The following is a 54,468-nucleotide window of genomic DNA, read 5'->3' on the forward strand; positions in this document are numbered from 1 at the left end:
CTTAAAACATAAATACGACTACTGGCCGGTGACTGGGGCTTCAACTTCTATTGACCCTTCGACAATCAGAGTTGTGCGCTCAGATGGTAAAATCCTGGCCAACAGAACAGGTGAATCAAATCCGAGTGATGGATATACATTTGATAACGTCTCAGCAACAAGAAACACGCGTTTCTACCCTACTCCTGGTGAATCATTCACTGGAAAAATGATCCAGCTTCATGGTGTAGACGGAAATGATAAAATCGTTTATCCAAACTGTTTAACTGTGACTTTCAATGCTGAAAAAACCACTTATGGTTATGTTTACCTTCAGTATGGCGAACCTAACACATCAACAATCGAAGTTCGCATCAATGGCTCGCTTGTTCCTCAATCGGCCACAAATGGATGGGACTACATGGGACTTCAGTATACTGCGGCCCTGGATCAAGGGTACAAAGTGGCCAACATGCCAAGCGGAACAACGTCAGGATATTTTATCCGCCTGAATGGAAATTATAAAATTCAGAACACGTCATCAAATACGATCAGCGTTCTTTATAATTCAAAAAATAGTAATTAAATCTAAGGATTCGTCTTCGCCTTCAACTCGTTTAAACGGTTGAGGGCGTTCATGAACCTGATCACCGGATACATTTTTCTCAGGTAATCGATATTGATGGTAGTGCTGATACTACCGTTTTCGCCCATGCGGTACTCTCCGCAGAACTTTGCTTTTTTAGCACCTTCGAAATCATCCAGAGTGATTCCCATATTGTATTGTTTAAAGTGCGCTGCAATTTTTGAGATCTCAAGATCAACTTTCCCATCGACAACAGGAAGGGCGTCACACTCCTCCATTACTTTGATCAGAAACTTCTCACACTTCGCTGTGATGGTAAGTTTCTTTTCATCGCGCAGGGATCTTTGAGTGTTGAAGAAAACCTGGAAAATTCTGAATGTATCTGGCTCGCGAGTGCTAAAAACTTTTGATGAATCCAGCTCATCTATACTCACTTCAATTAACTTCTCATCCGTTAAAAGCTGAATGAATTCTTCCATTTTGGCTTCATTGATATTGAAGATATCCAATGCGTAGGTTTTGATCTTATTGTAGTTTAAATTCCACTTACCTTCTCTGTTCTCACCTAAACTTCTAAAAGTTAAGAACATAACTGAGAGCATTTTTACAACCTCTGCTGATTGAAAAAATTTATAGTCAGAAGAAAATCCTACGGAGTTATTCTCCAGAGCTCTCACTCTCTCATTAGTCTTTCTCAGGCGCTCTGCCAGTGTATTGATCAAAGTCTTAAACCATGGGTTTAGACCCGACATGGTTTTTTCAAGAGCATTAAAAGAAATTTCGATGATTTCAACTGAAGTGATTGCTGAGGCAGAAACGCTTCTGGTTTTTGATTCGGGATCGAAGTAGGCCATTTCCCCCAGCATCTCTCCCGAGCGAAGAACAGCAATTTCTACGAAGCCTTTTCCTTTAGGACGAAACAGTCGCAGCTGGCCTCTTTGAATGATGTACATGGAATCAGCGGCGTCGCCTTCGTTAAAGAGAATCTGCCCTGGGGCCAGAGTTTTAATTCCTGATTTCTTCTGCGCCGCCGCTGTTCCTGTCGTCATGACAATCCTTAAAAATGAATGAAGTACTAGATTCTTTCAAGTACTAGAGCAAGTGCTTCTCCACCACCAATACAGATTGCGGCCATACCATATTTCGCTTTTTTGTTTTCCATTGCTGTCATCAATGTCACTACGATTCTGGTTCCGCTACATCCGATAGGGTGACCTAAGCTCACTCCACCACCGTAAATGTTAACTTTACTATGGTCTAATTTTAACTCTTTCATGGCCGCTAGTGCAACCACTGCAAAAGCTTCATTCACTTCAAATAGATCAATTTGATCAAGTTTAAGCCCAGCTTTGCTTAGGGCCTTATTAACAGCTTCAACTGGAGCAGTTGTAAACCATGTTGGGCTTTGAGCGTGGCTAGCGTATGAAACAATCTTGAACTTTGCTTGTGATTTGTATTCCTCACCACCTAAAACGATAGCTGCTGCTCCGTCGTTGATTGTCGAAGCGTTTGCCGCTGTAATCGTTCCGTTCTTATCAAAAGCAGGTTTTAGCGATGGCATTTTTTCAAAGTTCGCTTTTCCTGGACCTTCGTCAGTTGTGACAACAGTGTCCCCTTTTGGTCCCTTGATTGTAACTGCTGCGATTTCTGAATTGAAGATTCCGTCTTTAATCGCTGCTTGAGCGCGTTTGAAAGATTCAATTGAGTATGCGTCTTGCTCTTCTCTGTTTGTGTATTTTTTTGCAGCTTCTTCAGCGCAAACACCCATTGGAACGTTAGCGTAAGCGTCAGTTAGTCCATCCCATGCCATCGCGTCTTTCATATTAGCATCACCAAACTTAAATCCATTTCTTGAATTCATCAGAAGGTGCGGTGCCATTGACATATTTTCCATTCCACCAGCAACAACAAGTTTGTTGTCTCCGGCCATAATCGTTTGAGCACCAGTGATGATTGTTTTTAGTCCTGAACCACAAACTTTGTTAATTGTCGTACATGGAACTGATTCTGGAAGGCCTGCGAAGATAGCAGCCTGACGAGCTGGAGCTTGTCCAACACCTGCACTCACTACGTTCCCCATGAAAACTTCGTCTACTTTGCTCGCATCAACTTCTGCTTTTTTAAGAGCTGCTTCGATGGCCACAGCACCAAGTTTTGGAGCTGATACTCCGCTAAGAGATCCCATGAAGCTACCATTTGGTGTACGGGCCCCTGAAAGAATATAAACGCTCATATTTAGTCTCCTTTTTGATAAAATTTTGGGTCATTAAACCATAATTTTCACCTATTTGCCTATAAAAACGGCCTTTTTCTCTCAACTAATTCGATGGAAATCCGATAAGTTTCCCAATGAAAACAGCTAAAAACCTTACATTTCTCACTCTGGCCGCCTTCCTTTGGGCCAACACCGCCTTAGGCAGTCCACTTTGCCAGGATGCTTTAAGTAAAGGCCCCTGCACTGACACTTTTACTAAAAGTGGAGAAGTACTTCCTAAAAACCTCGCTTCCATCGAAACCTATTTGTGGATTGAAGGCGAAATTAAAACTCACCAAGAAATTTACCGCCAGAAAAAAGATCTCTACGCTGATATGTTCCGCTATTTAGATGGCCGCGAGATGAACAATAAAAAACTCGAGCCGCAAATCAAAAAAGAATGGGAAGGAACAAAAGAAGATTTCCGCACTCTTTATCAAATCTCTATCAATGTCCGTGCAATTCAAGCACGTCTTCAATACTGTTATACGAGTAACGGTGGATGCGGCCCGGTTCGCAGACTGGAGCTCGAAGATCAACTGGCATTAGTACAAAGATCAAAAGCACTTTTACTGGCAAAAAGACCAATCCTAAGTCACACAGGAATTGAAGAGTATATCAAAAAACAAATACAGGATTTTAAAAACGATGACATCCCTACTCCACCAAATGTCATTCAAGACCTGGTGAAAAATGCCAGCCGTGAAACAGCTCAAACTCTTTTAGATAAAGTTTATAGTTACGATCGCTACTTAAATGATCCACAAGCACCACTCCCTCATAAAAATAACGGAGCGTATGCCAAAAAATATCTGGAGAACTTAACGTCAAATCATCCTCAAATCGTCGATGATCTTCTGGATCGTTTTGAAATGATTCCTCCTCCTGCCGACAAACAAAACATGCTGTGTTCACTTTCACAAAAAAGAGAAAAAGAAAGAAAGCGTGATGCCATGGTTAAAGTTGGTGTTGAAACATCACTTTTTATCGCTCCCTTTTTACTGGGGCCTTGGGGGCGCGCAGGCGTCTTTGGACTTGAAGGCGCACTCGGAGCAAAACTTCTTCGCTGGGGTTTAACCGCAAAAGAAATCGAACAAGCAGCTTGGCTTTCAAGAGCTGCTGTTGGTCTTTCAACCAATGCTCTTCAAACTGTTGAAGTCATCAAAATTGGTGAGACTTGTAAAAATTTAGAGCAGAAGTATTTTGTCTCTGCCGACACTAGTAAGTTTCAGGCCCTGGCCGATTGTAAAACTGAGTACCAAGATACAATGTTTATCGCTTCAATGGGATGGGCGCTGGCACTTGCTCCAGAAATTCCAGGACCGGTTCTTAAATTTTACAAAGCAAAATTCCCCCCTCAACTCACCAGCACAGCAGCGACCTCTTCGCAAATTGGAGCGAGTTTAAAGAGTTCTCCCCTTGAAAAAAACCAATGGGCAAAAGAATTCACGACAAAAGATCAGGGAACATTCACCTACATGGATCTCTCTAAAATTGAGCGCGTAAGCGATCAGCATATGAAATCCCTTCCTGATGATTACTGGAAATTTGTTGGTGATATTTACTCTGAACGCTTAAACCTGACTCCCGATGAAATTAAAGGCTTCATTAAATCAAGCCAGGACTTTGCTCCAAGAACAAAACTCATCGTCAACACTCCAGGTCCAGTGAAAGACGCACAGAACTTTAAAGGTGGTGTCGGTGTCGTTATCTCTGGAAAAAGTGATGACCTACTCCCTCTGGAAAAGGCCATCGGTAAAAAATTAGAAAGAAAGCCCGGTGAAAAATCAGCAGAGATCGTGCGCCTGACAGTTTCAAAAGATGCAGATGCAGAAAAACTCTCGAAGTCTCTTATCAATCAGGCCGCTGGTCTCGTGCTTTCTGACCCGGAGATTAAAACAGTGTATATTTATACTTCTAAGATCCACCGCAGGCTCTATAGTAAACTCGGTGTGACTCCAACTAACATCAGTGCCGTCAGCGACCGCGACGTTTTAGTCACGTTAAAACGCGAGGATATCGAAAAGCTCCTCTCAAACACCATGAATTAACATTGCAAAGAGGCCCTTTTATTGTTAAATCAGTCTCTCAATTCCACTTGGAGATGACTCATGTTTTCACGCCTTGACCACGACATTAAAGCGGTTCTTTTCCCTAAAGAATGGGCCGATGGATTAAAACAAATCCTACTTAACATCTACGGCGACAAATGCTTAAAAGACGAAAAAACCTTCGAGGTGTTTGGTTTCTCTTACCCGAATGAAGCACTACTAGTGATTTCATACGTCGGCCTGGATAAATTCGAAACTCCAACAACTCTTTTCCTTTCATGTGATCTGAACGAAAAGACAGACGCTGATAAAATCATGGACAAAATGTTTGACGGCGCAGGTATTTTCTTCGATCAATTTTTTGCTCACGAAGACACTGAAGATGAAATCTGGGATGAATATATCCTGGACTGGGATGAGGCTGAATTCGGAAACGAAAAGTTTTTCTATAGAGTCACTCGCGAAAACGTAGGACTCACAATGCAAGCTGATCTGCTACTGGGCGAATAGCTCCACAAATAAAAAAGGCTCCCAATGGGAGCCTTTTTTTATAATTTCCTAAAACATCCTATCGTACTGAAGACCGTCGTCGCAAAATCCCCTCTCTCGTCGGCCCAACGAGTCTCTACAGGGTTCGCAATCAGGTTGTAATCAACATAAAGAACGCTAGCAACCTTTGTCTGCACCTTTGCCAATTTATACGTATAAGGGCGACCAAGGCCTAAAAATGCACAAACGAGCACGGCACTATTGCTCGTCATCTTTACGATATCCACGCCACCGTATGTCGCGTTTGAGTGGTAGTCGTGAGAGAAAACCGCCGCAAACGGAAGCCCGTTAAGCGTTGGATTATCATACATAACAACTTTTTCAGGAAGTGGAACCTCTTCCGCAAAAACGAAAGAAGTCAGCACTAGTGATAAAGCTAAAATAAGTTTTTTCATCTGTTTTCTCTCTAACCTATTAATCGTCGAATGAAGGCTTAACAACTTTAGTTTCAAACGCGATATCTTGATCGTCGTCCAGTAACTCGTCATCATCAAATCCATCGATCTCTTCTGCATCTGTCTCAATATCCAGATCCTTAAGAACGTGGTTGAAGGCCTTATCATCAGCTAAATCCTGAATGATTGTTTCGATGTATTTCATTGGGTACTTGCGAACAAGCTCCTCAATGATTTTTGCCAGTCTTCCTTCAGAAAGGATAAGTTGCTTTTTCTTAACGTCCTTCCAAAGTTTAATGTAGTGGTAACGGCAGTACCCAGAAGTAGTAGAAGGGTTGTCACAACCACGCACTACACACTCGTCTGTCTCAACCTTGAAAAGTTCCATGCTTCTGATAGAAGAGAAAACATCTTCAATTGAAAAGTCTTCAGAAAGGGCAAGAATTTCTTCTGCCAGGTTTTCTTTAATGTCTTCATCAATTGCTGAACTTTTCTTTTTCCTGACAGGAATGATTTCTTCTTCGATGTCTTCATCGAAAGTCATCTTTACTCTTTTTGGAGTGTCGCTTTCGAAATCATCTTCTTCTTCGTCTTCATCAACGCGTTTCTTGATCGGCAGTCCGTCTTCGTCCAGCTCCTCTTCTTCAACTGCGCCTTTTTTGCCTTTAGCTTTTAGAAGTTCTTTTTCTTCTTTTTTAGAAAGTTTTTTTGGTGCTTTTGCTGCTTCTTTTGCTGCTGCTTTAGCCGCTTTCGCTGCTTCTTTCTCAGCTAATTTTGCTGCTTTTGCTTTTTCTTTCTCTTTTTCTTTGGCCTGCTTGTCTGCTTTCTTTTGAGCTTCCTGAGCTTTGGCCGCTTTCTTTTTTTCTTCAGCTAATTTTTTAGCATCTACTTCTTTTGCTTTTTTAGCTGCTTTATCTTGAGAAGCTTTTTTGCTTGCTGCAATTTTATCCTGGATCTTTTTCTGAAGACCTTGCTGAGATTTACCTTTTACTTCCGGTTTTTTAGCCACTGCTTTTTTCGCTGGAGCTGGCTTCACCGCTGCCTTTTTCGCAGGAGCTGCTTTGGCTGCTGGTTTTGCAGCAACTTTAGCAGGAGCTTTTTTCGCAGGAGCTGGTTTTACCGCAGCTTTCTTCGCAGGAGCCACTGACTTTACAGCTGGCTTTTTTGCCGGAGGTGCGGCTTTTTTAGGCGCAGGCTTTGCTGCTGCTTTTTTAGCTGCCGGTTTTGCGGGCTTCTTCATACCTAGATTCTCCAATATTTTTTTTATCAATTAATACCTGTCTCAATTTATAAAAACTTAAACGCCTTTTAATTCATTGGCCGCAATAACGATGCGCTGGATTTCAGAAGTTCCTTCATAAATCTCAGTGATCTTCGCGTCTCTGAAATGGCGCTCACACGGGTACTCTTTCGTGTAACCATTTCCGCCCAGAACCTGAATGGCCTGAGTTGTAATTCTCATACAAGCCTCTGAAGCAAACAGTTTCGCCTGAGCTGCTTCCTTAGAGTAAGGAAGACCGTTATCTTTTAAGTAACTCGCGTGCATGATTAAAAGTCTTGAAGCCGCAATCTCTGTCGACATGTCCGCCAGCTTAAACTGGATGGCCTGAAGCTCAGAAATCGGTTTTCCAAATTGCACTCTTTCTTTCGAATATTTCTTAGCGTATCTGAAAGCCGCTTCAGCGATCCCTAAGGCCTGAGCTGCAATTCCAATGCGTCCACCATCAAGAGTTGAAAGAGCGACTTTAAATCCTTTTCCAACTTCACCAAGAATGTTCGCTTTTGGAACTTTTACTTTGTTAAGCCAGATTTGAGCCGTCGTTGATCCTTTAATCCCTAATTTGTCTTCCAGTTTTTGAACCTGGAATCCTTCTGTTTTTGTGTCTACGATAAAGGCCGTGATCCCTTTGTGATCGTTTGTCTTCGTCGTTTTTGCCAGAACAATCGCAATTCCTGCATCTTTACCGTTAGTGATAAAGTTTTTTGTCCCAGAAAGTTCGTAGTAGTCCCCTTTGTCTTCAGCAAAAGTTGCCAGAGTTCCAGGATCTGAACCAGCATTGGGCTCAGATAGACAGAAACATCCGATCACTCCACCAGACGCCAGGCCTGGAAGGAATTTTTGTTTTTGCTCAGTTGTCCCAAAGCTTAGGATCGGCCACATACAAAGAGATGTGTGGGCAGAAATAAGAACTCCGGTTGACGCACATCCACGAGAAATTTCTTCAACAATGATTGCGTAAGATGTGTAATCCATCCCAGCTCCACCAAATTCTTCAGGAATATAAGAACCCATGAAGCCATTTTCATAAAGCTTATTGATAAGATCCTGTGGAATTACCCCATCATGGTCAATCTTAGCCGCCAGAGGTGCAACCTCTGTATCAGTGAATTTTGAAACTAAATCCCTGATTTCTGTGTATTGCGGGTCGTACATACTCATAAATTTTATTTTCCTTTAAAGTTAGGTGCGCGTTTTTCCACGAAGGCCTTAGTTCCTTCATGCATATCTTCTGACGAGAAAATGCCTGAAAACTGTCTCTTTTCTAGCTGTAAACCTTCCGCGATAGTTAAGTCAATACCTTCATTCATAACTTTTTTTGCAATTCCTACAGCAAATGGAGAATTCTGAGCAATCGACTTTAAAGTCTTCATTGCTTCGGCCATCATCGCGTCTTTTGTAGCGAAAGTTCTAACAACTAGCCCCATTCTTAAAGCTTCGTCAGCTTTTACGTTTCTTCCAGAGAAAATAAGTTCTTTTGCGTTATTTCTCCCAACTAGTTTTGCTAGTCTTTGAGTTCCACCAAAACCTGGGATTAAACCAAGCTTAACTTCTGGTTGACCAAAAACTGCGTTTTCTGTCGCATAAATAAAATCACAGCTCATCGCCATTTCGCATCCGCCACCTAGAGCAAATCCGTTTACACAAGCAATCACTGGAACCTGGATTGTTTCAAACAGAAGCGTTACCTGCTGACCAAGTTGCCCTAGTGTATAAGCATCACTTGGAGTCATGTCTGCCATCTCAGCGATGTCAGCACCAGCGATAAAAGCTTTTTCACCTTCACCTGTAAGGATCAGTCCAAGCATCTCAAACTTATCATCTGACTTGAGGTCAGTAAGAAGTTCTTTTAGTTCGCTTAGCACTTCAGTGTTAAGTGCATTTAGTTTTGTCGGGCGGTTGATCGTGATCACCCCGAATTTTTCCTGAAGTTCAAATTTTAATGACGTGTATGATTTATTTGTATTCATAGAATCCTCTTCCTGATTTTTTCCCCATGCGACCAGCTAGTACGTATTTCTTTAATAGCGGGCACGGTCTGTATTTAGTGTCTCCCAATCCATCATGAAGAACGTTCATGATCGCCAGGCATGTATCAAGTCCGATGAAGTCGGCAAGCTCAAGCGGCCCCATTGGTTGATTTGTTCCAAGTTTCATCGCCTGGTCGATATCAGATGCACTCGCTACACCTTCGTATAGAGCGTACACTGCTTCGTTAATCATTGGCATAAGGATTCTGTTAACCGCAAATCCTGGGATGTCGTTAGCGCGAACGAAAACTTTCCCCATCTTTTCAGATACAGCTGCTACTGTGTTGAATGTTTCATCAGAAGTCTCAAGACCTCTGATTCCTTCAACCAGTTTCATAACCGGAACCGGGTTCATGAAGTGCATACCAGCGACAAGTGCTGGACGTTTAGTCACGGCTGCAATTTCAGTGATTGAAATTGAAGAAGTGTTTGTCGCCAGGATCGCTCCCGGTTTTGCGACTTCATCTAATTTTTTAAAGATATCAAATTTAATCGCTTTATTTTCAGTAGCTGCTTCAATAAGAAGATCGCAGTTTGAAAGTTTAGACATATCAGAAACTGTTGAAATTGCTTTCATTGTCTTGTCTACGAAGGCTAAATCCCACTTTGATTTCTCTACGCCCTTTTTAAGTTGAGCTTCGATAAAATCCACTCCCTTTTTAAGTCCTTCAGGAGAAACATCGTAAATTTGAACAGTGTAGCCACTCATTGCAGCTACTTGCGCGATTCCACGGCCCATTTGCCCCGCGCCAACAATCCCAATGGATTGAACATTTTGCATATATACCTCACTCTTAATGGTAAAAACGCCCTAATGATACAAACCAGGCCATGGTTTCACAAATAAAACCTTGCCAAGTTTTTACAATTAGAATAAAAAATGAGTCTCATTAATTGCTGAGTGCAAAAAGTTAAAGTTGAAAATATCTAACGGTAGGAGTTAATTGTGGCAAACCACAAATCATCAGAAAAAAGAGCAAAACAAGATATCAAGAAGAACCTTGCTAACAAAGTTAACGAGTCTAAAACTAAGACTGCTGTAAAAAAAGTTAGAGATGCAATCACTGCTGGCGACAAAAAAGCTGCAGCTGCTGTTCTTAAAACTGCTCAAGCTGAACTAAGAAAACTTGCTAAGACTGGCGTTATCAAAGCTAACACAGCTGCAAGAAAGACTTCTCGTCTAGCTTCTCAAATCAACAACCTTAAATAATCTGTAAAGATTTTAAGATATAAAAAAGCCTCATAGTACTATGAGGCTTTTTTTATTTTCTTCGACTGAGTTTTTCTCTCTCTTCGTTTTTTCTCCATCATCAACACTTCCCCATCCGCACCTTGAACGACTTCCAGCTTTTTAAAGCCGGCCTTTTCGTATGCTTTTTGTGCGCGTAGGTTTAGCACAGATGGATCCGTGATCACGCGAGTCGCTTTTTGATTAATCAGTAGCTCGTCCGAGAATTCCTTCACGAACATGCTTCCCAATCCTTTATTGATGAATTCTGGAACCGCAATAAACTGGTCAATCCCAAAGGTCTTGCCATCAACTTTATATGATTGGATATAACCAATCGGCTTTCCCTGAAGCATAACCAGATAAGGAGTCACTTCCTCAGACTCAATAGCGCCTTTGTATTTTTCCTTAAATGATTCGTAGTCTTGAATCGTCTGCTCCGTCCAGTATTCCTGAAGGTGCGGTCTTTTCATCCACGAGTGCAGTAATGGGAGGTCTTCATGAGCGAGTTTTTTAAATTCAAAATTTTTCATGATACTAAGATGGTATCACTTTTTTGGGAGTCAAGGTGACTCGTCTAGATAATTTCTAACCGGAGTTTATTGATCAAGAGCTGATCGCTTGATTTTGCTAGGATTTCTAATTCCGAGAAAAATTGCAGGTATTTTTCAACGTCCTTTCTTTTCCACTTTTCACTTACAACCAAAATACTTTGGTCATATTTAGAGAGCTTCGCCTTTCCACGTAACTCATCCGGAAACAGGACTTTTGCCAGGTGCCCTTGCATGAAAGCAAACAGCGAACGAAGCCATTCATAGTCTTCATCCCCTTTTTTCAGCACTTCATTGAAAAACTTTTTTGGATTGTCGTTGAAGAGATCAATCAGTTCAAAAAAATCCCAGCGCTCTTTCTGCACAAATGTTTTTAATTCTTCGAGATTGATTTTTCCTTCAGGAAAATTGAGTTTAATTGTATCAATCACCCAGAAAAAAGATTCGAAGTTATGCTCTAAATGATCAAGCACAAAACGACTCACGTCTTGAGGAAGATTCACTTCGCGCGCCTTCTGGCAAAACTGCCAGATCTTCACTCCTTCCCAGAAGCGAGGCTCTTCAATTTCAAAGGCCAAGACATCAGCTTTTTTAGCGAAGTCAGTAAACGTCTTTCCACTCTTCGTGAAAAAGATCACCATAAAACGCTCGCTCCAGTCGATCCCCGACTCCGTTAAAAGAGCGAGATTCGCGGCCTGGATATTTTCACCATTGATCACCTGGATATGATCAGTTGAGGAAAAGAAAGAAAGGTTTACAAAATGCTCTTCGATAAAATCGCGAGTCACTTCCACTCCGGAATACAGAGAGAAAGGAATTTCTTTTTTAGGGAGGCGGTCTAAAAGAACGCGTTCAAGATAAGGATCTGAGACTAAAAAGGCATAGAGCCCCGGTCTTTTCGGATCGATAGTCATCGGGTGTTTTGGCAGAAAATCCCAAGGCAGTAGTTTAGAAAGCATTAAGAACAACCTGTCTGAAAGTTTTAGCGGCACTGATCGCTGTATCCTGCAGACTCTTTTCAAAAACACCTTTGTTTTTTACAAAGTTGGTCTTCCCTACAGCATTTGCCGTTGTCGTTTCACCAACTGCACGCGAGAACGAGCCAGAGAGGTCAATAGTGTCCATTAAAACAACTTTTGGATTCACTTTCATGAATTGCCCCATGTCAGTTGTTAAAAGCTGAATTTCTTCTTTTGAAGGGCGTTTAATTAAATACACTCTTAATGAAAATCTGTAGGTCGTTTGAACTGGATAATAAAATGGGCTTCGGTCACCAACTGACGATTTGATCGTATCATCAGTAAAGAGCGTTTGAGTTGTTTTGACTGCTTCATTGTAGTGATCGCGCGATTCAATAATACCAACCAACACAGCATCGGCCGCTTCGTTTTCTCCACTGAAAACGCGGAGTCCAGAATAATCGTTTAGGGTAAAGATGATTTCTTTGGTCATTGGTGCAGCGAGTTCGGGAATGACTGAGCGATTCACAAACATAGGCACTGCAATAGAACGAATATCGTAACCAATTAAAGGGTTGTTATTAGTATTGAAGTGATAACCGGCACACGATGTGAGGGCCAAAAGCATAGCCAGAATAGAAAAAAATCGCACTTTCATGGCGTTAGTGTACTCTAAAAGCTATAATGCTAGAACCTTTTTTATGCTAAAAAAACTCTCACAATTCATCGATTTTGAAGGCTCTGCTCCCCGTAATAAACAGGAGCAAAGCAAACACGCGCAAATTGCTGATAGTTTCGATTTCATCAGCCTGATTAAGGCCTGGAAAGAAATCGCTGGCGACAAACTTTCTGAACATACGATTCCACTAAAAAATCAAAATGGCACACTCATTGTTCTCTCTAATCATTCGGCCTTCGCCAATGAATTGAGTTTTATGGAACTGCCTTTAAAAAAGAAGATTTTTGCCAAGTTCCCGTCGCTTGAAAAATCCATCAACAACATCAAGTTCATTGTCGACAGCACGCACTTTGACCGACAATACACACAGTTCATTGCCACGCCTGAAAAACAAAAGAAAAATGAAAACAGACTTCACCCGCACTCGCCGGAATTTAAGAAATTAAAAAGAGATGCGGATGAATTGTTTAAAGATATTGAAGACCAGGAGATCAGAGAAAAAATGATCTCGCTTTACATCCAATCAGGAAATTTTAAGCCCAGTTAATTTCAAGTGCTTTTTAATTTCTTCAATTTTGATTCCCTCGCGGATCACTTCAAACGAGTCCCCTTTATAAAAGACAATCGTCGATGATCTTCCTGAAAGATTGTGAGAGCTATCGCCAAAAAGTTCTGCATCGGGTGCATGATCTTTTTGAAAAGCTTCAGCATCAGCAAAATTAATGATCGGAGGCTCGCCTGTGAGGTTTAAGCTCGTCGTAAAAAACGGCGCCTTTATGGCATCAGAAATGTCTTTTAAAGCAGCATCATCCAGGCAGCGGACAGAGACAAATTCACTCTTTCCGGTCACCCATGAAGGAATAGAAATTTTAGAGATTTTTCTCGGAAGACCTAATGTTGATTCAAGCTTAAAATAGTTTCGAAGCCAAGACACACTCATGAAATCCGGAAGATTAAAACTCTTATAGAGAGTGTTCACGTCAGTAAACATAATGGATAAGGGTTTATCATCAGATGTTCTCTTAATAGCGGCAATGCGCTTATGAGCGGCCTCTGAATGGATTGAGGCGCCAATGCCCCACACTGTATCCGTTGGATAAATGAAAACGCTATCTGAAGTTAATTTCATAAACTACACCGGTAGAGGTTTGTTTAGGATCTCTTTAAAGTAGAAGAAAACGGCCACAATGATTAAAACCAAGATGATCAGAATGAAAAAGATATAATTGTCGTTGCGCTTTTTTAAAGGCTCCGAGTGAGTATCTCTGTCTCTGTGGGCCACTTCTCTATTTGGATCCCTTTGAGCTGCCTTGGCACTGGCCTTAGGCTTGCGATCGTGAAGAAGCTTGCGGTCTTCTATTTGTAATTTTTCTTTTTTAGCTACAACATTCTTAACTTCGTGATGGTGGTGATCAGCTTCTGGGGACGCTGCTTTAGGTACATCAAGAGTTAGAGAAAAAGCGATATCATCAGAGACACCCTCAAGCTCTCTCATTGGTTTAGCAGCAGGCCTCTTCTCCACTTTAGGTTGATCTGCAACTTCAGGAAGGGCCACTGAAACTTGTTCATTGTCCAGGGCCACTGTTCTCGTGTACTGGTGAGAAAGATCAACTTTCCCTTTTTCAACTTTAGTCGATGTCTTATCGTCAATAATGGCCGAAGCAGCAGTTGCAGGAATCCCCACATCTGGGAAGGCCAGGTCATCATCACTTGGAAAATGAGCTTCATCTGAACTTTCTGGCTCTTTGTTAAATTTAGGTTCAGCAGTTTTGAAATCTATTTTTGGACCTTGGGCCGCAGGCTGTGCCTGTGCTTGAGGTGCACTGGCCATAACAGGTGCTTCGATCTTGAAATTTGCGCTTACGCTTGAAGTGATCGCTGCGACGTCCGGGAATTCAAGGTCAGAGGCATCCGGAATCTTTTGGTCACTGTCTTCATTTAAATTAAGTGTCGGAACTGGAGCTGGAGTTGGAATTTTAGTCACAACAGTCATGTCAGGGAATTCTAAATCCGCAGCATCTGGAGTGACACCTGCTGCTGTTGAAGCCGCTGGTTTACTCGAATTTTCCGGTGTCCCTAGAATGTCTGAGACTTTAATAACCTGAGTGTGTTGAGTCTGATTAACTGGAGCAGTATTGATTGAAGTCGTTCTTTCTGGATGCTCTCTTCTTGAAAGAACACTTTTTGACTCTGAGATCGGGTTGTAACCTTGAGGGATATCCCCATAAATGTATTTTTCAACCAGGTCTTTTTCTTTTAATGAAAACCAATAACCATTTCCACTGGCCACTTCATCCGTTAACCCAAGCGCACCCTTCTGGATAAACTCCAATAGTTTTTGCTTGGCCACCGGGCCTAAGATTTGATTCTGTGATGTTCTGATTAACCAGTTTCTTTCCATAAATTAGAAGAAAAATCCCATTAAACCTTTTAAGTCTTCATCGTTAAAGCGAAGCCCGGCCTGAATCGTAGCACTACGCTCTTTTCTGCCAATATCATTCGCTGAAGCTCGCCCGTACAGTACGTTCCAAATCTGAAGTTCAGTGATGAAACGCAGGTTAGCTCCTTTATCTTTTTTGTAATCAAAAGCTTCAAGTGAGAATTTTGTCCCCAGGTTCTGCAGGTAATAATCAAGCCCCAGACCTCCCGTTGATTCGATCAGACCTCCGCGGAAAGCGAAGTCCTGAACGCGGCGACCGATTTGAACGTTGAATCTAAATGTATCTCTGTCGCGCTCTTTTTTATTAGATACTACAGTTGATCCATTTGTTGTCGTTTCAGTAATTGTTTCTCTGTCTGGTCCAATTTCTGAAGTCGTTAACCCCAGGTGGTAGAATCTTTCAGGCGAAGGATAAATTCTAAGCGCCACTTCACTCTCACCGCCACCTTCAGTGTTAGCTCCGGTAAACACCGAGAGCTCCGTTCTGATAGCGTCAGCTTTTCCAACAATTTTTTGAACGCTTGAAAGTGTGTCTTTAACCTGATCAGCGATTTCATCTTCAACCAGAAGTTTCCCCACTGTTCCCTTTCCACGTTTCACATCAGCAACCAGTGAGTTTAAATCAGCAGTGATCTTTTTTGAATTTGCCAGGATTTCTTTGATGTCGGCCATAGCACTGTCTGGATTTCCTTTATCAACCTGATAAGCAAGCTCATAAGAAAAACTCTCCAGGTTTTCAACCAAGGCGTTTAGTTTTTCTTCGTTTCCAGTCATGACCCTCTTAAGTGACTCAGTCGCGACTCTAGTGTTTTCAACAAGAGCTCCGATATCAACCAGGATCTTCTTCATTGGAGAAGGTTGCCCTTCCGGTGCAATACTATCCTTTAAACTTTTTGTAATCGCTTTAACGTCAGCTAAAACTTCAGAAGCATCTTTTACCAGCGTTTCAATCCCCGCCGCTTCTTCTGAATCGATGAAATCATTTTTCGCTAAAAATTCAGGTGAATCCCCGACATAGATTTCGATGTACTTATCACCTAAGAAACCAACAGACTTAATTCTTAACTTCGAATTTTTTGTTACTTGAATTTGTTTAAGGATCTCAAACGTAATTAAAGCTGTGTTTCCTTGAAGCTCAATAGAAGAAATACGTCCGGCAGCGATACCGGCAATTTTGATTGGAGTTTTTGGGAAAATGCCGGAAGCATCTTTAACAATCGTTCTATATGTTTGATATTGACCAAACCCCGATTGATTAGATGTAATCTTGAACGACATAAAAACGACAGCGGCCAGTGTGGCAATGGCCAAAAGCCCTACTTTAAATTCATTCATCTCTTATTTCACACCTTTTGTTTAGAGCCTCAAAAATTCCTGTACCAATTCTTTTTTGGAATTTTTAAACTCATCTACCGGTAAATACTCAATAATCTTACCACGGTCCAAAAAGGCCACATAGTCGGAAATTTCTAACGTCGCTTTTACGTCGTGGGAAATAATAACTGATGTCATCTCTCGGTCTTCGTGATTTTTTGCAGTATCTACGATTAAATTGTTAACCATTTTAGTTGTAATTGGATCAAGACCCGTTGTGGGCTCATCATAAAGCATGATGGCCGGGCTCAGTGCCAGTGCACGCGCAAGCCCTACCCTCTTTCTCATCCCTCCGGAAAGCTCCGATGGTAGTCGATCAAAAGACTCTTCTTTAATTCCTACAGAAATCAGAAGATCCTTAACTTGGTCGTGAATCTCTTTGGGACTTTTTGTTGTAAATTCTTTTAACGGGAAAGCAACATTCTCTTCTGCGGTAAAAGAATCGAATAAAGCTGCGTACTGAAAAAGCATCCCGTAGTTTCTTCTGAACTCTCTTAATTCAACCTTTCCCAGATGGGCAAGGTCCTGACCCAGAACTTCGACAGTACCAGAGGTCGGCTTCACAATTCCCAGGATGTGCTTAAGCAGAGTAGATTTACCGGCCCCGGAAAATCCCAGGATCGTTGTAATTTTATTTCTTTCAATATCAAAATTTAAGCTGTCTAAGACTTTCTGCTCACCAAAAATTTTGGTGACGTTTTTTACTGAGATGGCTGGATTTTCAAATGTCAGCATCCATCCCCCTACAGAATCTTAACCAGAAAGGTTGTTAAGAAGTAATCCAGAATAAGAACTGAAACCATTCCCCAAATAACGGCAAGATTAGTTCCACGCCCTACACCTACGGCTCCTTTTTCTACCTGGAAGCCAAAGTAAGTCCCAATCACTGAAATAACAAAACCAAAAACGAAGGCCTTGATTACACCTTGGGCAACGTCTTCGATCATCATAAATTCAGAAAGCTTTGAATAGAACATTGCCTCATCGATCATCAAAGTCGTTGTACCAACTAAATATGCTCCTAGGTTTCCGATAAAAAGGAAAAGAACTGAAAGCATCGGCACAGCGAGAGTTGAAGCAATGATTCTTGGAACGGCCAGGTATTGAATAGAGTTGATCCCCATAACTTCCAGGGCATCAATTTGCTCAGTGACTTTCATTGACCCAATCTGTGCGGCCATCGCCGAGCCCGCTCTTCCCGCAACAATCAGTCCGGTTAAGACGGGAGCAAGTTCTTTGGCCAAAGAGATGGCAACGATTGAACCAACAAGTGAGTCAACGTTGATAAGCTTGAAACCAAAATAAGTTTGAGTACAAAAAACCATTCCGGTGAAAATCCCCGTCAGAAGAATAATCAGGATACTTTTGTTTCCGATGAAATAAAGTTGCTCCATCAAAAGATGAAAACGAAATGGACGTCTGACCATCCAGTAAAAAAAACGACCGCCAAAAAGCGTGATCATACCAAGGCCGTCGACCATATCTAAAATGGAGCGTCCAAAATCTTCAATCTGATCTTTTAAATAATTTTGTAATTTCGTTATCACCCAATTAGTTTAAACGATAAACTCTTGGAACGCGAGGAAGAAGCGCACAGAAAACTTCATACGGGATGATTTTTGTCTCCGAACAAAAGCTCTCGAGATCCCCGTCTTTTGCCCCCCAGATTGTAAAAATCTCATGGGCGCGGATGTGATCCGAGGCTTCCTTTGGGAAGAAGACGTGAGTCATATCCATACTCACTCTTCCAATGATCACGCCTTCAAAACCTTTATGGTATAAATGCGCTCCAGAATAGCGGTTGAAAAATCCGTCTCCGTAACCGATGGCAAGAATGGCAATCAAACCATCTTCGGGACAAGGTGTTGAGTTGTATCCAACCACATCACCTTTCTTAACTTCAAAAGTTCTTAAAATGTAAGTTTCCAGCTTAGAGACCAGCTTCCCTTCAAAGTTACCTGGTACCCCTGAGTTCAGCGAGCTCGGCCCATACAACATTAGACCCGGCCTCACGTGAGTGTCGTCGCTGTTTTCAGGAAGACCAACTTTTTGTTCAATTGTTCCCGAGTTCGACTGCGATGTGCGCTCAAGAGTAATCCCCGAATCGCGAAAGAACTTTTTAATTTCTCCAAAACGAGTTCTCTGCAGAACATTCACTTCGTGAGCATTCATGTTCGAGCTGGCGTTAGCATAGTGGCTAATCAAATGGTGTACAGAATTTCTTCCGTGTTGCTTTAGTTTGTTGACGATAAGCGGAGTGTCGTTAGGATCGAGACCTAAACGGTTCATCCCCGTATTGAACTTCAAGCAAATCGGGAAATGCCTGAATTCCGGCGTGTGTAAAATATAATCCAACTCACTGACATTTGAGATAACTGGAATAATTCTGCGTTTTAGATAAATATCAGCGTTTTCTAAAAGTTCCAGTTGGATATCAGAGAAAACATAAATATCAAATTCAAGTTCATTGAGTTCTTCGCGCAATTTAAGCGCTTCACCAATTGTGGCACAACCAAATTCGCGAATCCCCATTTCAGTGATCGCGTAACGGGCCATCGGAATCATCCCGTGTCCGTATCCGTCGGCCTTAATCATACAAAGGATTTGGGCCTTCGGTGAAATTTTTTTAATTTGATTTATATTATAAGCAAAGTGGTCAAGGTTAACCACTAAACGGCTTCTAAACTTCATTAAGTTTTTCCTACATATCTAAACTGGTTTTTGGTTCAACGAACGACCAGGCCTTCTTCGCCTCTTTTGCAGGCTTAGTAATGGCGCCTTTAAGTTCGCTTTCAATTTCCAGAATCTTGGTTAAATAAGCATGCGCTGACATTGGAGACATCGTCACTTTCGGCTGAATTAATTGGGCCAGCACTCCTTCCGAGTCTTCAAAATATTTCCAATACTGGAAGCGTCCTGAGAATTCTTTTAACTGATCAAAGAAAACATCCAGGTCATTTGCCTTAACAACAAACCCGATATTGCCGACGCCGAATTCAAAAAATCTAAAATCAGTGCGAGTTTGAATTTCCAGTTTATTAATAAACTCACTCATAAAGCGGTTCCAGAAAAAGCGGTTCGTCCCCTTTCTCATCACCACTTGCATCAGGCTTGAAAGATCTAAATCCACCAGGCGCATATCTTGAGTTAATTTATTCTGTTGAGCTTCACTAGCCGTCTGTCCAAAAAGGAATTGATCCAGATAGCTTAACGCCTCAAAGCTCGAAGAGAATTTCCTGTTAGTTTCAATCGGAGCTGTCAGTTTATTTTTAAAGCTTGCATAGAAGCCGTTTAAATATGCTTCCAGCATATGCCAGTCAAAATTATTAAAGAATGTTTCGTTTTTTGATTTAATAAAAATCATTTTATCCGGCTTGCTTTCTGATCCTTTGATCAAGAGAGAAACCAAATCACCGCCCATAATATCTATGGCAACCTGAGTGGCCATATTCTGGGCAAAGAGCTCAATCCCGTGTGTGCAGGCTTGACCTAACCACAGCGAAGGAATGTTTCTGAATTTTTGTAAATGAGAAATTGGAGAAATAAGTTTTTGTCCATTGAAAGAAAGTTCAAGGAAAGCAAACTCTTCAATCTCATCGACCCCATGGAAAACTTTTTCCAGCGATTTAAAAAAGTCTGTTTCGGAGCGAAGCTTTTCAAACTCCAGGCAAACACTCTTAACCATCGACTGGTAGTTATCCGCGCGCTCTTCTTCACGCAAGGCCAGCTCTAAACGTTCGATCTGCTCTTTTTGGGCAGTCGTCGTCATCTTGAGCATATGATAGTGCTGCTCTAAAGAAGCTACTTTATTTAGTCTTTTTAGAATCGCTTTAAGTGGGCCTTCATAGTTGGCCGATTGCTTAAGCGTTCCGAGGTGAAAAAAGTTATGAGTCGAAACCAAAAGTGGTTCAGTCTTATCTGTGTAATAAAATAATAGTGGCATTTCTTCGGCGATAACCGCCGGATGATCGCGAAGGACAAGTTCTCCTTCACTCATTTTTTTAACATCGACAATACAAAGGGCCGGCAAACGCTCCAGAGTTCCACTCCAGAAAGTTTTTAAGTCTTCATAGAAATGCGGGATCACTCCCAGTTTTTTAAAAACTGAAGAAATTTCCTTTACTTCATTTAAATCAGATAGAAGAAGCGCTACTGAGACTTTCCCTTCTGCTAGCATTGTACACCTAACCTCTTGTCAGTTTTAATTTTTATCCTTCTAAATTATGCACTAGAGAAGAGAGGGAAACAATCTTTTTTATGCCCTCTTCCGAGAGGTGGAGGTCAGCTTTTTGATAGAGAGGAAGACGTTTTTGGTAGAGAGAGCGAAGCCCAACTTCACCGAGTTTAGTTTGGGGTCTATTAGAATCATTTTTAATGCGCTCAAAGCAAGTCTCAAAAGGGACATCGAGGAAAACAAGTTTATGTTTTTTTGCAAGATCCCAAAAGCCTGGAGCTTCAATTGTTCCGCCTCCCAAAGCAATAATCTTAGGCGAAGCCGTGCTTAGCATTTCACTCAGGAGTAAACTTTCTTTATGACGAAAAACTTCCAGTCCGTGTTTATTGATCCACTCCCCTAATTCACTGGGTAGAAGACCGACAGAAAGGGCCACCGCCGTGTCGAGATCGAGGGCCTCATAGCCCAAATGATTGCGCTGAAAAGCTTCGACAAAAGTCGTTTTCCCGCATCCCATAAATCCACAAACTAAAATATTCACTCGAACCTCTAAACCCATTGTACTTTTAAAATCATCTGAGTTAAATGGGAGCCATGAATATGACAATAAAAATTAACACGCAGATTGAACCCCAAGTCCCTATTAACAAGTACAGCCACGACATCATCGAGGAGTACGAACTTTCTAACGAAAAGACTCCTTGGCTACAGGGAATCCTAGACGAACTTCATGAACAACTAGATCAAGAAGACGTTTACCCGGCCGGCTCACTGCACCTTAAATTAAAAATTTCTCGTAAAAAAAGTCCTCTTATTGGGGATCATTTAGTGGTTAGGGCCGAAATTGATGCGAAATACCATCTCCCTTGTGGTCTTACTTTAGTGCCATTGCCACAGCATATGGACCACAAAGTTAACGCAGCTTTCCTTCACGATTCACAGGAAAAACAACCGGAATATGCTGAAAGTACCACTGTTTTTGCTGATGGTGAGGAAATGGAGCTGTATTTTTATCGCAAAGGGTTGGCCGACATCATGGAATTCATCCATGAGCAGATTTTCCTGGAAGTTCCGGCCTTCCCAAGAAGCCAGACAACAGAAGATCAGGCCTAAAAGGCATGGTTACGTCAAAAAAACTTGCCGAACGAGTCTTTTTGTCGTATTGATTTACCCTCATATTTAATTTAAGTTGAAGTTACAAATTTGTCGCGGAGTATAAAATGGCAGTTCCTAAGAAGAAAAATTCAGTTTCAAGAAAAGGTTTAAGAAGAGCTGGTCAACACCATAAACTATATAGAAAACACCCAATGGCTTGTTCTAACTGTGGTTCACACGTTATGCCACACACTGTTTGTGGAGCTTGTGGATTCTACAAAGGTAAAGTTGTCGTTTCTGTAAAAGCTAACGAAACTGAAGAAGCTGCTCAATAATCATTAAGCAAATTTTGTCTTAAATATAAAAGCCCTTATCATTCGACCGAATATAAGGGCCTTTTTTTTAGGGCAATCAAAAACATGGACGTCCAAAATGAAAACCTATGAAGCAAAAATTCTAGGCACTGGGATGTACGCTCCCAAAAAAATCATGACAAACAAAGATCTTGAATCAATCGTTGAAACGAGTGATGAGTGGATCTATACAAGAACAGGGATCAGAGAAAGAAGAATCTGCTCTACTGAAGGCGGAGAATGGCCAACAGATATGGCATTCAATGCGACTCAAGACGCGCTTAAGGCCGCAAACCTTCAACCAAATGACATCGACTTTATTATCTTCGCGTCTGTTACTCCTGACGTAAAACTTCCAAACTCAGCCTGTATTCTTCAAGTAAAACTTGGGATCACTAACAACTGTACATGCCTGGATATCTCAGTTGCCTGTTCGGGGTTTGTTTACGGCGTAAATATGGCCAACTCTTTCATTAAAACAGGGTTAGCTAAAAACGTTCTGGTTGTTGGATCGGAAATGCTTTCTCGCGAAGTGAACTGGAAAGACAGAAACTCATGCATTCTTTTCGGAGATGGATGTGGTGTAGCGATCGTTGGTCGCGCGGAAGAAGGTTCTGAATCAAAAATCTTATCAAGCATCCTGAACTCTGATGGAACTGGTGGAGAATTCTTCGACCAACCAATCGGGGGGGCAGTCTCTCCTATTACTCCTGAACACATTTCTGAAGGGACACACTTCATGCAAATGAAAGGGAAGGAAATGTTCAAAGTCGCGACAAGAACTCTTGCTGAAAACGGCAGGAAAGTTCTTGAGATGGCCGGCATGACAAAAGAGCAAGTTAACTGGGTTGTCCCTCACCAGGCCAACATCAGAATCATCGAAACCACTGCTAATCTTCTGGATGTAAGCATGGATAAGATGATCGTTAACATCGATAAATACGGAAACACTTCTGCTGCAACTGTGCCTATCGCTTTCCACGAAGCGATCGCTGATGGACGCATTAAGCGCGGAGACATTGTTTTATTCGACGCCTTCGGAGCAGGATTAACTGCCGGCGCGACATTATTAAGATACTAAAACAAAGGCTAATGAATGGGGATTAAATCAGTCACACTACTTTTTCCAGGACAAGGTTCACAATACGTTGGAATGGGAAAAAACCTGGACCAGGCACTTTTTGATAAAGGAAATGAGATTTTAGGGTACGACCTTAAAAAACTTATGCACGAAGGGCCAGAAGAAGAACTGAAACTCACTCACAATACTCAACCAGCAATTCTAAAACACTCAGTTGCTCTTTATAACCAACTGGATGCTCTTCTAAAAAAATACGACGTAAAAGTAGACCGCGTTCTTGGCCACTCTGTGGGCGAGTACGCTGCTCTTGTGGTAGCGGGCGTTCTTTCTCCATACGACGCGATTCATGCTGTTCACCTTCGTGGGAAATACATGCAGGAAGCTGTGCCTGTCGGAAAAGGAAAGATGTTTGCAATTCTAAAAGTTCCAGCTGACGTTGTAACAGAAGCTTGTAAACAAGCCTCACAACCTGGTTCAGAAGTTATGCCGGCAAACTTCAATGACCCTTCTCAGATTGTTATCTCAGGAGAAAGTGAAGCATGTGCTCGCGCAGTTCTTTGGCTTGCAGAAAATTTCAAAGAAGCTCACAGAGCAATGGAACTCAATGTATCAGCTCCATTCCACTCTTCGCTTATGAAGCCAGCTGCTGATCAGTTAAAAGCGGCTTTCGAAAAGTTTAAGTGGCACGAAAACAAAATTCCTTACATCGCTAACATCGATGCAACGGAATACGCTGCTGGAACAAATCCAGAAACAATCATCAACAACCTGTACCACCAAGCTTACGGGCCGGTGTTATGGACGCAATCAATTGAAAAACTTCCTTCAGACACACTTTGCATTGAAGTAGGTCCAGGAAAAGTTCTAATGGGTCTAGTTCGCAAGATTAACAAAGACATTAAAGTGATCCCTCTGGATAGAGACGAAGCACTTGCTGAAATTGAGGAGCTATTAAAATGATCGCAACTTACAATGATTTAAAAGGTAAAACAGTTCTTATCACTGGTGCATCTCGTGGACTTGGAAGAAAAATGGCAGACGCTCTTGCAACTCAAGGCGCTCACGTTGTTTTCAACTATAGAGGTGATGAAGCAGCGGCGATGAAGTTGAAAGAAGAACTTCAAGCTAAAGGCGCTTCAAATGTTACAGCTCTTCTTTTTGATGTAACAAATACAGCTCAAATGAAAGAAGCAGTGGAAAAATTTGTTGAAGCTAACGGACCAATTACAGGTCTAGTCAACAACGCTGGTATTTCTAAAGACCAAATCGTTCTTCGTATGAAAGAAGAAGACGTGGTTCAAACAATCAACACGAATTTAACATCAGCTATTATGCTGACTCAGATCCTTTCTAGAAGCTTCCTAAAAGCAGAGAATGTTTCTGTCGTTAACATCAGCTCAATCGTAGGTCTTATGGGGAACGCAAGCCAGATCGCCTACTCTGCTTCAAAGGCAGGATTGATCGGATTTACAAAGTCTTACGCAAAGGAGCTTGCTTCGAGAAACGTTCGTTGTAACGCAATCTGTCCAGGTTTTATTACAACAGACATGACTCACGCTCTAGACGAAAAAGTAAAGGACGCTTATTTAAACTCTATCCCATTAAAACGTATGGGAGAGGCAGATGAAGTAGCGAACTTAGTTTGTTTTTTACTAAGCAGTGCATCGTCATATATCACTGGAGAAACGATTAAAATTGACGGTGGATTATATATCTAATACAAATACTAATACTTATTTTTTTAGAAGATTAATTTCAGGAGTTATTGAATGAAAGACAAGGTTATTAAACTAATCAGCGACGCTACAAAAATTGATATCGCTAAAATCAATCTTGAAACAAGTTTCGTTGACGATCTAAACCTAGACTCACTAGATATCGTAGAACTAATGATGAAAATGGAAGACGAATTTGGTGTAGAAATTCCTGAGGAAGACGCTGAAGGACTAAAAACGGTAAAAGATATCGTTGCATACTTAGAAAAGAAACAAGCTTAATCGCTTTCTTGATTTAAGGCCTCGAAAGAGGCCTTTGTAGTTTTTACGGGATAATTTTTCGGATATCAAATTTACGGGAGGCCATATGACCGAAGGTAAAAAACTCAACAGAGTAGCCATCACCGGCATGGGAATGATCAATGGACTTGGTCACAATCTAAAAGATGTTTGGGCAAACGCGCTTGAAGGAAAATCAGGTGTATCGTTAGTCGAGCAAATCAACACTGAATTACTTACGACAAAATTTGCAGGTGAAGTAAAAAACTTCGAACTTGCAGCAGACATATTAGACGCGAAAGAAGCAGCTAAATACGACCGCTTCATTCACTTTGCTATGCACTCTACTCATGAAGCTCTACAAGACGCAGGTCTTTTAGAGAACCGTCCATACGCTATGGACAGAATGGGTTGTATCCTGGGTGTTGGTATCGGTGGATTCCCGGAAATCGAAAACACAGCAAAAACTCTTTTTGAAAAAGGGCCAAGACGTGTTTCTCCTTTCTTCATTCCAGCGATCATCCCTAACATGCCATCTGGACTTGTAACCATTCGCTACAACCTTGGTGGATTAAACTTCGCTATCGCTTCAGCTTGTGCTTCAGCTGCTCACGCACTGACATCTGCTTGTTACGAAATCATGTTCGGAAGACAAGACATGATGGTTTCAGGTGGAGCTGAGTCTGTTATCTGTAATCTTTCAATTGCCGGTTTCGGTAACATGAAAGCGCTTTCAAAAAGAAACGATGATCCGGCCACAGCTTCTCGTCCATACGATGCTGACCGCGATGGATTCGTTCTTGGTGAAGGTGCTGGTATTTTAATTTTAGAAAACTACGACAAAGCGGTTGCTCGTGGAGCAAAGATTTACGCTGAAATCGTGGGCCATGGTGCAACTTCGGATGCCCATCACATTACAGCTCCACACCCAGAAGGTGACGGTGCTTACAGATCAATGAAGATGGCGATTGAAGACGCTGGCGTTGATTTAAAAGAAATTGGATATGTAAACGCTCACGGGACATCGACTCCACTTGGAGACATCGGTGAACTAAGAGCGATCAAGAGAACATTCGGCGATCACGCTTACAACCTGAATGTGTCTTCGACTAAGTCAATGACAGGACACTTGCTTGGAGCTGCTGGTGGGATTGAAACAATCTTCTGTGCGATGGCACTTCACACTGGAATGATTCCTCCAACGATCAACGTTCAAAACCTTGATCCGGAATGCGACCTGAACATCACGGCTAACAAAGCTGTAAAGAAAGACATTAAGTACGCCCTAAACAACTCGTTTGGTTTCGGTGGAACAAACTCTTCACTACTACTCAAAAAAGTATAATAAGCAGGTTTAATCATGTTTAATAAAAATGCGAACTCAGTAAAAACTATGGACCCGGAAATCTACGCGATCATCGAAAGAGAGCGCGTTCGCCAGGAAGATGGTCTTGAACTGATCGCTTCTGAGAACTACACGTCAAAAGCTGTTATGGAAGCTCAGGGATCAATCCTGACTAACAAATACGCTGAAGGTCTTCCAAACAAGCGCTACTACGGTGGATGCGAGTTTGTTGACCAATCTGAAATCTTAGCGATTGAAAGAGTGAACAAGATCTTCGGATCAAAGTTCGCGAACGTTCAACCGCACTCAGGGTCTCAGGCCAACATGGGAGCTTACTTCGCAACTATCAACCCGGGCGATAAAGTCCTGGGGATGAACCTTGCTGAAGGTGGACACTTAACTCACGGCTCACCTGTTAACTTCTCAGGAAAACTTTTTAACTTTGTGGCCTACGGACTCAACTACGAAACGGAAAGAATCGATTTCAACATCGTTCGCGAGCAAGCTAAAAAAGAACAACCAAAACTTATCGTTGCGGGAGCTTCGGCCTACCCTCGCGAAATCGACTTCAAAACTTTCCGCGAAATCGCGGATGAAGTGGGTGCAAAACTTATGGTCGATATGGCCCACATCGCAGGATTAGTTGCAGCAGGGTTACACAACTCTCCTGTTCCTTACGCTGATGTGACAACATCGACAACTCACAAAACTCTTCGTGGACCTCGCGGAGGGATTATCCTGACGAACAATGAAGAGCTATTTAAAAAGCTTAACTCAAACATCTTCCCTGGTATTCAGGGTGGGCCGCTTGAGCACGTGATTGCCGCTAAAGCGGTCGCTTTCCACGAAGCCCTTCAGCCAGATTACATCGCTTACCAAAAACAAGTCATCGCCAACGCTAAAGCGCTTGCAGCTGCTTTAACAAATAAAGGCATCGCTCTTGTTTCTGGTGGAACTGACAATCACCTTGTGCTGGTAAAAACAGACTCGGTTGGACTTTCTGGAAAAGAAGCTGAGCACGCTCTTGAGCTTGCAGGTATTACATGTAACAAAAACATGGTCCCTCAAGACAAGCGTTCTCCATTTGTTACATCAGGTGTGCGTTTAGGGACTCCAGCGATCACAACTCGCGGGTTAACTGAATCTCACATGGAAACTCTAGCTTCATGGATTAACGAAGCACTAAGAAACGCTACGAATGAAGAAGCGTTAAAGAAAATCAGAACTCAGGTCTTAGACCTTTGTAAATCATACCCGGTATATAAGTAAGTATGCATTGTCCAAGTTGTAACGCCCAAGACACGAGAGTTATCGACTCCAGAATGCTGGTGGAAGAAAACTCTGTTCGCCGTCGCCGTAAGTGCGATGCCTGTGAGACGCGTTTTACAACGTATGAGAACATTCAGATTCAGATGCCTCTTATCGTTAAGAAAGACGGCCGTCGTGAAGCTTACAACCGTGAAAAGATCATGAAAGGGTTAAACAAGGCCTGTCAGAAGAGAAACGTCTCAACTGACCAGATCAACCAACTCTTGAATAACGTAGAGAGATCTCTCCTGGAAATTTCCAGAACAGAAGTTCGCGCTCGCGACTTAGGTGAAATCATCATGGACCGACTTAAGGAACTTGACCGCGTTGCCTACGTTCGTTACGCCTCTTTCTACTGGGACTTCAAAGACATCGAAGAATTCGTCTACGGGCTAAAAAACAAACTACACTCTGTTAAATCTATCAGCGATAAAGGTGAAAAACGTGACATCCAACACTAATACGACAAAAAGAACTATCGGCCGAGAATACGCCTTTAAATTTATCTACAAGCACCTGCTTAATGACTTCTCGACTGAAAAGAGCGAAATCATCAACGACAGCAAAGCGCTTAACGACGCTCTAAACATGTTCGATGATTCATACCACGAAGAAGATTCAGAGCACCCGGATAACAAAATCGATATCCACACAAAGATGTTTGCTAAAGAACTTATCTTAGGATCTCTAAGACAAGAGCCAACAAACTCTAAACTGATCGAAAAATACTTAACGAACAACAACCTTCAAAAAGTTGACCGCATGAATCTTGCTGTTCTACTTCTAGGTTCATACGAAATCCTAAGCGACAAAGACACGCCTGCTGGTGTTTTCATTAACGAGTACGTCAACATCGCTAAAAAATACTGTCCTAATGACTCTCACGGTTTCATTAACAGTGTTTTAGATAAGATCGCTAAGGATCACCGCTAATCATGTACAAAAGCGCAAGACCGGCCTTATCCATTCTCGATCAATTCACCCCTGAGGTGCTTGGGATTTTCTGGATAACCCGCGATGAGCTTTCGCGTGACCTGATTGCTTTTGACGATTTCAATTATCTTTTTGACGGGCTGATTTCCCAGTATCTTTACGGACAGGGAGTCAGCTCGGATAAACACGCCCATATCTTCTTCACTCAGAATTTCAACGACAAAGTTTTCCTGGCCCACTTAAGGACAAAGGATTTAACGAAGTCACAAATATCTGGTGATATCGATGAGCAGATCGCCCTTCTTCAAGGTGGGAACCCTGCACGCAAAACAATTCTAATTTTTGATAAGACTGAACACGAATGGTTGCCTGAACTCAAAAAACGCTATTCGCAGTTTGAGTTCAAGGCATTAGAAGTCTAATTCATTTTTTTTTAAACGAGTTTAAGGTTGAGCGCAGATATAGGTAACCCATGACTCACAGTTTTCTGCTTTCAGGGATTTCTTAAAGACACCGTTTCCAGTTCCATCTTTATCCACGCCTTCCCAGTAAATATGAGTTTTAGAGAACCCTGCATCTTCCAGGATATCCATTAACTCACGTGCGTCCCACATTCTCCAGTCGTATTGGAAAACTTTCTCATGCTTAACACCATCAGCAGTTTTGAAGTGAATGTAATACATGCACTCTGCAGTTAATGGGTTATAGCTATGGCAGTCCCAGTAGTATGTGTGGTTTTTGTGTTTTACTGACTCCTCAAGTTCCTGGCGGCTTTCAGTTCCTCCGAACATGTCGATTAAGAAAATCGAGTCTTTTTTCATATGTTTTCTTACAGAAGAGAAATACGCCAAAAGGTCGTTTCTCTTTTTGAAAAGGTAGTAAGAGAAGTTAAAAGCGACAACAACGTCAGTTTTGAAATCAAAAGTCTGAAGAACGTTAGCATTGATATATTTCATGCGTTTTTGCTCATCTTCATCAAGCTCGCTGAAGTGGTTTACAAATCCATAAGAGATTGGCTCCATATCCAGGTCGATACCATAAGCTTTGTGTTTCGCACTCTGCTCTACCCATTCGCAAGCGAGCATACCCGTTCCACAGAAATCTTCACGAAGTGTCAGTGGAGCGCGACCGTAAAGGGCCTTGTACTCTTTGTTGATAAAGTCGATATCAGCTTGTGGGTTTTGAACCGAAGCCAGATACAGACGATACTTTTCGTCGCGTGAAAGTTTAGGCGTTTTTTTCGCTGCTATCTTCTTAGTCGTTCTCTGTTCATCTCTAGTGTTGGTTCTTTTGATCGCCATGGTTTGTTGCCTTGATTCCTTAGTAGTCTTTGTAAGACTTGACCTCTTGGAGGCCGGATTTATAAGTTGTGTTGATAGTGTTTTTTCTTCTAAAGCGCTCATCATTGGTGATGTAGACTGCGCGGGCAAGTTCGATGAATGTTTTTCCGAAATCCTTGTCTCTTTCCAGGTCGCGGATATCGTCTTCAATCTTCCAAAGCTTCAGGTTCACATCGATCATTTGGTTTAAATGAAAATCGATGTTATCGAGTTTTAATGAGGCCAGCGTCTTTGAAAGAGTCTCCTCTTCCTTTTTGACGTGTTTTAGCTTTTCAGCATCAGTGATTTTTTCCAGCTTAATTTTTAAGATAGAAATCTTATCGACCAATTCACCTAAAGAGACTTCACAATTTATATTCATAAACTTTACTCGATGCTCACGTACTCAATTTCGATGATTTCGTAAGACTTCGTTCCTGCGGGAACTTTCAGCAAAATTGTATCACCAACTTCTTTGCCAATCAAAGAACTTCCAAGGGGGGAGCGCCAACTAATCTGATTTTTTTCAGTGTTAATCTCATCGACGCCTACGATGGAAACGGTCTTCTCTTCCCCGTCCTCTTCATCTGCGATGGTAACCGTCGCACCAAACTGGACTTTCTCGCTTTTGACGCTTACCGGATCAACCACCACGGCCAGCTCAATGCGCGAGCTTAAAAAACGAACGCGCTTATCAATTTCACGCATGCGCTTTTTCCCGTAGATGTAGTCCGCATTCTCCGATCTATCGCCATTTGAGGCAGCCCAGGCGACAGTTTTCGTCACTTCAGGTCGCTCGACTCTGGCAAGTTGATAAAGCTCGTCCTGAAGCCTTTTAAAACCTTTTGGCGTAATATAGTTTTTTTCTTTATTCATGAATTTTCTTTAACAGGCCTTCGCAGGCATCGAGCACTAAATCCAAAACTAGGTCAAAGTCTTTTTTTGAACCATAGTACGGATCTGGGATCTCATTAAAGCGTTTTTTATAATCTTCATTTTGAAAGTAATCGGTCATCATGCAAAGTTTGGCCGCAAGCTTTTCATCCTCAGCAATTTTCTTAGCATTAGAAAAGTTACTTTTGTCCATGCAGACGATGAGATCAAATTTTTCGAAGTCTGATTTTAAAAGCGGCCTGGACTTTGAGGGAAGAAGAATTTTTCTTAACCCCGCCTGAGCAATCATGCGGTGATCCGGGTCATCCCCTTCATGGAAGCCACTAGTGCCGGCCGAATCAATGAGAAAGCCCGCTTCCAGTCCCTTTTGTTTAATTAAATGCACCATGGCCCCTTCCGCCGCTGGAGAGCGACAGATGTTGCCAAGACAGACAAATAATACCTTTTTCATGCCATAAGCTTACTCTATTCCAAAAATTATGCTAAGAATTTAATAGGAAACGAGGAGTTATTTATGGCAATCCGCAAAGTCATCCGCATGGGTCATCCAACATTGAGAAAAATCGCTGAGCAGGTGCCTTTGAGCGAGCTTAAAACTCCAGAGTTCAAACAACTCCTGATTGATATGTATGAAACCATGAAGCACGAAGGTGGGATTGGTATCGCTGCTCCCCAGATCGACGTTTCTAAACAAGTGACACTGATTGAACTTCCAGAAAACAACTCACGCTACGGCGATCTGGAAGGAACTCCTCTTATGGTCATCATTAATCCTGTGATCAAAGACCTGACAACTGAACACCAAGGTTTCTGGGAAGGATGCTTATCTGTTCCAGGACTGCGCGGTTTTGTCGAAAGGCCTAAAAAAGTTCAAATTGACTACGTTAATGAGCACGGTGAACCAAAACAAATTATCGCTGAAGATTTCTTAGCGACCGTTTTTCAGCACGAGCTAGACCACCTATTTGGAAAGCTTTACATCGATCGCATCACTGATACGACAAAGATCTCTTACAACGAAGAGTTCTCAACGTTTGTAAACGCTCACCCAGACGATCAGCTGGACGAGTAGTCTTGAAAAAGATTGCCCGCATTCACTCCCCCTATAAAGAAAAATTTTCTATTCCCCGCCAGCCGGGGCTGACTTCGATTGAATCGACCATTGAGCTACTTCCACCATTTAATCGCACAGAAGCGTTAATGGGGCTCGAAGCTTTTTCACATTTGTGGGTAATCTTTGAATTTCATGAAGTGAAGCCTACTGATGAGAGTTCGTTGACTGTTCGCCCTCCACGCTTAGGTGGGAATATAAAACAAGGTGTCTTTGCCACGCGCTCGCCTTTTAGGCCGAACAATGTTGGGTTGTCGTTAGTTAAGATTGAGAGGATTGAAGGAACGAAGATTGTTGTTTCGGGTGGAGATTTTTTAGATCAAACGCCGGTGTATGATTTGAAGCCTTATTTAAAAGAGATTGAGTCGAAGCCTGAGGCAGTGTCTGGGTGGACGGATGAGATGGAAGTTAAGAGGCTCTCTGTAGTGTTTAAATGCGAATGTGACTTTGAATTAAAAGATAAAATCATCGACATTCTCTCTCTTGATCCCCGCCCTCGCTTTCACGAGGACGGTTACAAAACATACGGCTCAAGGCTTTTTGATGTCGATGTTCACTGGGAAGTTTTAGACAACACAGTCTTCGTCACTAAGATTCTTACTTAAGAGTACATCCAGAATCAGTCGCACCTTGAAGGCTTAAGCCTTTTCCGGCCATTGTCGATTCTTTCTTCTTTTCTTCAAGTTTTTTAAGTACGTCTTCTTTTGTATCACATGGAGCTTCAGCAGACTTTGCTGTCTCTAATTTTTTTGGTTGTTTTTTAGCGTCTGCTGCCTGCACGCTTGGTGGAAGGATCGCGCTCTTTGCTTTTGTTTGAGCGAATGTTGATGTTGAGATTGTCATCACGAAAACGATTGCTAGAACTTTCATTAAGGCTCTCCGACGGTAAAGCGAACTCTTAAAAAACTCGCTTATCTATTTTTATCTTCAAAAGCAGTAAAAATGCTACGCATTTTTTCGGTAAAGCGAACTCTTAAAAAACTCGCTTATCTATTTTTATCTTCAAAAGCAGTAAAAATGCTACGCATTTTTTCGCTTTACTCCTCACTATAATTAAACATCTTCAAATTCATAATTAGACGATATAAACTTCTTGGCATTTTATCTAAAATCGAAACCACAACTTTCATTCTGAATGGGAAAACATAAAGCACTTTCTTCTTCTCAATCGCACGCTTAATTAACCTCGCCGCTTTATCCGCACTCATAAGAAAAGGCATTTTGTGATTATTCTGCTTCGTTAACGGAGTATCAACAAACCCCGGAGCAATCGCTGTTACGTTAATCCCTTTAGGTTTTAAATCCAGTGCGTACGATTCACAAAGTTTTAGAACCGCTGCTTTTGAAGCACTGTAAGCTCCCGCACCCGGAAGCCCCATAAATCCTGCCACAGAAGCGGTTGCAATCAAGTGTCCCTTCTTTCTTGGCATCATAATCTCAAGCGCTATATCGAATGTGTTAAGAACGCCTTTAACGTTGATGTCGATAATTTCGTTGGCCACTGAGAATTGTGGCGTTTTAGATTTCGCCCCTACAGATCTTCCTGCATTGGCAAAAACCATGTCCAGTTCGACTGGAGCAAAATCGTGGATCGCTTTATAAAGCTCTTCTCTATTGGTGACATCCACTTCGTAACAAACGAGCTGCTTGTACTTGTTGCGGATTTCTGCCGGGAACTTGCTTAGGTTGCGGGCGCAAACGCCTACGCGATGACCTTCTTCAAGGTAAAGCTTGGCCAGGGCCAAACCAATTCCAGTTGTTCCACCAGTAATAAAAATATTCACAGAACTCCTAAAGCAACTAAGCTGTTATTTTTGTACTAATAGTCTAGGACTTTTCCATTGGGGGGACAATCTTTAAGCATTGCGAAACGCATTTTTTTTAAGAAATCCTCAAAGTTTTATCTTGACGAAAAACCTTCGATTCCTTATATTTTAGCTTCTTTAAGATTGCTGGGGGCGTAGTTAAGTTGGTTATAACGTCTGCCTGTCACGCAGAAGGCCGAGGGTTCGAGTCCCTTCGCTCCCGCCATTTTAAGGACATACAAAAAACTAAAATAGCCTCGCTTCTAGCGGGGCTTTTTTATGCCCTTATTTCCAACAATGTGACAATGTCACACTACTAAAAACAATCAATCCGTTTCAGTCTTTGCCTCAGTGTTTTTAACACCTCTTTTCAATAAAATTTAATGATAGGGAGTTTTCCATGGACTTTCTCATTATCACTCTTACATTGTTTTTATCTTTCTCAGCTTGGGCCAAAAATAAAAGCACAATTACCAAAGAACCTGGCCAGATACTCCCCCTCAACGAAGTAGCTGACGTGCCTTAAAATCAAGCCCACTTGCAAGCGATGTCGTAGAAGACGATGCCAACCAAAAAGAATTTCACCGAAAGGCCTTTAATGCCACTAAAGAAATGATCGTCGAGAGCTTTAAATAATGAAGAAAAAAAATTTGACCTTGTTCATACTATCTACAAACGTCATGGCAGATGTTCTCTTTATTGACTTAGACAATGTTGAGCAAGAAAGAGAGGATAGCGAAAAAATGATTTAGGTTTTTTTCGTAAACATAACCCCCACCTGCGATCCCCCCGAGCTAATATTCACTTTCAAACTCGTATTCGTCGCACGCGATAAGAATCCCCCCACTTCAAAATGATTGAACTTACCATTGCTCCAATCATACTGAACAAAGACTCCTAAATCAGAGATCGCCTTTCTAGGTTTTGTTAAAAATCCATCGATATCAATCGTATTGAGATTCACTCTTTTTTGGATCACCCACTCATTCATCTTTTTGGCCGGAATTTTTTTAATGGTCTTCACCATCTCATCATCCATGAAAACGTGCTCGCCACCAAAACCATCCACGTATTTAATAACGTAGTCAGAAGGATTAATCAGCGCCCCTTCTTTTCCTTCGGCGAGCATATGAGCCGGGAGAATCGAATTTTGTAAGCGACTTGATGAACCAAGGTATTTTCTTCTGATATGTGGATCGGCCAAGATCGCTAGGATGCTCTTAGAAGCAAAAAGCCCCGTCACAAATGGTCCATAGTGAGGAACTTGTTCACGTACAAGTTTTGAATAAAGGTTTCTTGAATCGATATAGTCTTGAATGGTTAAAGCAAAACTCACCATGTAACTTTCAGGATGCCAGTTGTTTCCTACTTTGATTTTTCCGTCTTTGATTTGGATTTTCTCTTCAGTTAAAAATGGGTAATCATTTACATCGACATCGAGTCCATACGAAGCTGGTGTTACCAGGCGTAGGTCGTATTTCTTTTCTTTGGCCCTTCTTAAAAGAAGCTCTTCATCCCAGTTGTAACAATCTGTCTGAAAGCGGGCCAAAGAAGCCCCTAGCCTCTTCATGTTTTTAATTTCTGCGCTTGAAGTGTCTAAAGAAAAATATTTCTTACGTAGCTCCGGCATTAGAGAATAAAGTGTGTCGTGTATAAAAGGCATTCTCGCCAAACCATCAAAACCAATCTCGTTGATCTCTAAAAGCTTAGGAGGATTATTCACCTCTGGTTTTCCAACGATGGCCATATCAAAACGCAAGCTTCCCACTAAACGATCAGGTCTATGCTTAATGACTTTTAATTCTTTCAAAAGAAAATCGCGGACTGGGCCATGAGGAAAAATAGCATTCACTTCAATTTCAGGAAGCGTGATCAATTTTAAAATAAGTTCCGTAATATCTTTTGCCGTTTTATTGATAATTGGGAGATAAGAACCAGGAAGAACGCGTGGATAAATAGAACAGTCCTGTTCTAAAATATCCGAGAGCCCAGAGTCGTGAAAGGCATTCCATAAACTCGTCTTGTGGTTATAAACTTCAATCTTTGATTTCTTAAAATTCTGAATGTGTTTTGGGGCCTGTTCATGAAAATGGTGATCGAAATTCAGTGCGCGCTTCTTCAAGAGAGAATCCTCCGACAAGTTGATCTTTTTACTCGGAAAAAGATCTGACGTTTCCTCTATTTTATCTCACTGGTACAATGTTCGAAATACAACTTTAAAATGGGACTTATATGCCTGTAGATCTAAACTATGAAAGAATTTTTCTTCGCCAGAGAAGAGAAATTGCCGAGCTCTTTGGAGTTGAAACCAGAAATAAATATGAGATTCTCACCATGGAAGGATCACCTTTGGGGTTTGTGGCCGAAGAAGGAAAAGGAATTGGCGCTTTTTTTGGAAGGGCCTTTCTTGGGCACTGGAGAACTTTCACCATCAATATTTTTGATACCAACCGCAACCTCTCCTACAAAGCACTTCATCCTTTCCGCTTTCTTTTTCAAAGATTAGAAATTACGAGAGCGACAGGACAAAGAATTGGAGCGCTCGAGCAAAGATTTGGAGTCGTCACCAAACGCTTTGACCTGGAAGATGCCCATGGAAATGTAATTATGAAAATGGCAGCTTCATTTTGGAAGCCGTGGACGTTTCCTATTTATAAAAATGGTGAAGAAGTTGCGCTCATTCTCAAAAAGTGGTCAGGAACTTTTTCAGAAATCTTCACAGACAAAGATAATTTTACGATCGAGTTTAAAGATAAAAGACTGACAACAACTGAGAGGGAATTGATTTTAGCTTCAGCGATGTTTGTTGACTTGAATTATTTTGAGAGAAAGGCCGGGTCGAATTCATAAAAAAGGCCGGTTAAAAAACCGGCCCTTCTTAACATAAAATTATTGGATTTTTCCAATAACCTGGAAGTGAAGACCAACAGTTGATTCTTCAGCTGAACATTGAACGTCAGCATCTGATGCTGGAACGTAAATCGCTGCACGGCCGTGAAGATATTTGTACTTGTTATCTGCTAGAGCTGTATCAAGGAACTTCTTGCCTTCTAAACATGAAGATTCATTGTTAGCAGAATATGCTTTTGAATCAACTAGCTTTACAGTCCAAGCTGCGTTGTCAGCAAATAAAAGTGCGCTATAGTTACAAGTTTCACCATTTTCAACAAATGTAGCTCTTACAAGAAGATTATCAAGGCTCATGTCTGTTGTAGCTTTTCCGAATACAACGTTTCTTTCAGCGAAGTCAGCTGGAACACCAGCAGTTTGTGTGTTTCCATCAGCACATACGAATGCTGTGAATTTAGCGGCCCAACGCTCACCTGGAAGAGTTAGATCTCCCTCGTTAGCTAAAGCTGAAGTAAGTGATAGAGCAAGCATGCTCGCAAGAATAAGCTTTTTCATTAAGTCCTCCATAGTAGATATTTTCAATTAGATGTTTTGTATGCCCTACCATTTGTTTGGTCAAGCAAACAAATGGATTAATTATTAAATATTCATTTTAAATTAAATACTTAGGTTGTGATAAAGAAATTACAATGACCTTTCACAGCAAGGACATTTCTTATATATTTTCCTAAAATCTTGGGGGGATCTTTATGAAACAATTAATCGTTTTATTTCTCGCTATCTTCATGTCTGGCTCTTATGCAAGTGAGTCGATTACTACAAAAAATTCTCGCGAAATTTGGTTGTCTTTTAACGGGACCAATTATTGTAAGCCTGGTTTTTGTGCTGAAGCCATTCCCTATCGCGCTTTAAGGGAAGCACTTAACTTCTATCGCGACAATCAAGATGTTATAGACAACACAAGCTACGTAGGAATCATCGACTTCACGATGCAATCAACATTAGAAAGATTTTTTATTCTCAACCTTAAAACAGGCGCGGTTGAATCGATGCTGGTGACCCACGGAAAAAATTCTGAAACTGAGTTAGGCTTCGCTGGTCAATTTTCAAATAAGATCAACAGTGAAATGAGTTCATTAGGTTTTTACCTGACAGATAATAATTCTTATATTGGTAAACACGGTGTCTCTCTAAGACTAGATGGGTTATCTGAAACAAACAGCAATGCACGTGCAAGAAATATCGTACTGCATGGAGCAGATTATGCGACTCAATGGTTTGCAGATCAAAAAGGAAGACTTGGGTTAAGCCAGGGATGCCCTGCAGTGGCTCCAAATAAGATTGAAGGCGTAATTAAGAAATTAAAAGGCAGAGGACTTCTTTACATTCATAAGAATAAAACGAATTAATGAATAGATGTTAAAGAAATCTCTTATCGCTTTAGTCATTCTCGGTTTTCTCTCTCCCGTCATCGTCGTCGTCATCCTTTACAGGTTTGCCATGTCGACAGGACTTCCAGGAAGAAGAGGCGGCCCGCAGGATGCTTTCAGACACACTTATTCAACTGCGCTCACTGCTCGATACCTTTCACCAAAGGTTGTCGAGCTGGTGACGCGTTTTTGTGAAACAGACCCAACATCGCATTTTGATCAAATGGATATTCACAATAACCGTATCGGAACGAATATAGGATTGGGATCAGGTGAACTCTACCCGACTGTCATGAAAAAAATCAAAGAAGGGAAAATCAATTCCACTGATCCAGATGTCATCACCTGGATGCCGGAAGATGAATGGGATAACGGTCTCTAAAACCAGAAACTCGCTTTTCCCAGGGCCTCCATTACACTATGTTTTCCATCAGGAAGAACAAACTTATCGCCCGCCTGATAAAAATAGTCCTGGGCGTCTCCCTCGTGTGTGAGCCACAACTCTCCGCTGATCACATGAACTTCTTTAGAGCGCTTCAGACTAAAAATTTGATTTTTTCCAATGTAACCTTTTTGATATCCGATAAATGAATTTGGTTGTCCATGAGCGCCTCCAAACACATTATCGTCAAGGAATGGAATATATAAAGATTGCTGAAGGAAAGTACGCTCGTTTTATCCTGACTGGACCTTATCCAGGAGTGTGGCCGGCGTTTGAAAAAATCTTTCGCATTTTAACTGAAAAGAAAATCAAACTTCGCGATGGCGCTTGTATCGAAAATTACTTGAACGATCCAAATACTACACCAGAACATGAGTTGATTACTGAGTTATTAGTTCCTGTTGAATAAAAAATCATTCGATAAAAGCTAGGTCATGCTTAGCTTTTATCGTCTTTAAAACTACCTTTAAAAGGCCCACAATAAAGCTTAGTTCATGGAGGTTCTATGAGCATGAGAATTGTGTTTTGGACTCTAATGATAGGTTTTATGTCAGGAGCAGTGATAAAAGTCTGCATGCCTAAAATTCCTCACGGAAGTGTTTTTACCACCATGACCATAGGTCTTATCGGATCAGTTTTCTTTGGCTGGATTGGCTCCCGCTTTGGTCTTTACAAATATGGTGACATAGAAGGCCTCATTGCCTCCTTTATCGGCGCTGTCTCCCTTCTTTATATTTTCTACTCTTACGTCGCGACCTTCGGGTTAAGACGCATGGAAAAGCGTCCAAAGTTTCGACACCCATAGGACTTTTTACAAACCTTCACCTACGAGTCCCGACTTCTGCTATCCTCAAGGGCATAACATTTAAACTTGTGAGAACGGTATGAAGAAGACACTTCTAGTGATGGGACTTTTAGCTCTAACGACAACCAGCACTTTTGCTTCAGTTGTAAAAGGGTATGACTCAAAAAGAGGATGTACACTTTATCGCGTTATTCACTCTGACTCAAAAAAACAAATCCAAGAGAACGAAACAGTTTTCTTAAATAAGGAAGTTTACGGGATTACATTTGAAAACCTGGCCATTGATTTCGACAACCGCGAAGCTCAGGTAGATGTTGTCATGAACGTTGTCTTGGGATTAAACCGCAATATCGCTGAAACAAAATCAATTATCCCAGCTGAGAATACTCAATTTACGGCGCTAATCAATCAAGTAAACCGCAAGATCAGCTTACTTGAAAGCGTTTGCTTAAATGCTAACAATGAAATTGTTTACGCTAAGACATTTGAGAACAATTAAAATTTCTTCATCAGGTTGCTTCTTCTTAAAAAGAGCTTAACTTTACCGTCTTCATCTTCATCGATGAAGTCCCCAAAGACGTCTTCAAGAATGTCTTCCAGGGTGATAATCCCTAATGGATTTTCCAGGCTTCCTACAATCATGAAGTGGGCCTTTTTCTTTTGCATCGTTCTTAGAGCATGAAGAACTTTTGTATCCGGTGAAAGTGATTGGATTGGTCTGACGAAGCTCAGCCAATTGTCTCCAACTCCACTTTGTGAAAGATTAACGAATTCTTTTGAGTGAAGGTAACCATAAACCTCGTTGGCATCAACAACAGGAATTCTGGTTCTTCTTGTACTTAAAATCAATGTCGATACTTCTTCAGGAGAAGCAACTGAACTGATCTTGTCTACTTTTTCCCAAGGCACCATAACACTCTCAACCTGTTTAGCGTCCAGGTCCAATAGGTTGTGGAAATACTCTTGATACTCTTTTCTAAGACCTTTTAATGAAATTTCATCGGTAGCTGATTCTTCTGGAGTGCTCGGCTTTGATTTCATAATCAGGCGTAAAATAAAATCTGTCGCCTTCTCCATCGGGCTTACTAATGGTCCAAGGATTTTTTCAGCCACTCTTAAAGCTGGTGCTAGCGCAAGAATAATGGGCATCGAAAATTTAATCGCCAAAGATTTTGGAACTAACTCTCCGATCACAACTGAAAGAATTGTTAAAGGTGCTACGATGACAACGATTGAAAGTGTTTCAGCAAAACGCTCGCTCATCGCAAAAGTCTGCATCAAAAAAGGAGAAAGCGACTCTTCGGCGCCGGCACCGGAAACCGCTCCAGAAATAGCTCCTACTAAAGTGATACCAATCTGAACTACAGATAGAATTCTCTCAGGTGATTTCGCCATTTCTTCGATCCACGCTGCTGTTTTGTCTCCAGCAAGCACGCGCTTTCTCAGAACCTTATCGTCAATGGTGACGAAGGCCATCTCTGCACAGGATAAAATAGCGTTTAATAAAAGGCAGGCACAAACAATGACAATTGTGATCATTTTTCTCTCAAAAAGACGGGAAATTCAGACCTATTTTAGAGTTTTCACTGTCAAATGACCAATAATTATTTTCCCTAACTGCGTTAGAATTGGTAAGATTTCTCAATGAACGCCAAAATTCTTACCCAAGAAATTGATCAGTCTCGTTGTGTTGCCAGTGAGTTTAAAAAACTTGCTGAAGAATACTGCGATCTCATAAAAAGTTTTGGCTATAAAGCGAAACCTTACCGCGATTCCGGCGTACTCAAGTTTGAAAGCTGTAAGATTGAACAAAAAACCCGCGCGATTGCCTACCTTGATGCCAACATTGAACTACTAAAAGAATGTGTGGCCCAGGGGGATAATCCTCGCAACTCTGCTCAGATGTTGTGGAGGATTTTAAAAAAGATTAAAGCGGTTCCTGAAAATGATATCTTCGATAAAATTGCCCAAGGTGATGTTGTTGAAGTTTACCTGGATGACCATATCCAGATTTTCAGAAACCTGGAATTTTTTAATTATACTTCATTTACTATTGATGAACTGCTTTGCGGGACATGGTACAAGCTTTATAAGAGGGATTTTCTTCCCACTTTAAAAATGATGAAGATGGCCTTTAAATTATTAACTAAAAGATTAAATAAAACTTTGCCATGGAATGTTCCTGAGCACGTGTTTGACGAAATCGGTAGCGAAGAGAATTTAAGACACAGTATTCTTTTAAAATACCTTTCGCCCCTGACGAACCAAGGAAAGATGGTTGGAGCAATTTGCATCAGCCATGCAATACTAGTTCAGAAATAAAATTAAAAGAAAACTTTCACTTAAATCGAGGAATGATTATGGCAAAAAAAATTAGAACGACAAAAACAAAACGCGACCCAAAGAGAATCAGAGAAAACCTTGGGACTTTCCTAAAAGATAAGCGCCTTAAGAAAGGTTACTCGCAAGCAGACTTCGCTACAAAACTTGGTTATGCCAGCCCGCAGTTTGTTTCAGACTGGGAAAGAGGAGTCTCGAGCCCTCCAATGAAAAAACTTCCAGAAATTGCCAGCGAACTTAACGTTAAAATTGATATTTTATTTGAGCTTCTTGTCGACCTGGCGACCAACCAGTTAAGAGAGAACATGAACGAAGAATTTAAAAAGATCAGCTAAAATAAAAAAGGGCCCAATTCTGGGCCCTTTTTCTTTCACTTTGAGTTATTTAGACGATAGAACCGCCACAACTCTTCTGTTTGTTTGTCGTCCTTCTGGTGTGCTGTTATCAGCAATTGGATTTTCTGGTCCAAATCCTTTCGCCGTTAAACGCTTCTTTTCAATTCCACGCTTAATCAGAGCATTCATTACCGACTTCGCTCTTGCAGCTGAAAGCGCTACGTTCTTAGCTTTAGAGCCAGTGTTGTCTGTGTATCCTTCGATCTGAACATTGACTTCAGAGTATTTCTTTAAGAACTCCGCAACTTCATCTAAGTGAGAATCGTATTGAGAAGAAATCGCTGATTTCCCGCTATCGAATTCCACGTTGATTGTCATTGTCGCTTTTTCATCAATGGCGCATCCGATAGAATTAACTTTTGATCCAACTGGAGTGCCAGGACATTTGTCTTCCGGATCTTTTACACCGTCATCATCAGAATCAAGGTTGCTTTCATCAACGAATCCAGATTTAACTGGTTCTTCTTTTTTCATCATTTGTTTTACAGGAGCTTCTTCTTTGTAAGCTTTTGTGCTGTCGCCACCAAAATACCAAGTCAGTGCTAACTGTGGAGTCACGATGTGTGCTCTTGTTGTTGGCATATCACCCATGAGTTTTGAAACATATTGATAGTCTGCTAAAATGCCTAGAGAGAACCATTGAGTCATACCGTACTCAACTCCAAGACGGAAAAGACCACTTAGCTTTGCACTTTTTGGAGTGAAGTTTTTAAGTCTTGTTACACCAAGACCAGCTCCAACGATTGGAGTAAAATCACTAGCACCAGAAAGTCTCCAGACCCCTAAAGCGTTGAAGTTATCCAAACGGATTTTTGTATCAGAAAATTCAGAGCGAGTAACGGCCAGCTCTAGGTTCCATGACTCATTGAAGTGGTAGCGTCCATGAACTCCATAACCAAAATCAGCATCGGCAGCTGAATTGAAAGGATTTCCAAAGACAGGAATTGAATATCCTCCACTAAGACCAAGACCAAATTTTTTAGATAAGTCGTAAGCTTCTGCACTTTGAATAAAGGCCACGGCCAATAATAGTGCGGTTAATTTTTTTAACATCATGTTCCTCCTTTAGATGAAAAAATCCTGCACAAATTGGTAACCCATTACTAAGCAAGCGTCTATTGATTTTAAATAAAAATCAGCTTAATCATTTATGACCAATTAAGCCAAAATAGAAGTGATTCCTTCCTTGCTTTGTTATTTTGGATTGACTGTTTTCACACTCCACGTTATTCTCAAGCTCGTTAGGGAGTAGTTTTTCTGATTGATGAAATCAGGATTATCGATCGACATACTGGGTACAACCCCCGGTCGATAAGGGAAGCCACAAGGCTTCTTTAACGAGACTGACATGAACGAATTAACTTCGTCGTGTCGTCTTATATAAGCTCCAATCAACAAGCTTCATAAGCCTCACGACTACAAATAGCTGAGGATCTTTTCATGGACATTATTTTTAACTCTTTCATCTTCGTTGCCTTAACTGAAATGGGTGACAAGACTCAACTTCTCGCATTCGTTCTTGCCAGTCGCTTTAGAAAACCATGGACTATCTTCTTTGGTATTTTCATCGCGACAATCCTCAACCACTTATTGGCCGCATGGGCCGGTCGATTTGTCTCAGACCTTATCCCTTACGTTTACTTAAAATGGATTCTCGCTCTTACGTTTATCGCCTTTGCTATTTGGGTAATGATTCCAGATAAAGATGAAGGTCTGAATGAAAAAAGAAAATGGGGAGCTTTTCTCACAACCGTTGTGACCTTTTTCCTTGCAGAAATGGGAGATAAAACTCAGTTAGCAACAGTGGCCCTTGCAGCAAAATATAACGACCTTGGACTAGTCACAATCGGATCAACTTTAGGGATGATGGTAACTTCTGGACTGGCCGTTTTTTTCGGTGATAAGATGACCAAAAAGATCCCGATGAAATGGGTTCATGCATTAGCAGCGGTCTTCTATGTGATCTTTGCTATTGCGATCATCGTCAAAGGATAAAATGGAAAAGCTTCATTACAATACAATGCTCTCTCCTATTGGAAAAATCACTCTGGTGGCCAGTGAGGACGCACTCTGCGCTCTTTATGTAAAAGATGAAGAGAAACCTAAAATGGTTGGAGCGGTAAAAAATGAAGGTAACAAAGTTATCCTGAAAACAATCAAACAACTCAATGAATACTTCGCGGGCAAGAGGAAGACATTTGATCTTCCTCTTAGTCCAGAAGGAACTGAATTTCAAAACCGCGCATGGAATGCTCTTTGCGAAATCCCTTACGGACATGTTTGGAGTTACGGAAAACAGGCCCAGTATTTAAAAGCGCCGAACGCTCAACGAGCGGTTGGTGGGGCCAATGGAAAAAACCCAATTCCTGTTATTATTCCCTGCCATCGTGTGATTGGTTCAAGTGGTAAACTCACCGGTTTTGCCGGAGGCATGGAAATGAAAATCTTCCTTCTAAAACTAGAAGGCCATGAGGTTGATACTCATGGCCTGAAACTCAGTAAGCAGTTAAGCTTATAATCGTTATAAAACTTTATCAAAAATTTTAATGATCCACTTCTTCCAGAAAACAATTTTTTGTTCTTCTGTCAGTTGACGAGAAATCTTCATATACTCTTTGTATAATTGCCCCATCTCAGTCGTGAACTTTCTGTCATTAACCACCACTCCATTTTCCAGGTCGTGGTAAAAGCTTCTCTTGTTTAAGTTAACCGAGCTGATAAAAGAAACTTCATCATCAACCATGAGAAGTTTTGAGTGAAGAATAACTTTTGGCTCTGTGTACTCAAAAACTTTTACTTTCTTTAAGAACTTATTTACACCATCTTTATTAACAGCACCAAGAATGAAATCTGCCGTATCTCCTTCCAGGTCAAGACGAGAGATAATAGTAATATCCACTCCTCTATCAACTGCTCTTTGAAGAGCATCATGAATTTCTTTTACTGGTCTAAAATAAGGAGAACTGATTAAGATTTTCTTCTTCGCTGAATCTACCATACGAGCATAGAACAAATTCAGGTTTGGCTCATCCTTAAATGGGATTGAAATATAATGTCTTAAACTTTCTTCTTCTGATTCAGCCGCCGCTTCTTTTTGAACGGCTACACTTGAAAGCTTCATAACCAGGTTATCTTTATTAATGTGATAGAAATTCATGTAATGGCGAACAACACTTTCAACAAAGTTCTGTCCTTTAATGACCATCTCAAAATCTCTCCAGTAGGCCCATGATTCATCACCTGAAACATAGTTTACGATTTCCGGAAATTTCGAAACATCTACCGGCGTTTTGAAAACGAAACCGTCATGGATGTTACGTCCACCAACGATGACCATTGAATTTTCCGGAGTTTCTTTTGAATAAGCAGCAAACATTTTTACGTGGTTTGTACGGTGGAATTCAGAAATCCACGCTCCACCTTGCTGTTTGTTATCGAATTGGTATCTCACCACTTTCATGTTTGGATGTTCGGCCATAAGCTTTTCATACATAGCCACATCTTTATCTAATGAAATAACTTCAGATACAACGATGCGAACTAAAGCTCCCTGGTCTGCATGGTAAGCAAGAAGTCTTGCTAGTAATGTCCCGTAGAAATCCGCTCTAAAAACTAAGTAAGAAACCAAGATAGCATCAAACTTTGGAGCTTTTGAGAAATCAAGCTCAGCGTATGGATTCCCATTTTTTACGAAGTCTTTAGGCAGATCGTGACCTAGTAGACCAATCACACGAGCATGTAAGCTGTCTTCCGGCTCTGGAAGAATGTTGATTGAATCATACTTCATTGGACACGTCATATTTGAGAACTCTGTCGTCTCAAAGAAGCGTCTTGTATCTTTTTTAAGTGAACATACTTCAGTTGTAGAAAGAAGTGATTCTAAACCTTTTAGTTTGCTGCTTTCGTTAACAACCTTAAAAGAGTATTTCTTTGGTTTATTGTCTAGTGAACTTGTAAAAGAGAAATCACAAGATTTTAAATCCGGGTGGAAACTAAAATCGCGCCAGTCATTAGAGATCTTCTTATCACCTAGTGAGAACTTCACCACTTGTCCGGCCTTTGCCTTTTTATTAGTGAAACCATACTTCATCACAAAAGGTGCATCACACTTTACAGTGAAATCCATTGTCGGCTTTTGCTCGTTTGATCCGGCTTCATGTCTATACCCCATAGCTGTAAAAAACTTATGAGTCAGACGCACTTCAGTCTCGCGCGCTTCATATGTTGAAACAGAAAACTGAACATTCTTCTCAGGTGAATATAAATCCAGCTTCGCTAATTCAATACGCTCTTTTTCTTCGCGCCACTCTGATGGATTATTTGTAATCGTGCTTCCGCCTGCATCTAAAACAGAAACTTTCGATTCAATTTCCTTGATCTTCTTATCAAGATTTTTTTGTTCATCTTGAATCTTTAATAGTTGTTCTTCATTTTTCTTTTTTTGGAAGTGGACACTCATCGCTCCTAATTCAACTTTACGTTGTTTCAACGAACGCAGCTCTTCCCAGTCTTTAGAGTCAGTCACAGAACTCGGCATACGAGTCATTGGCGTCTGACAACCAACGAATGACAGGAGTAATACTAGGGCAGTGGCATTTCTAATCTTCATAAGCAACCTCTTAAAGCTACTTATCGAAATGAAAACCTAAATATTAATTTTTTGGGGAGGGTTAGGTCGCGCTCGGTTCTTTTTTCCCGAAAATTCTCTTCTTCACTTTAACCGCAATATAAAGACCAGCGGCAACCAACGCAATTATAAGGGCATAGTGTTTTACTTGCTTAATAGTTGAGAGAATCACTTCTCCATAGTGAGCAAATAAATAGACCTGAGTTGGTACGGAAATAAGAGCAGCTAAACCGTCGGCCGCTAAGAATGTCCATGGGGAGATCCCCATCATTCCGCATGAAAGGTGTCCTGGAAAACGCACACCAGGAGTGAAACGAAAAATTGCTGGAACTAAAAAGCGATGCTTGTGAATCATCGTTCTCGACTTCTCCAGCGAGTTTTCTCCTAGATACTTTCTAAAAAACTTATGCAGCCACCGGCTGGTTCCAAATTTTTTTCCCAATGAATAAACGATAAAGTCACTTATCATGATGGCGAAAAAACAAACGGCCATAGCGGTGTAAATGTTAAGTGGAGAAACGCTCACACCTGCAGGCGGTGGGTATTGATCAGGATGGCGCCCCATATGAACGATAAGTCCTAATGCAACGATCGTCACCTCTTCAGGGATCGGCAATCCAAAACTTGAAAGGAACATCATGGCAGAGACAATCGAATACACCAGCACTGGTGAATGCGCGTACTGGATCACGAATGGCATAATCTCTGTATCAAAAGGAAACATAGCGCCCCAAGTAAATAGACACGCTCATCATAAGGGATAAACATTGCTCAGACAACCTTCCCAAGATGAAAAACAGGGCTATAATCATTCCAACTTACATAAAACGAGGTTTTCATGTCGAAACTTTTATTGTGCTTTGCTTTTATTTCATCAATGCTTTTTGCTGCAAACGTTAGAGCGGAAAATTTCTATGACTTCAAGTATGTCGACACCAATAAAAAAGAAGTCAAATTCAGCGACTTCAAAGGAAAAACAGTGATGGTCGTCAACATTGCCACACGCTGTGGTTTTACCGGCCAGCTTGATGACATCGAAAAACTTTATCAGAAATACAAAGGCAAAAATTTTGTGGTTGTAGGTTTTCCTAGCAATGATTTCCTTGGCCAGTCTCCAGAGTCTAACGAAGAGATCGCAAAATTCTGTCGCTTAAAATACGGCGCAACTTTTCCTATCGTTGAAAAACAAGTGGTCAAAGGTGATGGCATCACTCCGCTCTACAAATGGCTGACGACTCAAAAAGGTTACGAAGGTGATATCGGCTGGAACTTTGTGAAGTTCATCATCAACAAAGAAGGTCATGTTGTTGGACGCTTTAGTTCAAAAGTTGATCCGCTTGATGAAAGTGTCACAAAGAATATTGAGAAAGTTCTCTAACTATTCAGCGTAAACCAAGAACTCTTGTTTGTGTGATGGTAACTGAGTTGCCATCACAACTTTAAGCCCCATTTTCCCCATGATGTTTAAATACATCGGTACTCTAGAAACCAATTCAAACTTAGTCATCTTAAGCGTTATGAAAGCACCTTTGAGTGATGGCCTGATTGCATCGACGACTTTTTCAATCTCGCGCAGAGATCCTTCCGGAGCCAGGTTCATATCGACGTACAGCCATTGAACATGGTCTTTAAGTGAAGAGACGTGAAAATCCTGAATTGAAACTTTGTGGTGAATGAAGTTTGGATTCTCCAAGCATACTTGGGCCATTTCTCCAGGATCAACGCCTTCAACTTTTAATCCTTTTTGTAGAAGCGCATACGTGGCTCCCCCAGGGCTTGATCCGATTTCTAAAGCCGTGTCACCGGCCGGAAGATTCACTCCCATGTACTTCATTCCATCAATCACTTTTAAATAAGCACGCGATGGAGCTTCGTCTGGAAGAACGGCTGTGCTGAATCCGCCAGGAGTTGGAGAATTAAAAATGCCGGATTTGAATTCACCGAAATAATATTGATTGTCTGAAACTTTGATAATTTCTTTAACCCAGTCACCACTTTGGTATTCATAGGTTTCGAAAATTTCTCCGCTAAGAGAATAAAAAAGGGCCTTGCCCTGCCACTTAGAACGGATCTCATCGTAGGATCCCCTTCTGATAAATTTTCCGAAATGGCGGCAGAAAACCGGTCTTAATGTCTTGCCTAATCTCCTCGTTTCTTTAAACGTTAAGAAACCTTCCGTAGAGTATGCAAAAGCAAGCTCTGGATAAATCAGGCGGATCTCTTCCTTCAGGAACTTCTCTGAGCCCGGGTTGCATAGGAAATAGTAAAAATTAGGTGGTGATTGGTCTTGAGACATAATGTGTGCTAAATAGCACGATAATGAACAAATTCAAACGCGTTTATATTGAAATCAGTAATATTTGCAACCTTCAGTGCTCATTTTGCCCTGTGGTTGAACGCGACAAGAAGATCATGCCCGCTGATATGTTCAAAAGTATTATCAGTAACGTCGCCCCCCACACCGAGCAAGTTTGTTTACACCTGATGGGAGAGCCCTTAGCCCACCCGGAATTTGAAACCATTATAAAATACTGCGAGGAAGCTGGTGTGCGTATCAATCTCACGACCAATGGGATTTTACTAAATCGCTATAAGCAGCTACTTTCAACTTCTCCTGCTTTTCACCAGATCAATTTTTCAATTCATGCCTTTAAAGACAATTTTAAAAATAAAGACATCAATCCTTACCTTCAAGATATTCTCAATTTCTCGAAGGAATCGCAGGAAATTCGCCCTGAGCTTTATATCAATTACCGCCTGTGGAATATCTTTGAGACCACAACTCAGAATGACTCAAACTCTGATATTTTAAAAACCATCGGTAACTTTTTTGAGACTGAAATCAAAGAAGACATCGACGTTGGAAATATTAAAAGTAAACGCATTTATAAGCGCGTCTACCTGCATTTTGACTCGCGTTTCGAGTGGCCAAGCCCACTGATGCCTAAACAATCTGAAACTGGATTTTGCCACGGACTCTCTTCTCATATTGGAATCCATGCCGATGGGACAGTGGTTCCTTGCTGCCTCGACAAAGAAGCACACATCGACCTGGGAAAAATGCCTGAAATGTCTCTCTCTGAAATCCTACAAGGCCAGAGGGCCCGCGCTATGAAGATAGGCTTCGAGGCAAAAAAACTGGTCGAAGACCTATGCCAGCGCTGCACCTACATCAAGAGATTTCAGACAGTTAAGAAAGCCCAAGCGGCCATTTAAGCTTTCCCCTATAATATCCGATAAGTTCCGTACAATATTCTACAAGGCTAGGGGTATGACCGAACAAGAATTGCAACAAAAAAGGCAGGAGTTCCGTGACCAAGAGGTCATGAACAAAATCAGCCAATATTCTTCTTCGTCTACTGTCGAGTATAGACACCAGGTTTTAAAGTCCAATTACACCTACAAAAAGGTCGATAAGAGCTTAGGAAAGATGGGCTGGTTTCTGGTAGTTACGCAAGCAACTTTCCTCATTTTTTTCTCTACTCTTTTTGTCTTTAGTTACATCCCGCACACTAAGAAAATCGTGACTATGGTCATGCCTTAAATTGCAAACACGCGCCTTTTATGAAATATTCCTTCAATGAGAATATTGTTAGGCGTAAGCGGTTCAATCTCAGCTTACAAATCATTAGACATTGCTCGCGGACTGGTCAAAAAAGGACATGAAGTTAAAGTTATTTTAACTGAAGGTGCTTTGAAATTTGTCGTACCAGAAGTCTTCACTTACTTAGGTGTGAGTGACGTGTATAAAGCACAAGACGACTTCGTTCACAAAAATGTTCTGCATATCGACCTGGCACGCTGGTGTGATGTATTTGCGATTGCTCCAGTATCGGCCAACACTCTTTCTCGTTTAGCTCAAGGCCAGGCTTCAGATTTATTGTCATCTGTTTTCCTTGCGCTTGAACCACACAAGAACACTTTAATTTTCCCGGCGATGAACACTAATATGCTTCATCACCCCTTCACTGAAAAAAATATCGAAGACATTAAGAAACTTAAAACTCTAAACAATCTTTTTGTCTCTCCTACTGACGCCGGTATCTTAGCTTGTGAAGAAGTGGGCCTTGGAAAACTTCCAAATGTCGAGGAGATTATCGAAATCATCCCGACAATGATCAAACCAATCCAGAGCGCTGACCAAAAAACGATTCTGGTTACAACTGGGGCGACGATTGTTCCGCTTGACCCTGTCCGCTACCTGACAAACTCTTCTTCGGGAATTACTGGCTACTACCTGGCAGAAGCGGCCCTTTCAATGGGACACAAAGTAGTGATGATTGCCGGCGCTCACTCAACGGCAAAATTAAATCTTTATTCAAAACACCCTAACTTCAAACTTCTTCGCGCTAAAACGGTTGAAGAGATGAAGGATACGGTTCATTCACACTTAAACGACGCTGATCTCTATATTAGTTCAGCAGCGATTTCTGATATCGAGTTTGACGTTTCTGATTCTAAAATCAAAAAAGACTCTATGGGCGATAGCCTAAAGATCAAACCGGCGACCGATGTTTTAAAAACAGTGCTGGAAAAGAAAAGTGCAAAACTTAAAGTTGTAGGATTTGCCGCAGAAACAGACCCAAGTGATTCTGTGTTAAATAAAAAAATGCAGTCAAAGCCAGTTGATCTTTTAGTAGGAACTAAAGTGAACAATGGCCTGACTAAAAACCAGGAAGTCACAGGCTTTAATGCTGACTTCGCTGAATACCGCCTGCTTTCGCCAAAAGGTTTTACTTACGAAGGCATCTTAACAAAAAAAGAACTGGCCCATAAAATTATCCTCCAGTTTTTTCCACCTAACTAAATATGATTAAAGTATTCACGACGAAAAAAGATTTCGACCATTACAGAAATGCGCTTAAAAGCGAAAGAATCGGTCTGGTCCCAACTATGGGAAATCTTCACAAAGGACATATTTCGTTAATTGAAAAATCGACGGAAGAAAACGATGTGACGATTGTCACGATCTTCGTAAACCCCAAACAATTTGGGCCCAACGAAGACTTTGATAAATACCCGCGCACACTTGATGAAGACCTGGCGAAAATTTCGGCAATGGCCTTATTAATCAGCGCTCAAAAAGAGATTGCCGTTTTTGCTCCGGGATCAAATGAAGAAATATACCCGCAAGGGTTCTCGACAACGATCTCTGTGGGACCTATGACTCAGAAGTTTGAAGGTTCAGTAAGACCGACTCACTTTGATGGAGTGACAACAGTTGTTTACCGCCTGTTTACTATCACTCGCGCACACATTGCGTACTTTGGGCAAAAAGATGTTCAGCAATGCCTGATCATCAAAAAGATGGTGAAAGACCTGGATATCAAAATCAAGATCCACATCATGCCGATCGTAAGAAACGCCGAGGGTCTAGCTCTTTCAAGCCGCAACCAATACCTTTCAGAAAGTGAGCGTGCAGAAGCTTTAACACTTCCACAAACACTAGTGAAAATTGAAAAACTCATCCGCACCAAACAAGACTACAAAACGTTTGTGAGTGATGTTTTAAAAAATGATAAGAGATGGGATTACCTGGAAATCCTCGACTCTGATAACATGGAAGCCCCGAGTGCCAAAACCCAGGAATTAGTCATTGTAGCGGCTTTCAGATCAGGAACCACTCGCCTACTAGATAACATTTTGGTTCCGGTTCATGCAGGATAATTTTAGCTTATGATGGACAACGAATTTAATATTGATCCCAATTACCGTGCGACACTTGTCTCACTAGTCTCGCCTAATTTCCCGGATCACCAAACTGAAAGTGAATCCAGACGCTCAATCAATGAGCTTAGAGAACTTCTGCGCACTCTTGGTCTAAAGACCGGAGAGGCCCACATTCAGAATAAAAAAGAAATTGATCCTGCAACGATCCTAGGTTCAGGAAAACTAAAAGAGATCGCTGAAGCCGCTAAAATGGATGACTCTCAGCTTTTAGTTTTTGACTTTGAATTAACGGCGAGACAAATCGCCAACATCAGAAAGATCACTGGTCTTTCTGTCGTTGACCGCGTTCACGTTATTCTAGAAATCTTCGCGAAACACGCTCGCACCAGAGAAGCAAAAATCCAAATCGAAATTGCACGTCTGCAGTACATGCTTCCGCGTCTTGCCGGATTCTGGACTCACTTAAACCGCCAGCGTGGAGGAGTCGGGGTTCTCGGAGGAGAAGGTGAAAAGCAGATCGAGCTTGACCGTCGTATCATCAGAGAAAAAATTGAATTCTATAAAGAAGAATTAATTCAGCTTGAAAAACAAAGACAAGTCAGAAAGAAGCGCCGTGAAAATCAGGCCGTGACAGCTGCACTTGTTGGTTATACCAACGCCGGAAAGTCATCGATCATGAATCGTCTTTGCCGCGTTGAAATCTTAGAAGAGAACAAACTCTTTGCGACACTCGACTCTACTTACCGCATGCTTAACCCGGACACGAAACCTCCGATGATTATGATTGATACGGTAGGATTTATTTCCAACCTTCCCAACACTCTGATTGACGGGTTTAAGACAACGCTTGAATCGGCCCTAGAAGCTGATTTATTAATTATCGTTTGTGATATCTCAGACTCGCATTACGAAAAGCAATTACAGGTCACTTATGACGTTTTAAAAGAACTAAACGTCACCGATAAGGAAACGATCATTGTCTTTAACAAAAAAGACCAACTCGACGACGACCTGTTAAAGAAAATTGTTCTAAGAAAGTATCCAAACAGCTTTCTGGTTTCAAGTTATGACCCGGAAGACATGAAAGGGCTAAGAGAGCATATCGTTAACTTCTTTTTGGCAAAACAGGATCATTACGATCTTTTCATTCCTTATGAAGATGGCGGTGCTCATTCGGCCATTCTTTCAAAGACCAATGTGGTGAATACGACCAATCATGAAAAAGGGATTTTCTATCGTATCCGCGTGCCTGACTTTATTTTTGGAAACCTAGGTGTACAAAAATACATTTTAGGGCCGAACGACCCAAGACTTGAAGAAATGGACTTGTCTACGATTTAAGCCTGAAAAAAACAGCTAAAGCGAAAACCACGACAGTCAGTACAATTCCGAAAATAACAATTTTGGTGTCTTTATCCATTTATTCTTTCCTTTTGCTACTTTGTACGTTGATCAATAATGCGCTTTAGTTTTCCCGTTCTAGCGTTCGCATCGAGAGCACTTTGTTCGACAATTTCGATTTTAAGAGGATGAATCAGGTTTTTATTTAGGATATCAGCATAACCTGGTTTCTCTTTACTGAAAGCTTCAGTCAGTCTTGCTTGAGACGTTGCTCTATCAATTCCACTTCCTGCAATTTTAAAAGTCAACTCATCTTTGTGATCGTAGTGATTTAGTACCATTTGAAACTGAATGCCTGAAGCTTCTTTTAATGTCTTCATCACCATATCTCGTGTGTCTTCAAAATATACACTCAGAGTCCCAAGTCTTGCGGCCTCTTCTGATCTTCCTTGCAGTTTAAATTTGCGATTAGGAGTTTTTTCATCTTCTAACCACATGGCCATATCTCCAGCGGGATAACGAATGATAGGCATTAACTTTCTGGTCAGATTGGTTAAGAGAACTTTCCCTACCTTATATTTCTCTGTAATGACTTCGTTAGTATCAGGATCAACAATTTCGATGATACTTGCTTCGTCGTACACACGGTGTTCATTATTGGCGCAATCTGTGCTTGAATAGCCAATCATTCCCCCATCAACACTCGCGCAGCCAATTGATGAAATTTGAATGTCCGGAAAAATCTTTTTTAAGGCCAGGTGCTGATCATCATATAAGGCCTCTCCTCCAAAAAGGAGCTTTT

General features: G+C 41.3%; 67 protein-coding genes and 1 tRNA gene (2 of these 68 running past the window's edge). 35 read left to right on the forward strand and 33 right to left on the reverse strand.

Annotated elements, in window-relative coordinates; genetic code table 11:
* A protein-coding gene (locus ACN20O_RS03970) for a hypothetical protein (RefSeq protein ID WP_491637419.1) crosses the window boundary here: on the forward strand, positions 1-565 show its final stretch. It extends 956 nt beyond the left edge of the window; only the last 565 of its 1,521 coding nucleotides appear in the window; its start codon lies off the left edge, out of view; it ends in the stop codon at positions 563-565.
* Between the two features lie 2 nt (positions 566-567).
* Here ACN20O_RS03970 and ACN20O_RS03975 read toward each other — a convergent pair whose 3' ends face one another.
* Positions 568-1,614, reverse strand: coding sequence for a Crp/Fnr family transcriptional regulator (locus tag ACN20O_RS03975; RefSeq protein WP_491637421.1), 1,047 nt, complete (start codon positions 1,612-1,614; stop codon positions 568-570).
* 26 nt (positions 1,615-1,640) lie between these two features.
* Positions 1,641-2,798, reverse strand: coding sequence for a thiolase family protein (locus tag ACN20O_RS03980; RefSeq protein ID WP_491637423.1), 1,158 nt, complete (start codon positions 2,796-2,798; stop codon positions 1,641-1,643).
* 116 nt (positions 2,799-2,914) lie between these two features.
* Between ACN20O_RS03980 and ACN20O_RS03985 the strand changes: the two genes are divergently transcribed.
* Complete coding sequence (locus tag ACN20O_RS03985; RefSeq protein WP_491637424.1) at positions 2,915-4,870, forward strand: hypothetical protein; 1,956 nt, start codon at positions 2,915-2,917, stop codon at positions 4,868-4,870.
* Positions 4,871-4,930: 60 nt separating this feature from the next.
* Positions 4,931-5,380 carry a hypothetical protein gene (locus ACN20O_RS03990; RefSeq protein WP_491637425.1) on the forward strand — a complete coding sequence of 150 codons (450 nt, stop codon included), beginning with the start codon at positions 4,931-4,933 and terminating at the stop codon, positions 5,378-5,380.
* Positions 5,381-5,418: 38 nt separating this feature from the next.
* Here the strand turns inward: ACN20O_RS03990 and ACN20O_RS03995 are convergent, their stop codons facing one another.
* The 5 genes from ACN20O_RS03995 to ACN20O_RS04015 are packed head-to-tail and all read right to left on the reverse strand — an operon-like array spanning position 5,419 to position 9,904.
* A complete protein-coding gene (locus ACN20O_RS03995) occupies positions 5,419-5,814 on the reverse strand; it encodes a hypothetical protein (protein ID WP_491637427.1) in 396 nt (131 codons plus the stop codon).
* 19 nt (positions 5,815-5,833) lie between these two features.
* A complete protein-coding gene (locus ACN20O_RS04000) occupies positions 5,834-7,054 on the reverse strand; it encodes a hypothetical protein (protein WP_491637429.1) in 1,221 nt (406 codons plus the stop codon).
* Positions 7,055-7,111: 57 nt separating this feature from the next.
* Positions 7,112-8,254: an acyl-CoA dehydrogenase gene (locus ACN20O_RS04005; RefSeq protein WP_491637431.1), complete on the reverse strand. Its 1,143-nt coding sequence runs from the start codon at positions 8,252-8,254 to the stop codon at positions 7,112-7,114.
* 5 nt (positions 8,255-8,259) lie between these two features.
* On the reverse strand, positions 8,260-9,063 hold the full coding sequence (locus tag ACN20O_RS04010) for an enoyl-CoA hydratase/isomerase family protein (RefSeq protein WP_491637433.1): 804 nt from the start codon (positions 9,061-9,063) through the stop codon (positions 8,260-8,262).
* The gene (locus ACN20O_RS04015; protein WP_491637435.1) at positions 9,050-9,904 is read right to left on the reverse strand and encodes a 3-hydroxybutyryl-CoA dehydrogenase; all 855 of its coding nucleotides are present in this window, start codon (positions 9,902-9,904) and stop codon (positions 9,050-9,052) included. Before ACN20O_RS04015 ends, ACN20O_RS04010 begins: the two co-directional genes overlap by 14 nt.
* Positions 9,905-10,069: 165 nt before the next feature.
* Here ACN20O_RS04015 and rpsT point away from each other — a divergent pair, with 165 nt between their 5' ends.
* Positions 10,070-10,333 carry a 30S ribosomal protein S20 gene (gene rpsT, locus ACN20O_RS04020; protein WP_102244619.1) on the forward strand — a complete coding sequence of 88 codons (264 nt, stop codon included), beginning with the start codon at positions 10,070-10,072 and terminating at the stop codon, positions 10,331-10,333.
* A gap of 38 nt (positions 10,334-10,371) precedes the next feature.
* On the opposite strand, the gene ACN20O_RS04025 is transcribed toward rpsT, so the two are convergent.
* Genes ACN20O_RS04025 through ACN20O_RS04035 form a run of 3 tightly spaced genes read right to left on the reverse strand, consistent with a single transcriptional unit; the run spans position 10,372 to position 12,519 of the window.
* On the reverse strand, positions 10,372-10,884 hold the full coding sequence (locus ACN20O_RS04025; protein ID WP_491637437.1) for a GNAT family N-acetyltransferase: 513 nt from the start codon (positions 10,882-10,884) through the stop codon (positions 10,372-10,374).
* Between the two features lie 44 nt (positions 10,885-10,928).
* A complete protein-coding gene (locus ACN20O_RS04030) occupies positions 10,929-11,861 on the reverse strand; it encodes a hypothetical protein (RefSeq protein WP_491637439.1) in 933 nt (310 codons plus the stop codon).
* Entirely contained in the window at positions 11,851-12,519 is a 669-nt protein-coding gene (locus tag ACN20O_RS04035; protein WP_491637441.1) for a hypothetical protein, read from the reverse strand. The genes ACN20O_RS04030 and ACN20O_RS04035 overlap by 11 nt, the downstream gene beginning before the upstream one ends.
* Positions 12,520-12,562: 43 nt before the next feature.
* Here ACN20O_RS04035 and ACN20O_RS04040 point away from each other — a divergent pair, with 43 nt between their 5' ends.
* Positions 12,563-13,087 (forward strand): DciA family protein, encoded by a 525-nt coding sequence (locus ACN20O_RS04040; RefSeq protein WP_491637443.1) that lies wholly within the window; start codon positions 12,563-12,565, stop codon positions 13,085-13,087.
* On the opposite strand, the gene ACN20O_RS04045 is transcribed toward ACN20O_RS04040, so the two are convergent.
* From ACN20O_RS04045 to ACN20O_RS04080, 8 genes are read right to left on the reverse strand one after another with little or no spacing between them, the layout of a single operon-like run.
* Complete coding sequence (locus ACN20O_RS04045; RefSeq protein ID WP_491637445.1) at positions 13,064-13,669, reverse strand: L-threonylcarbamoyladenylate synthase; 606 nt, start codon at positions 13,667-13,669, stop codon at positions 13,064-13,066. The two genes, ACN20O_RS04040 and ACN20O_RS04045, sit on opposite strands and share 24 nt — an antisense overlap.
* A gap of 3 nt (positions 13,670-13,672) precedes the next feature.
* Entirely contained in the window at positions 13,673-14,941 is a 1,269-nt protein-coding gene (locus ACN20O_RS04050; RefSeq protein ID WP_491637447.1) for a hypothetical protein, read from the reverse strand.
* A gap of 3 nt (positions 14,942-14,944) precedes the next feature.
* The gene (locus ACN20O_RS04055; RefSeq protein WP_491637449.1) at positions 14,945-16,315 is read right to left on the reverse strand and encodes an MlaD family protein; all 1,371 of its coding nucleotides are present in this window, start codon (positions 16,313-16,315) and stop codon (positions 14,945-14,947) included.
* Positions 16,316-16,336: 21 nt separating this feature from the next.
* Positions 16,337-17,089: an ABC transporter ATP-binding protein gene (locus tag ACN20O_RS04060; protein WP_491637451.1), complete on the reverse strand. Its 753-nt coding sequence runs from the start codon at positions 17,087-17,089 to the stop codon at positions 16,337-16,339.
* Between the two features lie 8 nt (positions 17,090-17,097).
* A complete protein-coding gene (locus ACN20O_RS04065; protein ID WP_491637453.1) occupies positions 17,098-17,901 on the reverse strand; it encodes an MlaE family ABC transporter permease in 804 nt (267 codons plus the stop codon).
* A gap of 4 nt (positions 17,902-17,905) precedes the next feature.
* Positions 17,906-19,045, reverse strand: a complete 1,140-nt coding sequence (gene alr, locus ACN20O_RS04070; protein ID WP_491637455.1) for an alanine racemase — start codon at positions 19,043-19,045, stop codon at positions 17,906-17,908.
* A gap of 10 nt (positions 19,046-19,055) precedes the next feature.
* Positions 19,056-20,531 carry a hypothetical protein gene (locus ACN20O_RS04075; RefSeq protein ID WP_491637457.1) on the reverse strand — a complete coding sequence of 492 codons (1,476 nt, stop codon included), beginning with the start codon at positions 20,529-20,531 and terminating at the stop codon, positions 19,056-19,058.
* Positions 20,532-20,562: 31 nt separating this feature from the next.
* Positions 20,563-21,069 (reverse strand): shikimate kinase, encoded by a 507-nt coding sequence (locus tag ACN20O_RS04080; protein WP_491637459.1) that lies wholly within the window; start codon positions 21,067-21,069, stop codon positions 20,563-20,565.
* Between the two features lie 59 nt (positions 21,070-21,128).
* Here ACN20O_RS04080 and ACN20O_RS04085 point away from each other — a divergent pair, with 59 nt between their 5' ends.
* The 11 genes from ACN20O_RS04085 to ACN20O_RS04135 all read left to right on the forward strand — a co-directional run bounded on the left by ACN20O_RS04085 (position 21,129) and on the right by ACN20O_RS04135 (position 29,059).
* Entirely contained in the window at positions 21,129-21,641 is a 513-nt protein-coding gene (locus ACN20O_RS04085; RefSeq protein WP_491637461.1) for a YceD family protein, read from the forward strand.
* Positions 21,642-21,748: 107 nt separating this feature from the next.
* On the forward strand, positions 21,749-21,958 hold the full coding sequence (gene rpmF / locus ACN20O_RS04090) for a 50S ribosomal protein L32 (RefSeq protein WP_102244632.1): 210 nt from the start codon (positions 21,749-21,751) through the stop codon (positions 21,956-21,958).
* A 97-nt stretch (positions 21,959-22,055) separates the two neighbouring features.
* A complete protein-coding gene (locus ACN20O_RS04095) occupies positions 22,056-23,057 on the forward strand; it encodes a beta-ketoacyl-ACP synthase III (RefSeq protein ID WP_491637464.1) in 1,002 nt (333 codons plus the stop codon).
* A 15-nt stretch (positions 23,058-23,072) separates the two neighbouring features.
* The gene (gene fabD, locus ACN20O_RS04100; RefSeq protein ID WP_491637466.1) at positions 23,073-24,017 is read left to right on the forward strand and encodes an ACP S-malonyltransferase; all 945 of its coding nucleotides are present in this window, start codon (positions 23,073-23,075) and stop codon (positions 24,015-24,017) included.
* Positions 24,014-24,775 (forward strand): 3-oxoacyl-ACP reductase FabG, encoded by a 762-nt coding sequence (gene fabG, locus ACN20O_RS04105; protein WP_491637468.1) that lies wholly within the window; start codon positions 24,014-24,016, stop codon positions 24,773-24,775. Before fabD ends, fabG begins: the two co-directional genes overlap by 4 nt.
* 51 nt (positions 24,776-24,826) lie before the next feature.
* A complete protein-coding gene (acpP, locus tag ACN20O_RS04110) occupies positions 24,827-25,054 on the forward strand; it encodes an acyl carrier protein (RefSeq protein ID WP_102244636.1) in 228 nt (75 codons plus the stop codon).
* Positions 25,055-25,139: 85 nt separating this feature from the next.
* Positions 25,140-26,396, forward strand: coding sequence for a beta-ketoacyl-ACP synthase II (gene fabF, locus ACN20O_RS04115; protein ID WP_491637470.1), 1,257 nt, complete (start codon positions 25,140-25,142; stop codon positions 26,394-26,396).
* A 15-nt stretch (positions 26,397-26,411) separates the two neighbouring features.
* The gene (glyA, locus tag ACN20O_RS04120) at positions 26,412-27,665 is read left to right on the forward strand and encodes a serine hydroxymethyltransferase (protein WP_491637472.1); all 1,254 of its coding nucleotides are present in this window, start codon (positions 26,412-26,414) and stop codon (positions 27,663-27,665) included.
* Between the two features lie 2 nt (positions 27,666-27,667).
* Positions 27,668-28,165, forward strand: coding sequence for a transcriptional regulator NrdR (gene nrdR / locus ACN20O_RS04125; RefSeq protein WP_491637474.1), 498 nt, complete (start codon positions 27,668-27,670; stop codon positions 28,163-28,165).
* Entirely contained in the window at positions 28,149-28,637 is a 489-nt protein-coding gene (nusB, locus tag ACN20O_RS04130; protein ID WP_491637476.1) for a transcription antitermination factor NusB, read from the forward strand. Before nrdR ends, nusB begins: the two co-directional genes overlap by 17 nt.
* 2 nt (positions 28,638-28,639) lie before the next feature.
* Positions 28,640-29,059: a hypothetical protein gene (locus tag ACN20O_RS04135; RefSeq protein ID WP_491637478.1), complete on the forward strand. Its 420-nt coding sequence runs from the start codon at positions 28,640-28,642 to the stop codon at positions 29,057-29,059.
* Between the two features lie 21 nt (positions 29,060-29,080).
* Here ACN20O_RS04135 and ACN20O_RS04140 read toward each other — a convergent pair whose 3' ends face one another.
* Genes ACN20O_RS04140 through ACN20O_RS04155 form a run of 4 tightly spaced genes read right to left on the reverse strand, consistent with a single transcriptional unit; the run spans position 29,081 to position 31,301 of the window.
* A complete protein-coding gene (locus tag ACN20O_RS04140; protein WP_491637480.1) occupies positions 29,081-29,938 on the reverse strand; it encodes a class I SAM-dependent methyltransferase in 858 nt (285 codons plus the stop codon).
* A gap of 19 nt (positions 29,939-29,957) precedes the next feature.
* Complete coding sequence (locus tag ACN20O_RS04145; protein WP_491637482.1) at positions 29,958-30,338, reverse strand: DUF6165 family protein; 381 nt, start codon at positions 30,336-30,338, stop codon at positions 29,958-29,960.
* Positions 30,339-30,343: 5 nt separating this feature from the next.
* Positions 30,344-30,832: a transcription elongation factor GreB gene (gene greB, locus ACN20O_RS04150; RefSeq protein ID WP_491637484.1), complete on the reverse strand. Its 489-nt coding sequence runs from the start codon at positions 30,830-30,832 to the stop codon at positions 30,344-30,346.
* A complete protein-coding gene (locus tag ACN20O_RS04155; protein ID WP_491637486.1) occupies positions 30,825-31,301 on the reverse strand; it encodes a low molecular weight protein-tyrosine-phosphatase in 477 nt (158 codons plus the stop codon). The genes greB and ACN20O_RS04155 overlap by 8 nt, the downstream gene beginning before the upstream one ends.
* 63 nt (positions 31,302-31,364) lie before the next feature.
* Here ACN20O_RS04155 and def point away from each other — a divergent pair, with 63 nt between their 5' ends.
* Positions 31,365-31,922, forward strand: coding sequence for a peptide deformylase (gene def, locus ACN20O_RS04160; RefSeq protein ID WP_491637488.1), 558 nt, complete (start codon positions 31,365-31,367; stop codon positions 31,920-31,922).
* A 2-nt stretch (positions 31,923-31,924) separates the two neighbouring features.
* On the forward strand, positions 31,925-32,566 hold the full coding sequence (gene tsaA / locus ACN20O_RS04165) for a tRNA (N6-threonylcarbamoyladenosine(37)-N6)-methyltransferase TrmO (protein WP_491637490.1): 642 nt from the start codon (positions 31,925-31,927) through the stop codon (positions 32,564-32,566).
* Here the strand turns inward: tsaA and ACN20O_RS04170 are convergent.
* Together ACN20O_RS04170 and ACN20O_RS04175 are read right to left on the reverse strand one after the other, a co-directional pair.
* Positions 32,559-32,831 (reverse strand): hypothetical protein, encoded by a 273-nt coding sequence (locus ACN20O_RS04170; protein ID WP_491637492.1) that lies wholly within the window; start codon positions 32,829-32,831, stop codon positions 32,559-32,561. The two genes, tsaA and ACN20O_RS04170, sit on opposite strands and share 8 nt — an antisense overlap.
* 167 nt (positions 32,832-32,998) lie before the next feature.
* The gene (locus tag ACN20O_RS04175; RefSeq protein ID WP_491637494.1) at positions 32,999-33,745 is read right to left on the reverse strand and encodes an SDR family NAD(P)-dependent oxidoreductase; all 747 of its coding nucleotides are present in this window, start codon (positions 33,743-33,745) and stop codon (positions 32,999-33,001) included.
* A 170-nt stretch (positions 33,746-33,915) separates the two neighbouring features.
* On the opposite strand from ACN20O_RS04175, the gene ACN20O_RS04180 reads away from it, so the two are divergent.
* A tRNA-Asp gene (locus ACN20O_RS04180) sits at positions 33,916-33,992 on the forward strand.
* Positions 33,993-34,514: 522 nt separating this feature from the next.
* On the opposite strand, the gene ACN20O_RS04185 is transcribed toward ACN20O_RS04180, so the two are convergent.
* Positions 34,515-35,888 carry a hypothetical protein gene (locus ACN20O_RS04185; RefSeq protein WP_491637496.1) on the reverse strand — a complete coding sequence of 458 codons (1,374 nt, stop codon included), beginning with the start codon at positions 35,886-35,888 and terminating at the stop codon, positions 34,515-34,517.
* Between the two features lie 110 nt (positions 35,889-35,998).
* On the opposite strand from ACN20O_RS04185, the gene ACN20O_RS04190 reads away from it, so the two are divergent.
* Positions 35,999-36,616, forward strand: a complete 618-nt coding sequence (locus tag ACN20O_RS04190; protein ID WP_491637498.1) for a phospholipid scramblase-related protein — start codon at positions 35,999-36,001, stop codon at positions 36,614-36,616.
* A 39-nt stretch (positions 36,617-36,655) separates the two neighbouring features.
* Here ACN20O_RS04190 and ACN20O_RS04195 read toward each other — a convergent pair whose 3' ends face one another.
* Entirely contained in the window at positions 36,656-37,171 is a 516-nt protein-coding gene (locus tag ACN20O_RS04195) for a hypothetical protein (protein WP_491637500.1), read from the reverse strand.
* 194 nt (positions 37,172-37,365) lie between these two features.
* Here ACN20O_RS04195 and ACN20O_RS04200 point away from each other — a divergent pair, with 194 nt between their 5' ends.
* Both ACN20O_RS04200 and ACN20O_RS04205 read left to right on the forward strand, forming a co-directional pair.
* Positions 37,366-38,025, forward strand: coding sequence for a murein L,D-transpeptidase catalytic domain family protein (locus tag ACN20O_RS04200; RefSeq protein ID WP_491637502.1), 660 nt, complete (start codon positions 37,366-37,368; stop codon positions 38,023-38,025).
* Positions 38,026-38,032: 7 nt separating this feature from the next.
* A complete protein-coding gene (locus ACN20O_RS04205) occupies positions 38,033-38,428 on the forward strand; it encodes a DUF6973 domain-containing protein (protein WP_491637504.1) in 396 nt (131 codons plus the stop codon).
* Here the strand turns inward: ACN20O_RS04205 and ACN20O_RS04210 are convergent.
* Positions 38,425-38,667, reverse strand: a complete 243-nt coding sequence (locus tag ACN20O_RS04210) for a DUF2917 domain-containing protein (RefSeq protein WP_491637506.1) — start codon at positions 38,665-38,667, stop codon at positions 38,425-38,427. The genes ACN20O_RS04205 and ACN20O_RS04210 overlap by 4 nt on opposite strands.
* A gap of 14 nt (positions 38,668-38,681) precedes the next feature.
* Here ACN20O_RS04210 and ACN20O_RS04215 point away from each other — a divergent pair, with 14 nt between their 5' ends.
* From ACN20O_RS04215 to ACN20O_RS04225, 3 genes are all read left to right on the forward strand, one after another.
* Positions 38,682-38,897: a GyrI-like domain-containing protein gene (locus ACN20O_RS04215; protein ID WP_491637508.1), complete on the forward strand. Its 216-nt coding sequence runs from the start codon at positions 38,682-38,684 to the stop codon at positions 38,895-38,897.
* Positions 38,898-38,993: 96 nt separating this feature from the next.
* Positions 38,994-39,293, forward strand: a complete 300-nt coding sequence (locus ACN20O_RS04220; RefSeq protein WP_491637510.1) for a GlsB/YeaQ/YmgE family stress response membrane protein — start codon at positions 38,994-38,996, stop codon at positions 39,291-39,293.
* Between the two features lie 79 nt (positions 39,294-39,372).
* Positions 39,373-39,792 carry a hypothetical protein gene (locus ACN20O_RS04225; RefSeq protein ID WP_491637512.1) on the forward strand — a complete coding sequence of 140 codons (420 nt, stop codon included), beginning with the start codon at positions 39,373-39,375 and terminating at the stop codon, positions 39,790-39,792.
* Here the strand turns inward: ACN20O_RS04225 and ACN20O_RS04230 are convergent.
* Positions 39,789-40,832: a hemolysin family protein gene (locus ACN20O_RS04230; protein ID WP_491637514.1), complete on the reverse strand. Its 1,044-nt coding sequence runs from the start codon at positions 40,830-40,832 to the stop codon at positions 39,789-39,791. The genes ACN20O_RS04225 and ACN20O_RS04230 overlap by 4 nt on opposite strands.
* Before the next feature lie 105 nt (positions 40,833-40,937).
* On the opposite strand from ACN20O_RS04230, the gene ACN20O_RS04235 reads away from it, so the two are divergent.
* A complete protein-coding gene (locus tag ACN20O_RS04235) occupies positions 40,938-41,615 on the forward strand; it encodes a hypothetical protein (protein ID WP_491637516.1) in 678 nt (225 codons plus the stop codon).
* A 38-nt stretch (positions 41,616-41,653) separates the two neighbouring features.
* Positions 41,654-41,968, forward strand: coding sequence for a helix-turn-helix domain-containing protein (locus ACN20O_RS04240; protein ID WP_491637518.1), 315 nt, complete (start codon positions 41,654-41,656; stop codon positions 41,966-41,968).
* Between the two features lie 45 nt (positions 41,969-42,013).
* Here the strand turns inward: ACN20O_RS04240 and ACN20O_RS04245 are convergent, their stop codons facing one another.
* Positions 42,014-43,084 (reverse strand): OmpA family protein, encoded by a 1,071-nt coding sequence (locus ACN20O_RS04245; protein ID WP_491637520.1) that lies wholly within the window; start codon positions 43,082-43,084, stop codon positions 42,014-42,016.
* A 384-nt stretch (positions 43,085-43,468) separates the two neighbouring features.
* Between ACN20O_RS04245 and ACN20O_RS04250 the strand changes: the two genes are divergently transcribed.
* On the forward strand, positions 43,469-44,023 hold the full coding sequence (locus ACN20O_RS04250) for a TMEM165/GDT1 family protein (RefSeq protein ID WP_491637522.1): 555 nt from the start codon (positions 43,469-43,471) through the stop codon (positions 44,021-44,023).
* A 1-nt stretch (position 44,024) separates the two neighbouring features.
* Positions 44,025-44,546: a methylated-DNA--[protein]-cysteine S-methyltransferase gene (locus ACN20O_RS04255; RefSeq protein WP_491637524.1), complete on the forward strand. Its 522-nt coding sequence runs from the start codon at positions 44,025-44,027 to the stop codon at positions 44,544-44,546.
* A gap of 3 nt (positions 44,547-44,549) precedes the next feature.
* Here the strand turns inward: ACN20O_RS04255 and ACN20O_RS04260 are convergent, their stop codons facing one another.
* A complete protein-coding gene (locus tag ACN20O_RS04260; protein WP_491637526.1) occupies positions 44,550-46,637 on the reverse strand; it encodes a phospholipase D-like domain-containing protein in 2,088 nt (695 codons plus the stop codon).
* Between the two features lie 61 nt (positions 46,638-46,698).
* Positions 46,699-47,355: a DedA family protein gene (locus ACN20O_RS04265; RefSeq protein WP_491637528.1), complete on the reverse strand. Its 657-nt coding sequence runs from the start codon at positions 47,353-47,355 to the stop codon at positions 46,699-46,701.
* A 138-nt stretch (positions 47,356-47,493) separates the two neighbouring features.
* On the opposite strand from ACN20O_RS04265, the gene ACN20O_RS04270 reads away from it, so the two are divergent.
* Positions 47,494-48,033 carry a glutathione peroxidase gene (locus ACN20O_RS04270; RefSeq protein ID WP_491637530.1) on the forward strand — a complete coding sequence of 180 codons (540 nt, stop codon included), beginning with the start codon at positions 47,494-47,496 and terminating at the stop codon, positions 48,031-48,033.
* On the opposite strand, the gene ACN20O_RS04275 is transcribed toward ACN20O_RS04270, so the two are convergent.
* Entirely contained in the window at positions 48,034-48,951 is a 918-nt protein-coding gene (locus ACN20O_RS04275; RefSeq protein WP_491637532.1) for an SAM-dependent methyltransferase, read from the reverse strand.
* Between the two features lie 23 nt (positions 48,952-48,974).
* Here ACN20O_RS04275 and ACN20O_RS04280 point away from each other — a divergent pair, with 23 nt between their 5' ends.
* The 5 genes from ACN20O_RS04280 to hflX all read left to right on the forward strand — a co-directional run bounded on the left by ACN20O_RS04280 (position 48,975) and on the right by hflX (position 53,666).
* A complete protein-coding gene (locus tag ACN20O_RS04280) occupies positions 48,975-49,871 on the forward strand; it encodes a radical SAM/SPASM domain-containing protein (protein WP_491637534.1) in 897 nt (298 codons plus the stop codon).
* A gap of 109 nt (positions 49,872-49,980) precedes the next feature.
* Positions 49,981-50,199 carry a hypothetical protein gene (locus ACN20O_RS04285; protein WP_133566584.1) on the forward strand — a complete coding sequence of 73 codons (219 nt, stop codon included), beginning with the start codon at positions 49,981-49,983 and terminating at the stop codon, positions 50,197-50,199.
* A gap of 36 nt (positions 50,200-50,235) precedes the next feature.
* Positions 50,236-51,462 carry a bifunctional phosphopantothenoylcysteine decarboxylase/phosphopantothenate--cysteine ligase CoaBC gene (gene coaBC / locus ACN20O_RS04290; RefSeq protein ID WP_491637537.1) on the forward strand — a complete coding sequence of 409 codons (1,227 nt, stop codon included), beginning with the start codon at positions 50,236-50,238 and terminating at the stop codon, positions 51,460-51,462.
* A gap of 2 nt (positions 51,463-51,464) precedes the next feature.
* Positions 51,465-52,322 carry a pantoate--beta-alanine ligase gene (panC, locus tag ACN20O_RS04295; protein WP_491637539.1) on the forward strand — a complete coding sequence of 286 codons (858 nt, stop codon included), beginning with the start codon at positions 51,465-51,467 and terminating at the stop codon, positions 52,320-52,322.
* Positions 52,323-52,331: 9 nt separating this feature from the next.
* A complete protein-coding gene (gene hflX, locus ACN20O_RS04300; protein ID WP_491637541.1) occupies positions 52,332-53,666 on the forward strand; it encodes a GTPase HflX in 1,335 nt (444 codons plus the stop codon).
* 95 nt (positions 53,667-53,761) lie between these two features.
* Here the strand turns inward: hflX and ACN20O_RS04305 are convergent, their stop codons facing one another.
* Positions 53,762-54,468: the 3' portion of a phenylacetate--CoA ligase family protein gene (locus tag ACN20O_RS04305; protein WP_491637542.1), read on the reverse strand. 547 nt of this gene lie beyond the right edge of the window; the window shows 707 of its 1,254 coding nt (coding positions 548-1,254); its start codon lies off the right edge, out of view; it ends in the stop codon at positions 53,762-53,764.

The organism is Bacteriovorax sp. As-1, assembly GCF_058446905.1.

Coding starts and splice junctions, on each gene's coding strand:
- ACN20O_RS03975 (WP_491637421.1), bottom strand. CDS start 1,614: ATGACGACAGGAACAGCGGCGGCGCAGAAGAAATCAGGAATTAAAACT.
- ACN20O_RS03980 (WP_491637423.1), bottom strand. CDS start 2,798: ATGAGCGTTTATATTCTTTCAGGGGCCCGTACACCAAATGGTAGCTTC.
- ACN20O_RS03985 (WP_491637424.1), top strand. CDS start 2,915: ATGAAAACAGCTAAAAACCTTACATTTCTCACTCTGGCCGCCTTCCTT.
- ACN20O_RS03990 (WP_491637425.1), top strand. CDS start 4,931: ATGTTTTCACGCCTTGACCACGACATTAAAGCGGTTCTTTTCCCTAAA.
- ACN20O_RS03995 (WP_491637427.1), bottom strand. CDS start 5,814: ATGAAAAAACTTATTTTAGCTTTATCACTAGTGCTGACTTCTTTCGTT.
- ACN20O_RS04000 (WP_491637429.1), bottom strand. CDS start 7,054: ATGAAGAAGCCCGCAAAACCGGCAGCTAAAAAAGCAGCAGCAAAGCCT.
- ACN20O_RS04005 (WP_491637431.1), bottom strand. CDS start 8,254: ATGAGTATGTACGACCCGCAATACACAGAAATCAGGGATTTAGTTTCA.
- ACN20O_RS04010 (WP_491637433.1), bottom strand. CDS start 9,063: ATGAATACAAATAAATCATACACGTCATTAAAATTTGAACTTCAGGAA.
- ACN20O_RS04015 (WP_491637435.1), bottom strand. CDS start 9,904: ATGCAAAATGTTCAATCCATTGGGATTGTTGGCGCGGGGCAAATGGGC.
- ACN20O_RS04025 (WP_491637437.1), bottom strand. CDS start 10,884: ATGAAAAATTTTGAATTTAAAAAACTCGCTCATGAAGACCTCCCATTA.
- ACN20O_RS04030 (WP_491637439.1), bottom strand. CDS start 11,861: ATGCTTTCTAAACTACTGCCTTGGGATTTTCTGCCAAAACACCCGATG.
- ACN20O_RS04035 (WP_491637441.1), bottom strand. CDS start 12,519: ATGAAAGTGCGATTTTTTTCTATTCTGGCTATGCTTTTGGCCCTCACA.
- ACN20O_RS04040 (WP_491637443.1), top strand. CDS start 12,563: ATGCTAAAAAAACTCTCACAATTCATCGATTTTGAAGGCTCTGCTCCC.
- ACN20O_RS04045 (WP_491637445.1), bottom strand. CDS start 13,669: ATGAAATTAACTTCAGATAGCGTTTTCATTTATCCAACGGATACAGTG.
- ACN20O_RS04050 (WP_491637447.1), bottom strand. CDS start 14,941: ATGGAAAGAAACTGGTTAATCAGAACATCACAGAATCAAATCTTAGGC.
- ACN20O_RS04055 (WP_491637449.1), bottom strand. CDS start 16,315: ATGAATGAATTTAAAGTAGGGCTTTTGGCCATTGCCACACTGGCCGCT.
- ACN20O_RS04060 (WP_491637451.1), bottom strand. CDS start 17,089: ATGCTGACATTTGAAAATCCAGCCATCTCAGTAAAAAACGTCACCAAA.
- alr (WP_491637455.1), bottom strand. CDS start 19,045: ATGAAGTTTAGAAGCCGTTTAGTGGTTAACCTTGACCACTTTGCTTAT.
- ACN20O_RS04075 (WP_491637457.1), bottom strand. CDS start 20,531: ATGCTAGCAGAAGGGAAAGTCTCAGTAGCGCTTCTTCTATCTGATTTA.
- ACN20O_RS04085 (WP_491637461.1), top strand. CDS start 21,129: ATGACAATAAAAATTAACACGCAGATTGAACCCCAAGTCCCTATTAAC.
- rpmF (WP_102244632.1), top strand. CDS start 21,749: ATGGCAGTTCCTAAGAAGAAAAATTCAGTTTCAAGAAAAGGTTTAAGA.
- ACN20O_RS04095 (WP_491637464.1), top strand. CDS start 22,056: ATGAAAACCTATGAAGCAAAAATTCTAGGCACTGGGATGTACGCTCCC.
- fabD (WP_491637466.1), top strand. CDS start 23,073: ATGGGGATTAAATCAGTCACACTACTTTTTCCAGGACAAGGTTCACAA.
- fabG (WP_491637468.1), top strand. CDS start 24,014: ATGATCGCAACTTACAATGATTTAAAAGGTAAAACAGTTCTTATCACT.
- acpP (WP_102244636.1), top strand. CDS start 24,827: ATGAAAGACAAGGTTATTAAACTAATCAGCGACGCTACAAAAATTGAT.
- fabF (WP_491637470.1), top strand. CDS start 25,140: ATGACCGAAGGTAAAAAACTCAACAGAGTAGCCATCACCGGCATGGGA.
- glyA (WP_491637472.1), top strand. CDS start 26,412: ATGTTTAATAAAAATGCGAACTCAGTAAAAACTATGGACCCGGAAATC.
- nrdR (WP_491637474.1), top strand. CDS start 27,668: ATGCATTGTCCAAGTTGTAACGCCCAAGACACGAGAGTTATCGACTCC.
- ACN20O_RS04135 (WP_491637478.1), top strand. CDS start 28,640: ATGTACAAAAGCGCAAGACCGGCCTTATCCATTCTCGATCAATTCACC.
- ACN20O_RS04140 (WP_491637480.1), bottom strand. CDS start 29,938: ATGGCGATCAAAAGAACCAACACTAGAGATGAACAGAGAACGACTAAG.
- ACN20O_RS04145 (WP_491637482.1), bottom strand. CDS start 30,338: ATGAATATAAATTGTGAAGTCTCTTTAGGTGAATTGGTCGATAAGATT.
- greB (WP_491637484.1), bottom strand. CDS start 30,832: ATGAATAAAGAAAAAAACTATATTACGCCAAAAGGTTTTAAAAGGCTT.
- ACN20O_RS04155 (WP_491637486.1), bottom strand. CDS start 31,301: ATGAAAAAGGTATTATTTGTCTGTCTTGGCAACATCTGTCGCTCTCCA.
- def (WP_491637488.1), top strand. CDS start 31,365: ATGGCAATCCGCAAAGTCATCCGCATGGGTCATCCAACATTGAGAAAA.
- ACN20O_RS04170 (WP_491637492.1), bottom strand. CDS start 32,831: ATGAAAGTTCTAGCAATCGTTTTCGTGATGACAATCTCAACATCAACA.
- ACN20O_RS04190 (WP_491637498.1), top strand. CDS start 35,999: ATGCCTGTAGATCTAAACTATGAAAGAATTTTTCTTCGCCAGAGAAGA.
- ACN20O_RS04195 (WP_491637500.1), bottom strand. CDS start 37,171: ATGAAAAAGCTTATTCTTGCGAGCATGCTTGCTCTATCACTTACTTCA.
- ACN20O_RS04200 (WP_491637502.1), top strand. CDS start 37,366: ATGAAACAATTAATCGTTTTATTTCTCGCTATCTTCATGTCTGGCTCT.
- ACN20O_RS04205 (WP_491637504.1), top strand. CDS start 38,033: ATGTTAAAGAAATCTCTTATCGCTTTAGTCATTCTCGGTTTTCTCTCT.
- ACN20O_RS04215 (WP_491637508.1), top strand. CDS start 38,682: ATGGAATATATAAAGATTGCTGAAGGAAAGTACGCTCGTTTTATCCTG.
- ACN20O_RS04220 (WP_491637510.1), top strand. CDS start 38,994: ATGAGCATGAGAATTGTGTTTTGGACTCTAATGATAGGTTTTATGTCA.
- ACN20O_RS04225 (WP_491637512.1), top strand. CDS start 39,373: ATGAAGAAGACACTTCTAGTGATGGGACTTTTAGCTCTAACGACAACC.
- ACN20O_RS04230 (WP_491637514.1), bottom strand. CDS start 40,832: ATGATCACAATTGTCATTGTTTGTGCCTGCCTTTTATTAAACGCTATT.
- ACN20O_RS04235 (WP_491637516.1), top strand. CDS start 40,938: ATGAACGCCAAAATTCTTACCCAAGAAATTGATCAGTCTCGTTGTGTT.
- ACN20O_RS04240 (WP_491637518.1), top strand. CDS start 41,654: ATGGCAAAAAAAATTAGAACGACAAAAACAAAACGCGACCCAAAGAGA.
- ACN20O_RS04245 (WP_491637520.1), bottom strand. CDS start 43,084: ATGATGTTAAAAAAATTAACCGCACTATTATTGGCCGTGGCCTTTATT.
- ACN20O_RS04250 (WP_491637522.1), top strand. CDS start 43,469: ATGGACATTATTTTTAACTCTTTCATCTTCGTTGCCTTAACTGAAATG.
- ACN20O_RS04255 (WP_491637524.1), top strand. CDS start 44,025: ATGGAAAAGCTTCATTACAATACAATGCTCTCTCCTATTGGAAAAATC.
- ACN20O_RS04260 (WP_491637526.1), bottom strand. CDS start 46,637: ATGAAGATTAGAAATGCCACTGCCCTAGTATTACTCCTGTCATTCGTT.
- ACN20O_RS04265 (WP_491637528.1), bottom strand. CDS start 47,355: ATGCCATTCGTGATCCAGTACGCGCATTCACCAGTGCTGGTGTATTCG.
- ACN20O_RS04270 (WP_491637530.1), top strand. CDS start 47,494: ATGTCGAAACTTTTATTGTGCTTTGCTTTTATTTCATCAATGCTTTTT.
- ACN20O_RS04275 (WP_491637532.1), bottom strand. CDS start 48,951: ATGTCTCAAGACCAATCACCACCTAATTTTTACTATTTCCTATGCAAC.
- ACN20O_RS04280 (WP_491637534.1), top strand. CDS start 48,975: ATGAACAAATTCAAACGCGTTTATATTGAAATCAGTAATATTTGCAAC.
- ACN20O_RS04285 (WP_133566584.1), top strand. CDS start 49,981: ATGAACAAAATCAGCCAATATTCTTCTTCGTCTACTGTCGAGTATAGA.
- coaBC (WP_491637537.1), top strand. CDS start 50,236: ATGAGAATATTGTTAGGCGTAAGCGGTTCAATCTCAGCTTACAAATCA.
- panC (WP_491637539.1), top strand. CDS start 51,465: ATGATTAAAGTATTCACGACGAAAAAAGATTTCGACCATTACAGAAAT.
- hflX (WP_491637541.1), top strand. CDS start 52,332: ATGATGGACAACGAATTTAATATTGATCCCAATTACCGTGCGACACTT.